Origin of the sequence: Actinacidiphila yanglinensis (assembly GCF_900107965.1) — a bacterium.
GTDB lineage: Bacteria > Actinomycetota > Actinomycetes > Streptomycetales > Streptomycetaceae > Actinacidiphila > Actinacidiphila yanglinensis.
This window is the reverse complement of record NZ_FNVU01000013.1, coordinates 169722-227392: the sequence shown is the minus strand read 5'-3', so window position 1 is coordinate 227392 and position 57671 is coordinate 169722. Positions and strand designations below refer to the sequence as shown.

At 70.3% G+C, this 57671-nt stretch carries 48 protein-coding genes and 1 pseudogene (1 of these 49 only partly in view); 27 read left to right on the top strand and 22 right to left on the bottom strand.

The genetic code is table 11. From position 1 onward, the window contains the following. Window positions 1-2220: the 5' portion of a PA14 domain-containing protein gene (locus tag C4U44_RS27335; protein ID WP_103888684.1), read on the bottom strand. 426 nt of this gene lie to the left of the window's left edge; 2220 of the gene's 2646 nt are visible here — the first part of the coding sequence; it begins with the start codon at window positions 2218-2220; its stop codon lies off the left edge, out of view. A gap of 642 nt (window positions 2221-2862) precedes the next feature. Between C4U44_RS27335 and C4U44_RS27330 the strand changes: the two genes are divergently transcribed. Next, window positions 2863-5127, top strand: a complete 2265-nt coding sequence (locus tag C4U44_RS27330) for an ATP-binding SpoIIE family protein phosphatase (protein ID WP_160145112.1) — start codon at window positions 2863-2865, stop codon at window positions 5125-5127. A 37-nt stretch (window positions 5128-5164) separates the two neighbouring features. Here the strand turns inward: C4U44_RS27330 and C4U44_RS27325 are convergent, their stop codons facing one another. Next, complete coding sequence (locus C4U44_RS27325) at window positions 5165-6226, bottom strand: saccharopine dehydrogenase family protein (RefSeq protein WP_200823422.1); 1062 nt, start codon at window positions 6224-6226, stop codon at window positions 5165-5167. A gap of 125 nt (window positions 6227-6351) precedes the next feature. On the opposite strand from C4U44_RS27325, the gene C4U44_RS27320 reads away from it, so the two are divergent. The 3 genes from C4U44_RS27320 (at window position 6352) to C4U44_RS27310 (ending at window position 10708) form a co-directional block, all read left to right on the top strand. Beyond that, window positions 6352-7287: a helix-turn-helix domain-containing protein gene (locus tag C4U44_RS27320; protein ID WP_103888682.1), complete on the top strand. Its 936-nt coding sequence runs from the start codon at window positions 6352-6354 to the stop codon at window positions 7285-7287. A 550-nt stretch (window positions 7288-7837) separates the two neighbouring features. Continuing rightward, a complete protein-coding gene (locus C4U44_RS27315; protein WP_235032378.1) occupies window positions 7838-9058 on the top strand; it encodes a threonine/serine exporter family protein in 1221 nt (406 codons plus the stop codon). A 504-nt stretch (window positions 9059-9562) separates the two neighbouring features. Beyond that, window positions 9563-10708, top strand: a complete 1146-nt coding sequence (locus C4U44_RS27310) for a PP2C family protein-serine/threonine phosphatase (RefSeq protein ID WP_103888680.1) — start codon at window positions 9563-9565, stop codon at window positions 10706-10708. Between the two features lie 89 nt (window positions 10709-10797). Here C4U44_RS27310 and C4U44_RS27305 read toward each other — a convergent pair. After that, a pseudogene (locus tag C4U44_RS27305) lies at window positions 10798-10970 on the bottom strand (IMP dehydrogenase); the annotation flags it as partial. 221 nt (window positions 10971-11191) lie between these two features. On the opposite strand from C4U44_RS27305, the gene C4U44_RS27300 reads away from it, so the two are divergent. The 4 genes from C4U44_RS27300 (at window position 11192) to C4U44_RS27285 (ending at window position 15897) form a co-directional block, all read left to right on the top strand. After that, window positions 11192-12064: a helix-turn-helix transcriptional regulator gene (locus tag C4U44_RS27300; RefSeq protein WP_103888679.1), complete on the top strand. Its 873-nt coding sequence runs from the start codon at window positions 11192-11194 to the stop codon at window positions 12062-12064. 24 nt (window positions 12065-12088) lie between these two features. Next, window positions 12089-13108 (top strand): aldo/keto reductase, encoded by a 1020-nt coding sequence (locus C4U44_RS27295; RefSeq protein ID WP_103888678.1) that lies wholly within the window; start codon window positions 12089-12091, stop codon window positions 13106-13108. Window positions 13109-13207: 99 nt separating this feature from the next. Then, on the top strand, window positions 13208-15163 hold the full coding sequence (locus C4U44_RS27290) for a bifunctional sugar phosphate isomerase/epimerase/4-hydroxyphenylpyruvate dioxygenase family protein (RefSeq protein ID WP_322973682.1): 1956 nt from the start codon (window positions 13208-13210) through the stop codon (window positions 15161-15163). 71 nt (window positions 15164-15234) lie between these two features. After that, window positions 15235-15897, top strand: a complete 663-nt coding sequence (locus C4U44_RS27285; RefSeq protein WP_103888677.1) for a TetR/AcrR family transcriptional regulator — start codon at window positions 15235-15237, stop codon at window positions 15895-15897. Window positions 15898-15957: 60 nt separating this feature from the next. On the opposite strand, the gene pqqE is transcribed toward C4U44_RS27285, so the two are convergent. The 6 genes from pqqE to C4U44_RS27255 are packed head-to-tail and all read right to left on the bottom strand — an operon-like array spanning window position 15958 to window position 21282. Next, window positions 15958-17079, bottom strand: a complete 1122-nt coding sequence (gene pqqE, locus C4U44_RS27280; protein WP_103888676.1) for a pyrroloquinoline quinone biosynthesis protein PqqE — start codon at window positions 17077-17079, stop codon at window positions 15958-15960. After that, window positions 17067-17327, bottom strand: a complete 261-nt coding sequence (gene pqqD / locus C4U44_RS27275) for a pyrroloquinoline quinone biosynthesis peptide chaperone PqqD (RefSeq protein ID WP_235032377.1) — start codon at window positions 17325-17327, stop codon at window positions 17067-17069. Before pqqD ends, pqqE begins: the two co-directional genes overlap by 13 nt. Continuing rightward, a complete protein-coding gene (pqqC, locus tag C4U44_RS27270; protein ID WP_407642898.1) occupies window positions 17321-18070 on the bottom strand; it encodes a pyrroloquinoline-quinone synthase PqqC in 750 nt (249 codons plus the stop codon). Before pqqC ends, pqqD begins: the two co-directional genes overlap by 7 nt. Continuing rightward, window positions 18070-18972, bottom strand: coding sequence for a pyrroloquinoline quinone biosynthesis protein PqqB (gene pqqB, locus C4U44_RS27265; protein ID WP_103888675.1), 903 nt, complete (start codon window positions 18970-18972; stop codon window positions 18070-18072). The genes pqqC and pqqB overlap by 1 nt, the downstream gene beginning before the upstream one ends. A gap of 11 nt (window positions 18973-18983) precedes the next feature. Then, window positions 18984-19100 carry a pyrroloquinoline quinone precursor peptide PqqA gene (gene pqqA, locus C4U44_RS27260; RefSeq protein WP_407642897.1) on the bottom strand — a complete coding sequence of 39 codons (117 nt, stop codon included), beginning with the start codon at window positions 19098-19100 and terminating at the stop codon, window positions 18984-18986. Between the two features lie 34 nt (window positions 19101-19134). Beyond that, the gene (locus tag C4U44_RS27255) at window positions 19135-21282 is read right to left on the bottom strand and encodes an outer membrane protein assembly factor BamB family protein (protein ID WP_160145111.1); all 2148 of its coding nucleotides are present in this window, start codon (window positions 21280-21282) and stop codon (window positions 19135-19137) included. Between the two features lie 233 nt (window positions 21283-21515). Between C4U44_RS27255 and C4U44_RS27250 the strand changes: the two genes are divergently transcribed. Next, window positions 21516-22517 (top strand): ThuA domain-containing protein, encoded by a 1002-nt coding sequence (locus C4U44_RS27250; RefSeq protein ID WP_200823421.1) that lies wholly within the window; start codon window positions 21516-21518, stop codon window positions 22515-22517. 89 nt (window positions 22518-22606) lie between these two features. Here C4U44_RS27250 and C4U44_RS27245 read toward each other — a convergent pair whose 3' ends face one another. The 4 genes from C4U44_RS27245 to C4U44_RS27230 form a co-directional block, all read right to left on the bottom strand. Next, on the bottom strand, window positions 22607-23476 hold the full coding sequence (locus C4U44_RS27245; protein WP_103888672.1) for a shikimate dehydrogenase: 870 nt from the start codon (window positions 23474-23476) through the stop codon (window positions 22607-22609). A gap of 123 nt (window positions 23477-23599) precedes the next feature. Next, complete coding sequence (locus C4U44_RS27240) at window positions 23600-24415, bottom strand: citryl-CoA lyase (RefSeq protein ID WP_103888671.1); 816 nt, start codon at window positions 24413-24415, stop codon at window positions 23600-23602. After that, window positions 24412-25587 carry a CaiB/BaiF CoA transferase family protein gene (locus tag C4U44_RS27235; RefSeq protein ID WP_103888670.1) on the bottom strand — a complete coding sequence of 392 codons (1176 nt, stop codon included), beginning with the start codon at window positions 25585-25587 and terminating at the stop codon, window positions 24412-24414. The genes C4U44_RS27240 and C4U44_RS27235 overlap by 4 nt, the downstream gene beginning before the upstream one ends. 16 nt (window positions 25588-25603) lie before the next feature. Further along, window positions 25604-26368, bottom strand: a complete 765-nt coding sequence (locus C4U44_RS27230; protein ID WP_265737343.1) for an IclR family transcriptional regulator — start codon at window positions 26366-26368, stop codon at window positions 25604-25606. On the opposite strand from C4U44_RS27230, the gene C4U44_RS27225 reads away from it, so the two are divergent. The 6 genes from C4U44_RS27225 (at window position 26313) to C4U44_RS27200 (ending at window position 34437) form a co-directional block, all read left to right on the top strand. Then, a complete protein-coding gene (locus C4U44_RS27225) occupies window positions 26313-27965 on the top strand; it encodes an aldehyde dehydrogenase family protein (protein ID WP_103888668.1) in 1653 nt (550 codons plus the stop codon). The genes C4U44_RS27230 and C4U44_RS27225 overlap by 56 nt on opposite strands. 3 nt (window positions 27966-27968) lie before the next feature. Next, a complete protein-coding gene (locus tag C4U44_RS27220) occupies window positions 27969-29729 on the top strand; it encodes a thiamine pyrophosphate-binding protein (protein WP_103888667.1) in 1761 nt (586 codons plus the stop codon). Between the two features lie 32 nt (window positions 29730-29761). Then, complete coding sequence (locus C4U44_RS27215) at window positions 29762-30925, top strand: ABC transporter substrate-binding protein (protein WP_103888666.1); 1164 nt, start codon at window positions 29762-29764, stop codon at window positions 30923-30925. Between the two features lie 64 nt (window positions 30926-30989). After that, complete coding sequence (locus tag C4U44_RS27210; RefSeq protein ID WP_103888665.1) at window positions 30990-31859, top strand: branched-chain amino acid ABC transporter permease; 870 nt, start codon at window positions 30990-30992, stop codon at window positions 31857-31859. Further along, the gene (locus tag C4U44_RS27205) at window positions 31856-33694 is read left to right on the top strand and encodes a branched-chain amino acid ABC transporter ATP-binding protein/permease (RefSeq protein ID WP_103888664.1); all 1839 of its coding nucleotides are present in this window, start codon (window positions 31856-31858) and stop codon (window positions 33692-33694) included. Before C4U44_RS27210 ends, C4U44_RS27205 begins: the two co-directional genes overlap by 4 nt. Further along, window positions 33691-34437: an ABC transporter ATP-binding protein gene (locus tag C4U44_RS27200; protein WP_103888663.1), complete on the top strand. Its 747-nt coding sequence runs from the start codon at window positions 33691-33693 to the stop codon at window positions 34435-34437. The genes C4U44_RS27205 and C4U44_RS27200 overlap by 4 nt, the downstream gene beginning before the upstream one ends. A 480-nt stretch (window positions 34438-34917) precedes the next feature. On the opposite strand, the gene C4U44_RS27195 is transcribed toward C4U44_RS27200, so the two are convergent. Continuing rightward, complete coding sequence (locus C4U44_RS27195; protein ID WP_103888662.1) at window positions 34918-35826, bottom strand: nitrilase family protein; 909 nt, start codon at window positions 35824-35826, stop codon at window positions 34918-34920. A 161-nt stretch (window positions 35827-35987) separates the two neighbouring features. Here C4U44_RS27195 and C4U44_RS27190 point away from each other — a divergent pair, with 161 nt between their 5' ends. After that, the gene (locus C4U44_RS27190) at window positions 35988-37055 is read left to right on the top strand and encodes a LacI family DNA-binding transcriptional regulator (RefSeq protein ID WP_235032375.1); all 1068 of its coding nucleotides are present in this window, start codon (window positions 35988-35990) and stop codon (window positions 37053-37055) included. A gap of 104 nt (window positions 37056-37159) precedes the next feature. On the opposite strand, the gene C4U44_RS27185 is transcribed toward C4U44_RS27190, so the two are convergent. The 3 genes from C4U44_RS27185 to C4U44_RS27175 all read right to left on the bottom strand — a co-directional run bounded on the left by C4U44_RS27185 (window position 37160) and on the right by C4U44_RS27175 (window position 39043). After that, window positions 37160-37912 (bottom strand): SDR family NAD(P)-dependent oxidoreductase, encoded by a 753-nt coding sequence (locus tag C4U44_RS27185; RefSeq protein ID WP_103888661.1) that lies wholly within the window; start codon window positions 37910-37912, stop codon window positions 37160-37162. Between the two features lie 78 nt (window positions 37913-37990). Then, window positions 37991-38422, bottom strand: coding sequence for an Rrf2 family transcriptional regulator (locus tag C4U44_RS27180; RefSeq protein WP_103888660.1), 432 nt, complete (start codon window positions 38420-38422; stop codon window positions 37991-37993). A gap of 144 nt (window positions 38423-38566) precedes the next feature. After that, window positions 38567-39043, bottom strand: a complete 477-nt coding sequence (locus C4U44_RS27175; RefSeq protein ID WP_103888659.1) for a VOC family protein — start codon at window positions 39041-39043, stop codon at window positions 38567-38569. An 87-nt stretch (window positions 39044-39130) separates the two neighbouring features. Here C4U44_RS27175 and C4U44_RS27170 point away from each other — a divergent pair, with 87 nt between their 5' ends. The 5 genes from C4U44_RS27170 (at window position 39131) to C4U44_RS27150 (ending at window position 43843) form a co-directional block, all read left to right on the top strand. Then, window positions 39131-39712, top strand: a complete 582-nt coding sequence (locus tag C4U44_RS27170; protein WP_103888658.1) for a TetR/AcrR family transcriptional regulator — start codon at window positions 39131-39133, stop codon at window positions 39710-39712. 70 nt (window positions 39713-39782) lie between these two features. Continuing rightward, window positions 39783-40469, top strand: coding sequence for an NADPH-dependent F420 reductase (locus tag C4U44_RS27165; RefSeq protein ID WP_103888657.1), 687 nt, complete (start codon window positions 39783-39785; stop codon window positions 40467-40469). A gap of 606 nt (window positions 40470-41075) precedes the next feature. After that, window positions 41076-41657: a TetR/AcrR family transcriptional regulator gene (locus C4U44_RS27160; RefSeq protein ID WP_103888656.1), complete on the top strand. Its 582-nt coding sequence runs from the start codon at window positions 41076-41078 to the stop codon at window positions 41655-41657. 91 nt (window positions 41658-41748) lie between these two features. Further along, on the top strand, window positions 41749-42885 hold the full coding sequence (locus C4U44_RS27155; protein WP_103888655.1) for a Gfo/Idh/MocA family protein: 1137 nt from the start codon (window positions 41749-41751) through the stop codon (window positions 42883-42885). Window position 42886: 1 nt separating this feature from the next. Next, on the top strand, window positions 42887-43843 hold the full coding sequence (locus C4U44_RS27150) for an NADP-dependent oxidoreductase (RefSeq protein WP_103888654.1): 957 nt from the start codon (window positions 42887-42889) through the stop codon (window positions 43841-43843). Here the strand turns inward: C4U44_RS27150 and C4U44_RS42710 are convergent. After that, the gene (locus C4U44_RS42710; RefSeq protein ID WP_235032374.1) at window positions 43815-44291 is read right to left on the bottom strand and encodes a hypothetical protein; all 477 of its coding nucleotides are present in this window, start codon (window positions 44289-44291) and stop codon (window positions 43815-43817) included. The two genes, C4U44_RS27150 and C4U44_RS42710, sit on opposite strands and share 29 nt — an antisense overlap. A gap of 195 nt (window positions 44292-44486) precedes the next feature. Between C4U44_RS42710 and C4U44_RS41645 the strand changes: the two genes are divergently transcribed. The 3 genes from C4U44_RS41645 (at window position 44487) to C4U44_RS27135 (ending at window position 46215) form a co-directional block, all read left to right on the top strand. Next, window positions 44487-44996, top strand: a complete 510-nt coding sequence (locus C4U44_RS41645; protein ID WP_160145109.1) for a hypothetical protein — start codon at window positions 44487-44489, stop codon at window positions 44994-44996. A 537-nt stretch (window positions 44997-45533) separates the two neighbouring features. Next, entirely contained in the window at window positions 45534-45704 is a 171-nt protein-coding gene (locus C4U44_RS27140; RefSeq protein ID WP_103888712.1) for a hydrophobic protein, read from the top strand. Between the two features lie 325 nt (window positions 45705-46029). Then, window positions 46030-46215: a CsbD family protein gene (locus C4U44_RS27135; RefSeq protein WP_103888653.1), complete on the top strand. Its 186-nt coding sequence runs from the start codon at window positions 46030-46032 to the stop codon at window positions 46213-46215. Window positions 46216-46512: 297 nt separating this feature from the next. Here the strand turns inward: C4U44_RS27135 and adh are convergent, their stop codons facing one another. Continuing rightward, on the bottom strand, window positions 46513-48030 hold the full coding sequence (gene adh, locus C4U44_RS27130; RefSeq protein ID WP_103888652.1) for an aldehyde dehydrogenase: 1518 nt from the start codon (window positions 48028-48030) through the stop codon (window positions 46513-46515). Between the two features lie 520 nt (window positions 48031-48550). Then, on the bottom strand, window positions 48551-49771 hold the full coding sequence (locus C4U44_RS27125; RefSeq protein ID WP_235032373.1) for a transcriptional regulator: 1221 nt from the start codon (window positions 49769-49771) through the stop codon (window positions 48551-48553). A gap of 290 nt (window positions 49772-50061) precedes the next feature. Here C4U44_RS27125 and C4U44_RS27120 point away from each other — a divergent pair, with 290 nt between their 5' ends. Next, window positions 50062-50496, top strand: a complete 435-nt coding sequence (locus C4U44_RS27120; RefSeq protein WP_160145108.1) for a universal stress protein — start codon at window positions 50062-50064, stop codon at window positions 50494-50496. Between the two features lie 163 nt (window positions 50497-50659). On the opposite strand, the gene C4U44_RS27115 is transcribed toward C4U44_RS27120, so the two are convergent. Both C4U44_RS27115 and C4U44_RS27110 read right to left on the bottom strand, forming a co-directional pair. Then, complete coding sequence (locus C4U44_RS27115; protein WP_235032383.1) at window positions 50660-51172, bottom strand: AAA family ATPase; 513 nt, start codon at window positions 51170-51172, stop codon at window positions 50660-50662. Between the two features lie 315 nt (window positions 51173-51487). Next, window positions 51488-52648, bottom strand: coding sequence for an ROK family transcriptional regulator (locus tag C4U44_RS27110; protein WP_103888648.1), 1161 nt, complete (start codon window positions 52646-52648; stop codon window positions 51488-51490). A gap of 461 nt (window positions 52649-53109) precedes the next feature. Between C4U44_RS27110 and C4U44_RS27105 the strand changes: the two genes are divergently transcribed. Continuing rightward, window positions 53110-55260 (top strand): fibronectin type III domain-containing protein, encoded by a 2151-nt coding sequence (locus C4U44_RS27105; protein ID WP_407642893.1) that lies wholly within the window; start codon window positions 53110-53112, stop codon window positions 55258-55260. A gap of 152 nt (window positions 55261-55412) precedes the next feature. Beyond that, the gene (locus tag C4U44_RS27100) at window positions 55413-57632 is read left to right on the top strand and encodes an alpha-galactosidase (RefSeq protein ID WP_103888646.1); all 2220 of its coding nucleotides are present in this window, start codon (window positions 55413-55415) and stop codon (window positions 57630-57632) included. Window positions 57633-57671 lie beyond the last annotated feature (39 nt).

Genomic DNA, 57671 nt, shown 5'->3' with positions numbered 1-57671 from the left:
CGCCGGGTCGACCAGCCGGCTCGGGTCCTGCTGCTTGATCGAGTCGGCCAGCGCGCCGGTGGCCTCCTTGGACTGCTCGCCCCAGCCCTCGTTGATCATGGTCCACACGATGACGGACGGGTCGTTGAGGTGCTGGTCCACGATCGTGTGGGCCTGGTCGTTGAACGCCTGGTCGCTGGCCTCGCTCGCGCCGGGCCCGACGTTGCGGCTCGGCATGTCCTGCCAGACCATCAGGCCGAGCTTGTCGGCCCAGTAGTACCAACGCGCGGGCTCGACCTTGATGTGCTTGCGCACCGTGTTGAAGCCGAGTTCCTTGTCGAGCTGCAGATCGGACTTGAGGGCCGCGTCGGTCGGCGCGGTGTAGATGCCGTCCGGCCAGAAACCCTGGTCCAGGTTGGCCAGCAGGTAGGTCGGCTTGCCGTTCAGCTCGACCTTGTTCACGCCGCCGACCTGGGCGACGGACACCGACCGCATGCCGAAGTACGAGCCCACCGCGTCGTCCGAAACGCCGTCGGTGAGGGAGACCTTGAGGTTGTACAGGTACGGGTGGTCGGGGCTCCACAGCTCCGGGTGCGGCACGTGCAGCGTCAGCTTCTTGCCCACGGTGCCGACGACCGTGCCCACCGGCTTCTTGCCCGCGTACGCGGTGGCCTTCACCAGGGACCAGGCCGGGGTGGAGGCGGACGGGCGCACGGTGACGGACAGCGTGTCGTCGGACAGGTTCGGCGTCATGGCCAGCGAGTCGATGCTCGCCTTGGCCACCGGCTCCATCCAGACGGTCTGCCAGATGCCCGAGGACGGGGTGTACCAGATGCCGCTGGGGTCGCTGGACTGCTTGCCGGTCGGCGTGTTGGGGTCGATGGTGTCCTTGACCTTCAACGTGAGGGTCTGCGGCCCGCGGCCGGCCAGCGCGTCGGTGACGTCGGCGGTGAACGCCTCGTAGCCGCCGACGTGGTGGGCGACCTGCTTGCCGTTGACGTAGACCCACGCCTCGTAGTCCACCGCGCCGAAGTTGAGGTTCAGCCGGTTGCCCGAACCGACCTTCCAGTTCTGCGGGACGGTGAACGTGCGCTGGTACAGCGACCAGTCGTGGTGCTCGGCGACGCCGGACAGCGGTGCCTCCATCGGGTACGGCACGAGGATCGACCCGCTCAGCTTGCCCGTCGGCAGCGCGCCGTCCTCGGTGGTGCCCTGGAACTGCCAGGTCCCGTTGAGGTTCTGCCACTTGTCACGGGTCATCTGCGGCCGGGGGTAGTCCGGCAGCGCGTTCGTCGGGCTGACGTCCTTGGCCCACTTGGTGGCGAAGTACCAGGTGGAGTTGTTGGTGGCCAGGCCGGAGAACAGCGGGACGGGGCCCGCGGCCGTGGTCAGGCCGCCCTGCCCGTCGTAGCTGATCCGCACCTTCGACTTCAGCGCGGCGGGGATGTCGGACTGCCCTGCGGTCAGCAGCAGTTGGGACGCGTCGTCCGGGTTGATCGCGATGTCGGGCGTCCACCGGCTGGTGCCGGCGATGACCGCCAGGTGCTTGCCGAGGTCGGACGGCAACGAGCTCACCGGGCCAGGCAGTTGCACGGTCGCGCTCTTGCCCGAGGAGGTGACCGCGGCGTCCACGGTGGGCGGGGTGAAGCCCTCCGGCAGGTGCAGCGCGGAGTCGGGGATGGCCTCCCGGCTGATCCCCGGGCCCGACCACTCGGTGGTGATGTACGCGCCGCCGTTGCCCTGGTTGTAGTCGAACGCCAGGGTGTGCGGGCCGGCGGTGAGCGTGATCGGCTCGGACTGCGTCTGGACGTCCCAGTCGGTCGTCCAGTGGTCGATCACGCTCGACCCGTCCAGCGACATGCGGAAGCCGTTGTCGCCCTTGATGTAGAACGTGTACGTGCCGCCGGCCGGGACGTCCAGCTGGCCGGTCCAGTGCGCGGCGACGTTCAGGGTGGAGCCCGCTTCGTCGCGCAGGGTGGGCAGCAGGTCGGGGACGTTGAGGGAGTTCTCGACGCCGGTGCTGCTGTACTGCGCGAAGTCCAGTGACGTGGCGTCGGAGCTGAGGTAGTAGTCCGCGCGCAGCCCCTGCGGGGTGTCGGCGGCGGGCGCGGCGGCCCCGGCGGCGGACGCCGGGGCGGCGGCGCCGGCGGTGGTCGGGACGAGCAGTGCCGCGCCCAGCAGCAGCGGCACCAGGGCGGCGAGTCGGCGTCGGTTCGGTGGGCGGAATCTGCCTGATCTCACTGCGGATACACCTCTCCGTGGGAGAACTCGGCGTCCAGGGAACGGCGGAGGAATAGGTGCCACCGCCATCTTTCCAACGTTGGAAAAGTGGACGGTAGGAATGAAAGCAGGGCGGTGGAGCGACGTCTACCCCCTGGGCAATGGCTTCGTAAAGTCGTTTTAGTGCCGTTTCGCTTGCATTGGTCTGCCGCTCGACGGAGCGGCGCCCGAAATCGAATTCGGCGTGGTTGTCGCCCTTGCCGAATGCGGCGGAGCTCTCTCCTTCGGTGCGCGGAAGATCGACGCGGGCGACCTTCCGCATGCGCGGTCCCCGCCCGTTGGCCGTGAAACCACCGAGCTACCGGCCGGGTCGGCCGCACCTGGAGCGCTCCCGACACGCGCCCCCTACTGAGCGGCTGTCCGGGCAGTCCGGCAGCGGAGATCGGTACCCCGCTCCGGCCGCGCCGGGTGCGGCGCGCTACCGGGCGGAGCGGAAAAATGCAGAGGTGCGGCGGGCGTCGGACAATGAGACGAAGTGCCGAAGGCGACGTCCATGACCGGGGTGGCGGGGATGGCGCATCCGATCCATGGAGCCACAGGCCCGGTCGTGCGGTGGTGGCGGTGCCTGCAGCGGACGCATTCCGCACACTGGGAGGTGCCGAGGTGGCCGAGAGCGGCTCGTTCAGCTTCGACCGGCGCGGCCGGATCACGAGCGTCGGTGGCGCCGCGGAACGCCTGATCGGCGACGCCGTCGGACAGCCGGCCGCGGACGCGATCAGGCTCCTGCTCGACGCGAGCGGGACCGATGGTGCGCCGATCGTCCAGTTCGACGCCTGGCGGAAGGGCGGGGAGACCGAGATCTCGGTGATCGGTACGGCGGCCACCGAGGGCGCCTCCCGGGCGCAAAGTGCTTACGTCGCCTCGACGTTCGACAGGGCCGTGGCAGGGATCGAGCTGTACGACCGCGAGTTGAGGGTGCTGCGCGCCAACCCGTCCGCACTCGCCATACGAGACGCCGGGCCCGCCGAGGTTCTCGACCACGCCGCGGACGCGCTCGATCGGACGCTCCCGCTGAGTTCGCTGCTCGGCGAGGTGATGGATCCCGACCGGGCCGGCGGGGCACACCCGGTCATCGAGCGGGACATCCGGAAGGGACCGCACGTCTACTCCGTCCTGGCGCTGCCGCTGCTGGACGGCGACAGGGTGATCGGGGCGGCGGCGATCATCCACGACGTCACCGAGAGCGAACGCGCCCGAAAGGCCGGGCAGTTGCTCGCGGCGACCCACGAGAGGGTGGGACGGACGCTCGGGGTCATGCGAACGGCCCAGGAACTGGCCGCGGTTGCCGTCGAGGACTTCGCCGACATCGCGACCGTGGATCTGGTGGACGCGGTCTTCCAGGGTGACGAGCCGCCGTTTCCCCCGGTACGCAACACAACGATGCTGCGCAGGGCCGCCGTTGAGGCGGTGACGGAGTTCAGCAGCCTCTACGAGGTGGGCGAGCCGAGCCATTTCGTGTTCCCCACTCCGTACACCCAGGCCCTCAGCGACCTGGAACCGCGCCTGGTCGACCCCCAGGCCGGCCCGACGGACTGGCACCTGCACGACTCCGCGCGGTCGGAGATCCTGCGCCGGGCCGGCGTGCACTCGATGATCCTGGCCCCGATCGTGGAGCACGGCCGGGCCCTGGGACTGCTCTGCCTCTACCGGAACCGGCGGAACACCACCCGGTTCGACCGGCGGGACCTGGCCCTTGCCGAACAGGTCGCCGCCCGCGGGGCCATCAACATCGAGAACGCGCGCAGGTACGTCCGCGAGCGCACCACGGCGACGACGCTGCAACGGCAGTTGCTGCCGCAGCGGATCCCCCAGGTGCCCGCGGTGCGCACCGCCCACTTCTGGAAGCCCGGCGGCAACAAGACCCACTGGTACGACGTGATCGCCCTGTCCGGTGCCCGGGTGGGCCTGGTCCTGGGGCGGATTCCGCAGCACGGGCTGCGCGCGTCGGCGGACATGGGCCGTTTCCGGACCGCTTTCACCACGCTCGCCAGGATGGACCTCCCGCCGGACGAGCTGCTGGCGCACCTCGACGACATCACGCAGGAGATGCAGCAGGACGACCCGCAGGCCGCCGCCGCGGACCCCGAGACGGACGGCACCCGCTGCCTCTACGCCATCTACGACTCCATCACCGGGCAGTGCGCGATCGCCTCCGCCGGCTGGCCCGCGCCTCTGGTGACCGCCCCCGACGGCGCCACCCACCCCCTGGACATGCCCGTGGGCCCCGCGCTCGGCCGGCACTCCAACTACGAGGCCGTGCGCACCACCCTGGAACCGCGGGCACTCCTGACCTGCTACTCCGGCTCCATGCTCCATGCCGCCCGCGGTGACGACGCCTTCGCCCAACTGCGCCGCGCCGCCGCCCAGTCGGCGGGGGACGCGCAAGCGGCCTGCGACAACATCGTCTACGCGCTGATGGGCGACCCCGCCCGCCGGCGCGGCGGCGGGGCCGTCCTGACCGCCGTCGTCAGCCGGCTGGGCGACGGCAGCCACGTGTCCTGGACCGCGCCTCGCGACCGGGCCGCGGTCGCCGACTGCCGGGCGCGGGCCCGCGCGCAGCTGGACGACTGGGGTCTGGACGACCTGGCGTTCGCCACGGAGGTCGTGGTCAGCGAACTGGTGACGAACGTGCTCACCCATGCCCGGGGCGACCCGCGGATCCGCATGATCCGGGACGACCGGCTCACCATCGAGGTCTCCGACAACTCCAGCACCTCACCCCACCTGCGGCACGCCCGTGCCCAGGACGAGAACGGCAGAGGACTGCTCATCGCCACCACCCTGGGCAGCCGTTGGGGCACCCGCTACGGCGAGGACGGCAAGACCATCTGGATCGAGCAGGACCTCACCCCGCCGGAGGCGCGCTGACCGGGGGCGCGCGGGACAAGGGGGGATACGGGTCGGGTCAGGCGTTCTCCCTCGGCGCGTGCGGGTCGCGCGCGAGGTGCGGGGTGAACGCGATGTGCGGGGCGAGCGCGTGCAGGAAGTCGGCGGCGTCGAACATCTCGCCGGCGGAGGCGACGCCGACGGTCCTGGTGCGGCCGGTCAGGACCCGCTCCAGGGCCTCGGCGACGAGGGGCGCGGTGACGGCGTAGATGTCCTGGCCGCCGGCCGAGGCGCGGCGCTCGGCTCCGCCGGAGCGGACGAGGACGTCGACGAGGAAGGTCTGGTGCGAACGCCCGCTCTCGTCGGCGGCGACCGGGGCGGGAGTGTCGGGAGCGGCGACATCCTGGGCCGCCTCGGCGGTCATGTAGGTGGTCACGTCCGGGATGGGCAGATGCCGGGAAACGGTGACGACGTCCGCCATCGTGAACTCCCCGATCACCGGCCGGGGCCCCAGCGGTTCCGGAAAGGTCCACTCCAGGGCGGGCGCGGCGTCCGTGCGGCGCTCCCACTTCCCGCCCTTGTAACGCAGGCGGTGGCCGCCGCGTCGCTCGCGGGAGACCGCGCCCGAGAGCCGGGTGCCGGCGGTGGGATGCCAGTTGCTGAGCGCGTAGGCGATGTGTGCCTCGTCGGCTGCGGTCCAGTCGTCCATCGCCGCGGTGGTCAGCAGGTCGCCGAGCCCGCCGAAGAAAGCCATGGCGGGGACGATCACCGCCCCCTCGTCCCGGGCCCGTTCGTGGTAGCGGGCGAAGGTGTCGAGGTTGGCCTCCAGTTCGGCGGCGACGTCCAGGTAGGGGATCCTCGCGCGGAGCGCGGCCTCGATCACGGGGCCGGTGGTCGACGCGAAGGGTCCGGCGCAGTTGACGACCGCCGCCGTTCCCGCCAGGGCGCGGTCCAGTGAGGCCGGGTCGTCGACCGACGCCACCCGCGCGGCCAAGTCGTGCTCCCGGGCCAGTTTCTCCAGGGCCCGCGCGTCGCGTCCGGACGGCACCGGGACGAACCCTCGTGCGGCCAGCTCCGCGACCACGAAGCGCCCGGTGTGACCGTAGGCACCGAACACCGCCACCAGATGATTCGATCCCATGACATCGATCCCTTGCACTCGGAGGTCCGCTGCGATGGCGATCCGCTGCGGTCGGCCCCCATCCTCTTGCGCCGGCACCTTCTCCGACGAGTGTCGGAAACGACAGGACGCGTACAGTTCCGGACATGCCCGCTGTCGCACTGGCCGTCACCGACGGCATGCTCCACTACGAACTGTCGGTGGCCGTCGAGGTCTTCGGCGCCGACCTGACCCACACCGTCGACCCCTGGTACGACTTCTCCTTCTGCGGGAGCGGTCCGGTGACCATCGGCAGCTTCCGCCTGGAACCCGACCACGGACTCGACCACCTCGCGCGCGCGGACACGGTGATCGTCCCCGGCTGGGCCGACACCGACCGCGACCCGCCCGGCGAACTGGTCGATGCGGTGCGTGCGGCGCACGCGGCCGGCGCCCGCGTGGCCTCGCTGTGCACGGGCGCCTTCGTCCTGGGCGCGGCAGGACTCCTCGACGGCAGGCGCGCCACCACGCACTGGGCCCACACCCGGGAACTGGCGCGGCGCCACCCGGCGGCCGCCGTCGACCCGGACGTCCTCTACGTCGACAACGGCGACGTCCTCACCTCCGCGGGCAAGGCCGCCGCGATGGACCTGTGCCTGCACCTGGTCCGTCTCGACCACGGCGCGGCGATCGCGAACAAGGTCGCCCGACGCCTGGTCGTCCCGCCCCACCGCGAGGGCGGCCAGGCCCAGTTCATCGCCACTCCCGTCCCCGCCCCGGGCAACCACCCGCTCGGCGCGCTCTTCCCCTGGGTGCTGGAGCGGCTGGACCAGCCGCTCACCGTGGAGGACCTGGCCCGCCACGCCCGCATGAGCTCACGCCACCTCGGCCGCCACTTCAGGCACCTCACCGGCACCACACCACTGCGGTGGCTGCACACCCAGCGCATCCGCCGCGCCCAGGAGTTGCTGGAGACCACCGACGCGACCGTGGACACCATCGCGGCTGCCACCGGCATGGGCACCGCCACCACCCTGCGCCGCCACTTCCACCGCACCGTGGGCGTTCCCCCCGACACCTACCGCCGCACATTCCGCTCCTGAATCCGACAGAGGGGGTGGAGATGAGGACCGCTCCCGGAGGCCATCCGGAGTTTCCGCGGGAGATCGTGGAGTTGCCGGGTGAGGGGATTTCCGTGCGGTGGGCCCGCACCGATGGAATTGAGGGTCCGGTGCTACGGCATTCCGATTCCGCGGTGGCCCGATCCCGCAGGAATCGAAGCGGCGACCCACGGTCCGACCAGCGCCGATGGTGGCGAGAAACGCTGTCGGAAAGCCGGTACGCTCCCGATTTCCGGCCCACCCCTTTGTACGATGTCACGGGTGCAGACGCCTTCGGACGACGACATCCGCGTTCTTCTCACCGCCCGTTCCCGGATCTCACCGGATATCCCACCGGAGGTCGAGGCATCCGACACGCGGCAGGCCCTGACGGCTCATCCGGAGCAGACGCACTCGCGGAACGTCCGGATCACCGTCGCGCCGGAGCCGAGCGGGGATCGGCTTCCCCCGCGCAACCTGGGTTTCGCCCGCCCGCGACGCTGAGACGCGGGAGGCTGCGATGCGAGGCTCACCCGAGCCACAACGGGATGCCGTGGCACACGGACAGATCACCGGAGCCCTCGTCCTGCTCACCGGACTCCTCCTGCGCAACAGCGGGGAGGGCGCCGAGGAGGTCGAGCAGAGCGCCAAGGCCGCAGCGAGGGGCCTCGGCGCGCAGGCCGAACTGGTCGTGGTGCCCGACGGCGCCACCGTCACGGTGGCCTCGCACGGTCGAGTGACCACCCGCGCGGTACGGGAGTTCCCCGAGGTCTTCCGGATGGACCAGGTGGTCGCCCTCAAGCCACTGCTGGCCGCGATCACGGCCGGCCACCTCGATGCGCTCGAAGCCGACCGGAAGCTGGCCGCGATCGAAGCGTCCCGGCCGCCGTACCCCTGGTGGCTGAAGCTGATCGGGGTGGTGCTGTTCGCGGTGGGGTTCGCGCCGCTGATGCAGCCGACCTGGTACGAGGTGTGGACCACCGCCGTTCTCGGCACCGTCACCGCGGCCCTGGCGGTCGGGGTGGAGCGGGTGCCCCGGCTGACCGCCGTACTGCCGCTGGTCGCCGCGACCACCGTCTCGCTGGTCACCCTCGAGGCGTTCGCCCGGACCCCCGCCCACGGCGGTCCGGTCCTGCTGATGCTCCCCGCGCTGTTCTACTTCGTTCCCGGCGACTACCTCAGCGCCGCCACCGCCGAACTGGCGGCCGGCTTCATCACCACCGGCGCGATCCGCCTGGTCTACGCCGTCTTCCTGCTCGTCCAGCTCTACTTCGGCGTGCTCCTCGGCCTGGTGATCACCGGGCGCGACCGGCACGCGCTGTTCGACGTCGCCGCCCGGAGCGACCTGCCTCGCTGGGCCCTGTTCCTCGCCTGGATCGTCTTCACCGCCGGCACCGTCCTCGCTTTCGCGATCCCCGCCCGCCTGACCGTTCCCCTGCTCCTGCTCGTCTACTTCACGGTCGGCGTTCAGTCCGGCTTCACGGAACTCGTGGGCGAGGTCGGCGGCACGTTCGCCGCCGCCACGGCGCTCGGTGCGCTCGCCACCCGGCTTGCGGCCCGCCCGGGCGGGCCACCACGGATCGTGCTGCTGCTGCCGGGCTTCTTCACCCTCACCGTCGGTTCCCTCGGCATGCGCGGCCTGACCGACCTGGCCGGCGGCCACCCCGTCCAGGGCTTCCACGACCTGACCAAGATGATCACCATCGTCACAGCCATCGCCGTCGGTCTCGTGCTGGGCGAAGTCGTCGCCGCGCCGCGCCGCCGCGGGCCGTGAGCGCCCGGACCGATCCGAAGACGCCAAGGGACCTGCCAGGACGAGGACATCCGGTTCTCCATCGCCGCATCGCCAACGACGCCGAGCCGCTCGACTGGTGGGTGAGCGGACCGCTGCGGCCCTGATGCCGGACCGATGCCCGGCCGGCTGCTTTCGGTCTTGGTGCACGACCCGACCGCGATACGCACCGAGGGCATCGCCGGGCAGTTCCGGCTTCACCCGATTGTGCCCGCCCGGAAGGCCGCCACCTGATCAACCGCCGCCCGACGCACCAGGGTTGACCGTCCCGCCCCGGCATGCGCTTCCTGGCCGACGTACCGCGTGCCTGCTCGATGTGTCGCCACCAGGCGCCTCTTCGGCGCCACTCGTACGGGCGCACTTCCATTCGACCGCGGCCAGCCTCCCGCCAGGCCCGGAGCAGCGTGTGGATGATCGAGGCGGCCTGTCCGCTGCCGCGCGCGGCGCTCGCCGCCGCACCGACAACTGCTCCTGGAGGACGCTCGCATGTCCCGCCTGCTGCGAGCAACGCAGTCCCCGGCAGGAGAACCGACGGACGGCGACGGCAACACCGGCATCGGCGCACCGCGTACCCGAAGTGTCGTACTGGCGACGGTCGCGTCGACGGTCGTGGCGCTCGCGCTGGTCCTGCTGACCAACACAGCGGTACTCCTTCTCGGCCTGCTGGTGTTCCTGCCGGCCTTCGCCGCTGCGCTGTGCACTCCGCGCCAGACCGCCCTGATCTCCGCCTGGGTCTGCGCCATCGTCATCGTTCCCGTGGCCCTGCAGTCCGGGCAGCGAATCCTCGACCGGGTGGTCCTTTCGCTGTTCGCCGTCGCTTTCGGCGCGTTGGCCGTCTATGCCGCCCGGGCGCGGATCAGGCGCGAAGGGGAGTTGGTACGGCTGCGGTCGACCGCGGCAGCGATGCAGCGGCAGATCCTGCGGCCGCTGCCGATACTCACCGACGAGGTCCTCGTGGACGGCGTCTACGAACCACTGCAGGAGGACAAACTCGTCGGCGGCGACATCTACGACGTGGCGGCCACCCCTTGGGGCACCCGGGTACTGATCGGCGACGTGCAGGGGAAGGGGCTGCCCGCCATCGGCATGGCCATCGACGTGGTGGGCGCGTTCCGCGAAGCCGCCCACCGCGAGCCGACGGTGACCGCGCTCGTCGACGCCCTCGAGGCGGCAGTCGTCCGCCACAACGAGGACGCCGGCGAGAGCGGGGAGCCGGAGCGTTTCGTCACCGCGCTCGTCCTCGGCGTGAGCACGGCCGTCGAGATCCAGGTCGTCTCGTGCGGCCACATCCCGCCCTATCTGCTGCACGCCGGTACCGTCATCCCGGTCGGCGCGGGGGAGGAGCAAGTACCCCTCGGCCTGGCAAAGCTCATCGACGAGCCGCGCACGGTGTCCGGGGTCACCTTCCCCGCCGGGGCGACGCTGCTGCTGTGCACGGACGGTCTGACCGAGGCCCGTTCGCCCGAGGGTGCCTTCTACCCGCTGGAAGCGCGCCTCACCGGTCGCCGCGACATCGCCGCCGACCGGCTCACCCGTTCACTCGTCGACGAGGTGCGTGTCTTCACCGCCGGGGCACAGCAGGACGACCTGGCGGTCCTCGCCGTCCGCCGCTCCGCGGACCAGGCGCCGTAGCGGGACCACCAGTTGCCGGGCCACGGATGGAGAGGGCCCCTCAAAACGCCGGCTCGTAGGCGGGCACCGGGCCGACCGCCTCCAGCAATCCCTGTGTGGCGGGGGTCGTCCGTGGCGGCCGGCGACTCGTACGGCCACAGGTCGCTGCCGCAATGCAGGACAGCACGATCCTCACGACCGCGTTCGTGGGCCGGTGGATCCTCGGGTCGATGACGTCCTCGACGCGCACGTCGTCGGCCGCGTACATCAGGGTGGCGCGCATGCTCAAAGCTCCTCAGCGGGGTTCGTGGTCCACGGTCGCTCCGCAATTCCCACGTTGCGCCCCGTCGTTTTCCAAGGGAACACGCGGAGATTCGCAGCCGGGAGTGACGCCACTGCCAGGTAATGGCAGTACCTCCCACAGAAGGCGCCGGCCGATTTACCGTGGAATGGTCGTAGGGTGGGACGGAGACGGAGGATCGCGTGGAAACCGCCAGGGAGAGCATGGCTGCGGCCGTCCGTGAATTCCTGAGGTCACGCCGGGCGCGGATCACTCCCGAGCAGGCCGGACTACCCGTGTACGGCGGCAATCGCCGCGTCCCGGGACTTCGACGTGAGGAAGTCGCTCTGCTCGCCGGAATGAGCATCGATTACTACGTGCGCCTCGAACGGGGAAACCTCAGTGGGGTCTCGGACTCGGTGCTCGAATCCCTCGCTCGCGCGTTGCAGCTCAACGAGGCCGAGCGCACCCACCTCTACGACCTGGCCCGCGCCGCCACCCCGTCGGGCCGGCGCCCCTCGGTCACGGCCTCGCGGGTGCGGCCCACGATCCTGCGGATGCTGGACTCCATGACCGGCGTCCCCGCGTACGTGCGCAACGGGCGGTTCGACATCCTGGCGGCCAACGCGCTGGGGCGGGCCCTGTACGCGCCGGTCTTCGACTCTCCGCTGTTCGCCCAACGCGGGCCCGTCAACACGGCGCGGTTCCTGTTCCTGGACCCGGCCGGCCACGACCTGTGGGCCGACTGGGACAACGCCGCGGACGACTTGGTCGCCTTCCTGCGCTCCGAGACGGGCCGATCACCCCAGGACAAGGCACTGACCGACATGATCGGCGAACTCACCACCAGGAGCGACGTGTTCGCCCGCCGCTGGGCACGCCACGACGTGAAGTTCCACCGCTCGGGCGTGAAACACCTCCGGCACCCGCTGGTGGGCGAGCTCGCGCTGCCCTACGAGGCCATGGAACTCCCGGCCGACCCGGGCCTGCGCATCAACGTCTACACGCCCGAACCGGACTCCCCCGAGCAGGAAGCCCTCGGCATCCTCGCCAGCTGGGCAGGCACCGGCACCGTCGTCCCCTCGACGAACGACTGACCCCCGACGAAGGAGTACCGCTTCATGCACTACCGACCGCTCGGCCGCACCGGCGTCCAGGTCAGCCCGCTCTGCCTGGGCGCGATGATGTTCGGCCCCTGGGGCAACGAGGACGAGGCCGACTCCGTACGCATCATCCACCGGGCCCTGGACGCGGGCATCAACTTCGTGGACACCGCGGACGTGTACTCCGGCGGCGTCTCGGAGGAGATCGTCGGCAAGGCGCTGAAGGGGCGCCGCGACGATGTGTTCCTGGCGACCAAGTTCTTCATGCCGATGCACCAGGACGACCCCAACCAGCGCGGCGGCTCACGGCGCTGGATCATCCGCGAGGTCGAGAACTCCCTGCGGCGGCTCGGCACCGACCACATCGACCTCTACCAGGTGCACCGCCCCAGCCCGGACACCGACGTGTCGGAGACCCTCGGCGCGCTGTCCGACCTCGTGCACCAGGGCAAGGTGCGCTACCTCGGCTCCTCGTCGTATTCCGGCTCCCAGATCGTCGAGGCCCAGTGGACCGCGCGGGAACGCCACCTGGAGCGGTTCGTGACCGAGCAGCCGCCCTACTCGATGCTCGTCCGCGGGATCGAGGAGGATGTCCTGCCCACCGCGCGCCGCCACGGCATGGGCACGCTGACGTACAGCCCTCTCGCGGGCGGCTGGCTCTCGGGCCGCTACCGGAAGAACTCCTCCACGGGCCCGGCGTCGGCCGCACGTCCGCAAGCCCGCTTCGACATGACCTCCCCGGCCAACCAGCGCAAGCTCGACGCCGCCGAGCAACTCGCCGTCCTGGCCGAGAAGAGCGGCCTGAGCCTGATCGAGCTGGCCGTCGCCTTCGTGATCAACCATCCCGGCGTCACCTCCGCCATCATCGGGCCGCGCACCATGGAACAGCTCGACGCGTTCCTTCCCGCCGCCGACGTCACGCTGCCCGCGGAAGTCCTCGACAGCGTCGACGCGATCGTGGCCCCGGGCGTGACCGTCAACCCCGCCGACAACAGCTACGGCGACCACGAGTTGCGAGCCGACCAGCGCCGCCGCTGACGGGTACCTTCGCTGGGCCCTTCCGGTTCCGGACCGGCAGGGCGCCCAATTTCTTGATCAGCGCGCGCACCGAGCCCTGCCTCCCGCTGACCAAACTGGATGGCCGCCGTACCCGTCCTGGCTCCGATCGCCGAGCTGCAGCTGACGATTCGCGTCGCCATGGTTGTCCGGAGGGGCATCTGGAGCGTATGTATTAACCGGATAGTTCATTCCGGTGACCGAGGTGAGACGATGCGCCGAGCCATTGCGACAGTGTGCCTGGGTGGAACGCTCCCGGCGAAGCTGGCGGCCGCTGCTGCAGCCGGCTTCGACGCGGTGGAGATTTTCGAACCGGACCTTCTCTCCACACCGCTCCGTCCGGCGCAGGTGCGCGAGCGCTGCGCCGACCTCGGCCTGGGGATCGACCTGTACCAGCCGTTCCGTGATGCCGAAGGCCTCACACCGCCCGAGTTCGCGCGCGTCATGCACCGTTTGGACGCCAAGCTGGAGACCATGCACCAACTGGGCACGGATCTTCTGCTGGTGTGCTCGAACGTTGCCCGGGACACCATCGCCGACGATTCCCTGACAGCCGAACAACTGGTTCTCATGGCCGACCGCGCGCAGCAGGCAGGCGTACGCCTGGCGTATGAGGCCCTCGCGTGGGGACGCCATGTGAACACGGTCGACCACGCCTGGAAAATCGTCGAAAGCTGTGACCATCCCGCCCTCGGCCTGTGCCTGGACAGCTTCCACATTCTTGCTCGCGGCACCGACCCGGCACTGCTGGCGTCGGTGCCGGGGGAGAAGATGTTCTTCCTGCAGCTCGCTGACGCGCCCCGTATCGGTGTGGACATGCTGCAGTGGAGCCGGCACTGGCGGTCCTTTCCCGGACAGGGCGACTTCGACCTGGCCGGATTCATGGAATCCGTCCTTCAGGCCGGTTATACGGGCCCGTGGTCCCTGGAGGTCTTCAACGACGTCTTCCGGCAGGCCGACACCGCCAGCACTGCCATCGACGCCATGCGCTCCCTCCTGATCCTGGAGGAACAGGTTCATCCGGGTGCTCTACCTGCGGCCCCTGCGCCGCAGGAGGTCTGCTTCGCCGAGCTCGCGGCGGCCGATCCCGAGCCGCTGGTCGGTTTGCTGAGCGGGCTCGGGTTCACCCGTACCGGTCGGCACCTGAACAAGCCCGTCGACCTGTGGGAGCAGGGGCGGGCACGGATTCTGCTGAACACGGCCGGTTATCGGGACCGCGATGGTGCCGCCGTAGCCGCGATCGGTCTGGAGACGCGGGAGCCTGAATCCCTTGCCGCCCGCGCCGAGGCGCTCAAGGTGCCTGCTGCGCTGCGCCGGCACTCACCCGGGGAGAGCCGAGTCCCGTGCGTGGAGGCACCCGACGGAACCCAGATGTTCCTGTGCACCACCGACGTCTCCCGCCGCGGAGGTTGGATCGCGGACTTTCCTACCTTGCACCAGGGCAATACGGGCACCGGCACCGCCGTGCAGGCGATCGGATCGGAGGAGCAGGTCATCGGTATCGACCATCTGGCGCTGACCCAACCGTGGCACCGCTTCGACGAAGCCGTGCTGTTCCACCGCGCCGTGCTGGGATTGGCCGTGCACCCGACACTCGATCTGGCCGACCCGTACGGGCTCTTCCGGAGTCGCGCCATGACGAGTGCCGGTTCCCGCGAGCAGCCGGGTGTCCGGATCGCGCTCAACGTCGCCCCTGCCCCGGACCCGCACATCTCCGCGGGGCAGCACATTGCCCTGGCGTGCCGGGATGTACGGGCCGCGGTCCGTGACGCCAGGGCCCGCGGTGTCTCGTTCCTGCCGATTCCCGGCAACTACTACTCCGATCTTGCCGCACGGTTTGCCCTGGACGAGGAGTTCCTGAGCGAGCTGCGCGAGCTGCAGTTGATGTACGACCGTGACGACGCAGGGGAGCTGCTGCACTGCTACACGCTGTCGGTCGGCCCGCTCTGCGTCGAGTTGCTGCAGCGGGTAGGCGGATACGAGGGCTTCGGTGCTGCCAACGCCCCGGTGCGGCTGGCGGTCCAGCACGCTGCCTGAACACTTGCCTTCCCGCCCACTAAACTGACCGCATTTTTCACGGGTCTTCCCCGACCGAGTTTTGGAGAGGCATGTCTGCCGTTGACGCTGATGGTCCCCGGCCGCCGCGAACCCGCGACCCGGAAGGCACGAAGGCGGAGATCCTTCGAGTGGCACGCGAGGAGTTCGCGCGACTCGGTTTCCACGGGGCCCGGGTGGACGAGATCGCCGCGCGGACCCGCACGGCCAAGCGGATGATCTACTACTACTTCGGCAGCAAGGAAGAACTGTTCGTGCGGGTCCTGGAGACCGCGTACGAGCAGATTCGGATGGCCGAGAGCAACCTCGACATCGAGCACCTCGAGCCCGAAGCCGCGATACGCCGACTGGCCGCGCTCACGTTGCAGCACCACGAGGACAACGAGGACTTCATCCGCCTGGTGGCGCTGGAGAACATCTATGAGGCGGCCCATATGAGGGCCTCCCCGGAGTTCGCCGCGTCCAACTCGCCAGCCCTGACGGTGGTGGAGCGGATTCTTGAGGCCGGGTGTGCGTCCGGCGTGTTCCGCAAGGACGCGGACGCGGTGGACGTGCATGCGATGATCAGCAGCTTCTGCTTCTTCCGTGTCTCCAACCGGCATACTTTCGCGGCCCTGTTCGGACGTGACCTGGCCGCGCCGGAGCTGCGGGAGCACCACAGCGCTCTGCTCGGGGACATGGTCGTGGCCTATCTGAAGTCCGCCGCCCCCAGCTGAGCGAGCGGCACGGTGGCGAATCCTGGACCGTGCGGATCCGTCGCCGTCACCGCGGAGCCGTCAACTGGTTGGTGCTCGCTCAGTGGTGGGCCTTGGGCCGGGCGCGTTCCGATAGGACCGGGCCACCGGAGCCTCATCGCCGGTGTCGCCCAGGACCCTTCGGAGAAGGCCGTGGTCGGGGGAGAGGGAGCAGGCGGGATCGGTCCGTGCCGCATCTCCGGTCAAGGCGAATGCCTGGCAGCGGCAGCCCCCGAAGTCCTCCTCCTTACGGGAACAGTCCCGACAGGGCGAAGGAAGCCAGTCCGTGCCGCGGTAGGCGGCGAACGCGGACGAGTGGCTCCAGATGTCCTTCAACGCCAGGTTGCGGATGTTCTCGAACTTCAGCGTGGAGATGGACGCCGCCGCGGGACAAGGGAGGACGGTTCCGTCCGGCGCCACCGTCATCGAGACCGCGCCCCAGCCACCCATGCAGGGTTTGGGTGTGCCGTCGAGGTGGTCCGGCACCACCCACACCAGCTCGAGTCGTGATCCGAGCCTGTCTCGCCAGGCGTGGACCTGGGCGGCTGCTCGGCGCAACTGTGCTGTGGTGGGCAGCAGCGCCCGGCGGTTGAGCTGAGCCCAGCCGTAGAACTGGGCGTTGGCCAGCTCGACGCGGTCGGCGCCCCAGTCCAGGGCGAGTTCGACGATGCGGTCGAGAGTGTCGATGTTGCCTCGGTGCAGGACGACGTTGAGCCCGAAGGGGAGAGCGGCCGCGCGGATGACCGCGGCCGCGGCCTGTTTGTCCGCGAAGCTGCGGCGCCCCGCGATGGCGTCGTTGGCGTTCGCGTCAGGATGTTGCACCGAGAGCTGTACGCAGCCAAGACCGGCGGCGACAAGGTCGGCCAGCCGCTGCTCGGTCAGGCCGATTCCGCTGGTGACCAGTTGGGTGTAGATGCCGGCCTCCCACGCGGCCTGGGCTATCGGCACCAGGTCGGGGCGCAGCAGCGGCTCACCACCGGACAGGTGGGCCTGCACGACCCCCATGGCCCCCGCCTGGCTCATCACCTCACACCATTGATCAGTGGTCAGCTCGGCATTGGGACGGACGAGTTGGAGCGGATTGGAGCAGTACCCGCATTGCAGCGGGCAGGCGTGGGTCAGTTCGGCCAGCAGCGCCCAGGGCGGTGGGATCATGTCAGCCATCCTTGGATGTGGACCCGCTCCAGGAAGGCGGGCACCTCATGGTCGACAGGCGCGTTCGGATGCCCGTGCGCGAGTTCGGCGACGATCGCCTCGATGGTGTGCTTGCCGTCGCACAGGCGCAGGATCTCCGCGGCGCTGCCGCGCAGCACCACGACCCGCTCGGGCAGGAGCAGCAGGTCGGCGTCGCGTACGGGGTCGTGCCGCAGACGGACGTGGCGGGCAAGGGAGGGTTGCCACGTGCTCAGCACGGGGAGCCCCCCGGGCCGAGGGCGATGGCGTCGAGCAGGCTCCACAGGACCTCGCACTTGTACGCAAGGGCGCCGAGGGCGGCCTCCTGCTGGTCGCGGGTGCGGGCCCAGGACAGCACGAGGGACAGGGCCTCGCGGCCGTCACGGGTGCCTTGGTCCACGCGGCGCTCGAAGTAGGCGAGGCCGTCGGATTCGATCCAGGGGTAGTGGTCCTGGAAGGCGCCGATGCGGGTGACCATGATGGTGGGGGCGACCAGCTCGGTCAGGGAGGCGGCTACGGCCTCCAGGACGGGCCGGGTGCCGCACAGGTTGACGTAGCCCTCGACGGCGAAGCGCACGCCGGGGAGGACATGCCTGCCGGACCACAGGTCGGCGCGGGCCAGGCCCGCGGCCTCTCCGAGGCGGAGCCAGCGTTCGATGCCGCCGTCGTCGCCCTCGCGTCCGTCGTGGTCCTGGATCCGGCGCAGCCAGGAACGACGGAGGTCGGGCCGTTCGAGCTTGGCCAGGATGAGGGCGTCCTTGATGGGGATGTGACGCTGGTAGTGGAAGCGGTTGACGATCCAGCGACGCAGTTCCTCGGGGCTGAGCCGGCCCGCGTGCATGCGCTGGTTGAAGGGATGGCGGTCGTGATAGCGGCGGGTTGCCAGCTCGCGCAGCCGGCGCTCGAACTCTTCCGCCGGCCAGGGGGATCCGTCGCCGTCGGTGTGGGCGGCACAGGCCGGAGCAGGCAGGACAGGTGTGATCACAGCTCGATCTCCATTCCCTCCAGGGCCACGTGGAGTCCGGCCTGTGCGAGCACGCGGTTTTCCTCGGAGGCAGGGTCGTTGAGGGGGTTCGTGTTGTTGAGGTGGGTGTAGTAGCAGCGGCCCGGTGCGTCGGTCAGGCGATCGGCGGTTCCCTCGGGGCCGGTGATCGGCAGGTGCCCCATGGCGGTCGAGGAGGTCGGGGTCAGGCCGTTGCGGGCGGGTTCGTCGTCGTCCCAGAACGTCCCGTCCACGATGACGCAGTCCGCCTCGGCGATGGCCTTGTCCAGTTCCGGGGTCCACTCCGCCACGGCGGGCGCGTACACCAAGGATCCGCCGGTGGCGCGGTCGTGCAGGCACAGTGCGGTCACCCAGCCCCGCTCCGGAAGATCCAGGGTGCGGGCGTATCGGGGTCGCTTGCCGCTGACGGCCACGGCGCTGATCTCGACCGAGCCGGATTCTGCGCGGTCCATGGGTACCGGCTGCGAGCCGATCGGCAGGTGGCGCAGCTCGGTGTAGGGGCTGAGGACACGATCCAGACCCAGGCCATCGGTCAGGGCGCGGCGGACCGTGGGGGTCGCCCAGATCTCGGTGGCCCGGCCCTCGCGCAGGCGGGGGATGCCGAGGGTGTGGTCGAGTTCGGCGTCGGTCAGTACGACGCCGCGGACGGGAGTGTGGCGCCGGGCCGGCCCGGGATGGAGCTCCGGATGAGCCTCGATCTGTTCGCCGAGGTCGGGGGTGGCGTTGACGAGGTACCAGCGGCCGGGCGAGGACTCGAAGGCGAGAGAGGCGTGGCGTCGGCGGCGCTCGGGGTGGGCGCGTGCCCCGGCGCAGCCGGGGCACGCGCAGTTCCACTGGGGCAGACCGCCGCCGGCCGCGGTCCCCAGGACACGCAGTCGCACGGCGCCGCCTCTCAGCGGGTGCTGAGCGAGTAGGCGGTGACCTCCAACGCGGTGTCGATGATCTCGAAGTCCGGGGTCTGCCAGGTGGCGGTGGTGGTGTCGGTCATGACGGTTCCTTTCCAGCGGATTGCCTGCGGGGAGGGATGGGGCACTCGCCGGGTGTCAGCCGACGACGATCTTTCCAGTGGCCTGCGGGTACTCCGGGTCGTTGAAGAAGTACTCGCCGGCCTTGGCGAAGGTGTGGGTGAAGGACTCGCCCGGCATGAGCTGTCCACTGTCGAACTCGTTCTCGAAGAACGACACCGCGCCGTGCGCCTGGGCATTGGCCGAGGGGTTGAGGAAGGTCACGGTGGTACCGATCGGCACCGTCAGGGACTGCGGGGCCACGGCGCCGGTGGAGACCAGGTTCTCCGTGGTGCTCGGCGCCTTCGTCGTGGAGGACCAGGTGCGTCCCAGCGTGATCGTGTTGCTGACGGAAGCGCCGGCGACGGGCGTGGTGGTGATGTCGTTGCGGGGGTTCGGCGGCTTGGGGGTGGGCGCCGGAGCGACCTTTCCGCCTCGCTTGAACGCCCACAGATGGTCGCCCTTGGGGATGTCGGGGTAGGGAAGGCCGTTACCGCCGGCCAGGATCGCGATGTACTGCTCGCCGTCGATCTCGTAGCTGACGGGGCAGGTGTTGGCGCCGGCACCGCACTGGAAGGTCCACAGCTCCTCGCCGGTGGCGTCGTCCAGGGCGCTGAGGACTCCGTCGAGGCTGCCGCGGAACAGGAGCCGGCCGGCGGTGCTGAGGAATCCGGTGCCGTGGGAGAGGGCCGTGGGGTGGTCGCGCCGCCAGACCACCGTGTTGGTGCGCGGGTCGATCGCGGCGAATCCGCCGCTGTTGTACTGGCCGAGGGGGCGTGCGGTGTTGACGCGCCCGCCGTGGGTGTTGGAGTAGGAGGAGTTGATCAGGCCGTAGCCGGCGTAGATGTAGCCCGTGGACTCGCTGAAGGAGTAGGCGCCCCAGTCGGCGCCGCCGCCCGCGCCCGGATAGACGATGGTGGCCCGGTCCCAGAACGGAGTGAAGCGGCCGCCGTTGGGATAGAACGGCACCGGCCTGGTGGTGTTCTCCGGGGTCGGGAACGAAGCCGGGACGAACGGCTCGCCGCCCGGATAGGGCTGGGTGGGCCAGGTCAGCTGCTCGGCCTGCTGCGGGACCGGTCGCTCCTCGATGCCGTGGATGCCCTCGCCGGTGTGGCGGTCCAGGATGTAGAACATCCCGACCTTGCTGCCGTAGACCACGGTCTTGCGGGTCTTGTTCTTGATCCGCAGGTCCAGAAGCAGTGGGGACATGACGTTGTCGTAGTCCCAGATGTCGTGGTGCACCGACTGGAAGTGCCACTTGCGCTTGCCGGTCTTGGCGTCCAGAGCCAGGAGGCAGTTGGCGAACAGGTTGGTGCCCTCGCGGCTGGAGCCGTCGGTCCTCGGGTAGGGGTTGCCGAAGGCCCAATACACCGTCGAGGTGTCGGGATCGACGGCCGGATGCAGCCAGCACACCGCGCCGCCGGTCTGCCAGCTGTCCCCGGCCCAGGTGTCGTTGCCGTACTCGCCGGTGCCGGGACAGCTCCAGAACGTCCAGACGACCTTGCCCGTCTTGGCGTCCAGGGCGTAGGAACGCCCTCGCGCGCCGGCGGTGCTGCCCTGCATGCCGACGTAGATCAGGCCGTCCCAGTAGACGACGGCGCCGGCCAGCGTGCCGACCGTGCCGCCGCACTCGCCGTCCGGACCGCAACCGCCGGTGTCGCCACCGCCGGTGCCCTCGTTCATCAGTTGCGTCTGCCACGCCACCTTGCCGGTCGCCTGGTCGAGGGCGTAGAGGATGTTGGCTCCTGACGCCGAGAAGACCAGGCCGCCGCCCACGGCGACACCGCGCATGTTGGTCCTGGACGTGCCCACGCCGGTCTTCCACAGCACGCTTCCGGTGCGGCCGTTGACGGCGAAGACGTTCTGCTGGGTGGTCTGGACGTACAGGACGCCGTTCTGGGCCACCACCGTTGACTGCTGGCCCTGGGAGGTGTCCCCGCCTTCCAGGTTCGTGTGCCAGGCGCCGCCGAGCTCGGTGATGTTGCGGCGGTCGATGCCTGTGAGGGTCGAGTAGTTCTTGTTTCCCAGATCACCGCCGACCTTGGGCCAGTTCTGCCGCGGGGCCGCAAGGCTGACGGGCTGCTGCGGGACGGGCAGCGCCAGGCCGTCGGCGGATGCGGCTCGTGCGTCAGTCGCCAGGGCCACGCTCGTGGTGGCGACCGCGGCCGTGGCCGCTGCTCCTGTCAAGAACCTGCGTCTCTCCATCGGTGCCGTGCCCTTCTGGATGGGGTGCGCGATCGATGGTCTGTCAGGTGGACCGATCGATCCGTTAGATGGATGGAAGCTAGTCCTCCTTTCCCTGAACAACAAGACTTCCGCACCTGGTTGATGTTCGGTTAGCGTTGCCGCCAGATTTCGCCCGCGAAAACGGGCTCACTGGTCCGCTCTACGGACCTCACTCATGGGAGGGCTGTACAAGGGTGTCCACATCACTCAGCAAGATCCGGGACCGCCTGCGCTCCAGACGGCTCACCGCCCTGGTGGCCGCGGTGCTCGCGTCCCTGGCGGTCTTCACGGTCATGACCGCCGGCGGCGCCAACGCCAACCAGGGCAAGGGCCTGCCCTACTACGCCAACGGCGTCGACCCGCAGTTCGGGGTCTGCCGGGGCATCGACGCGTCCTGCAACCACAAGTGGGTCAACTTCGACCCGGCCAAGAACGGTTACCACGTCCTGGTCTTCACCAAGACCGCCGGGCCGCGTCACGCCGATCTCGGCCCCGCGCTCGGCCCCGGGCTGGACCCGCCCCTGACCTCCGCGAACGCCGTGCAGAATGGGATGGTCGCGCTCGGCAAGGCCAACGGATTCTCGGTGGACTGGACCGAGGACACGAGTGTGTTCGCCAACCCCGCGACACTGGAGAAGTACAACGCGATCCTGTTCTTCACCTCGCGTACCGCGCTCGATGACGCCGCCCAGACTTCGCTGCGCATCTACATGGAAGGCGGTGGCGCGTTCATCGGTGTCCACAACGCCTTCGGCACCGAGTACAACTGGAACTGGTACCTGGGCCTGCTCGGCAACGCCCAGTTGTTCGACCACGGGCCGCTGCAGACCGGCACGGTCAGCGTGACGGCCAAGGACCCGTCGACCAAGGGTCTGCCGCACTCCTGGACCGGTGAGGACGAGTGGTACAACCTCACCACGGACCCGACCGGAGTGAAGGTGCTGGCGACCGTCAGCGAGAAGTCGATGCCGACGAACCCCCCGGTCGGCTACAACGGCAGTCCCGGCATGGGAAGCTTCCACCCGGTGGCCTGGTGCCAGTACTACGACGGCGGCCGCGCGTTCCTGACCACCCTCGGCCACGACGCGCAGGACTGGACGATCGGCTCCAGCTACCCCGGTGCCGGCGAGTTCCAGAGCCTGCTGGTCAACGGCATCAAGTCCGCGATGGGCGAGACGTCGTTCTGCACCGCCTGACCTCCCTGCGGCAGCAGTCCCACCAGTGGCGTTCCCTCCCGGCCCGGGAGGGAACGCCATGCGCCTGCGTGCGGCCGGCAGCGTCCGTGTCATCTCCCGGCCGACGTCAGCAAGGCGACGTCGTCCAGCATGAGTTCGCGGTGCGGTTCCAGGCCGGTGAACAGCGCGAACGCGTCCGCCGCCTGCAAGGCCACCATCCCGCCGCCCCCCACCGTCCGGGCGCCGGCCGCGCGTGCGGCCCTCAACAGTTCCGTTTCCATGGGCCGGTAGACGATGTCGGCCACCCACAACTCCTCCCGCAGCAGGGTCGCGGGCACCGGCATGCCGGGATGGCCGACCATTCCGGTGGGAGTGGCATGGACCAGCCCGTCGGCGCCGGCCATCAGGCGAGGCAGCTCCGCGGCGTCCGCGCTTGTCACTCGGGAGGTTCCGGTGTGGGCGGAGAGGGACTTCGCCAGGTCCGCGGCGCGCCGGGCGTCGGTGTCGACGATGCACAAGTGCCGGGTGCCCATGCGCAGCATGGCGTGGGCGACGGCTGCGCCCGCGCCTCCGGCACCCAACTGGACCACGTGGCCGAGCGGAGCGTCCGGCAGCGCACGGACGAAGGACGAGCCGAATCCGGTGACGTCGGTGTTGTGACCGAAGGTGCGCCCGTCGGCGAAGACGACGGTGTTGACCGCTCCCAGGGCCGCGGCATCGTTCGAGAGCTCGTCAAGGTGAGGAATGACCAGTTGCTTGCACGGATGGGTGATGTTCAGGCCGTCGAAGCCACTGTCGCGTGCGGCGTGCAGGAGGTCGGCCAACGCGTCGGCCGGGGCGCCGTGCCCGTCGATGTCGAGGATCCGGTAGACCAGCCGTATGTGGTGGCGGTCGGCCTCCCGGTGATGGAGTTCCGGGCTCAACGACGTGCCGATGCCGGAACCGATCAGGCCGATGAGATAGGTGGAGCGGTCTGCCATGGGTGATGCCTCCTCAAGGTGGGGAGAAGGTCGCGGGCCGTGCACCCGGACGTGGGCAGCCCGGAATCCGGCCGGGCGCTCGGGAGGCGCGCCCGGTCGGCGTCCATGCAGGGAACGAACCGGTCAGTGGTCCTGGCCGAGGTAGGTGGGCAGTACGTCGCGGGGAATGGGCCCCTTGTTGCGGAGCCCGGACTGGCTCTCCTCCCAGGCGTGGGCGAGGATGCCCACGCTGCGACTGAGAACGAACAGGCCGCGGGCCAGTGGCGCCGGGAATCCGAGCTCGGCGTAGATGACTGCCGTGGCGCCGTCGATGTTCATGGGGATCGGACGGGACCGGCCCCGGTTGATCTCCTTCTCCACGGCCCGGGCCGCCGTCGCGTGCAGCCCTCTCACTTCGCTCGCCGCCACGGCCGCGTCGACCAGCGCGAGCAGCGGTTCGCGGCGGGGATCGACAGGGTGGAAGCGGTGGCCGAACCCCGGCAGGTACCGGTTGCGTTGGCGCCACTCCGACACGACCGTCGCCGCTGCCGTCTCCACGGTCTCGCCCTCCGCTGTGAGGGTGACGACATCGTCCAGGAGTTCCACGCACTGCTGGCCGGCGCCGCCATGGGCGTCGCCGAGAACGTTGATCCCACTGGCCATGGCGCTGTTGAGGCCGACGCCGCACGTGGCCGCCATCCGAGCGATGGCCACCGAGGGCGCCTGCGGGCCATGGTCCACCCCGGCGACCAACGCCGCCTCCAGCAGCCGTGCCTGACCCGCGGTGGGCTCGCTGCCCAGCAGCATCATCCAGATCAGCGCGGGGAAGGAGGACGAGCCGATGAGATCCTGCACGGGGCGGCCGCGCAGCTCGACCACCCCCGGCGCCATCCGGATCACCGACGTCGCCCACCAGTCGGCCGCCTTTCGGTCTCCTTCCTCCGCTGTCGTCGTCCTCATGAGTGCGTCCACCTCTCCGTGAGCTCCGCCAACTGGTGGTTGTGCTCGCCCAGCAGCGGCGCCGGGCCCAGCGGACGCAGTGGTTCGCCGTCGAACTGGACGCCAGTGCCGCACACCCGGACCGACCGCCGCGACCCGTCGGGGAAGGGAACCTCCGAGACGAACCCGCGGTCGGCCAACTGCTCCAGGGCCATCGTCTGGGCAACGGTGGTGATGCGAGCGGCGGGGACACCCGCGGCGCTCAGTTCTCGTTCCCAGTAGAGGCAGTCCTTGCGTGCCAGGGCGAGGTTGATCTCGGCGTTCAACTCCTCGCGGTGGCCCTTGCGTGACTCCCGGTCGGCGAAGCGGAAGTCGGTGATCAGGTCGACCCGGTCGATCACACGGCACAGGCTCTCGTACTGCCGCTGTTGGTTGGCGGCGATGTTCAACGGGCCGTCCGCGGCGGTGAAGGTCCCCGACGGGGCGGCCGTGGCGTTCTGGTCGCCCATCGGCTCCGGCTCGACCTCGCACACGAGGTAGTTGGAGACCGGCCATCCCATCGCGGACACGGAGGCCTCGAGCATCGAGACATCGATGAACCGGCCCGGGCCGCCGCCGGCCCGGGAGGCCAGGGCCGCGCAGATCGACATGGCTCCCATCAGGCCGCCGAGGGTGTCGGCGACGGGAAAGCCGACGCGCAAGGGCGCCGTGTCCGCGGTGCCCGTGATGCTCATCATCCCCGACAGCCCCTGGATGATCTGGTCGTAGGCGGGACCGTCGCTCATGGGCCCGGTCTGCCCGAAACCCGAGATCGCGCAGTAGACCAGTCCGGGATTGATCGCTCGCAGGCTCTCCCATCCGTACCCCAGACGCTGCATCACACCGGCGCGGAAGTTCTCCACCAGCACGTCCGCACCGCGGACCAGGTCCTCGAACCGCGCACGGTCCCCGGGATCCTTCAGATCCAGTTCCACGGACTTCTTGCCCGAGTTCTGCGCCAGGAACGACGCGCCGATCCCCTGCCGGTTCAAGGCGGGGTCCGCGCCCAGTTTCCTGGCCAGGTCACCCTGCCCCGGATTCTCGATCTTGAGCACTTCCGCACCCAACAGTGCCAGTTGGTAGCTACAGTACGGACCGGATAGTACATTCGTCAGGTCGAGGACGCAGATGCCACTCAACGGTCGGGGCTGCACTTGGCGTGCTCCTTCCTTACATCGCTGCCGCGTAGGGGTGGTCGAACCCGCGCTCTGAGACGTGCTGGGCGGCCCGGGTGAGTTCGCCGGCGAAGCGCGTCACCGCTTCGTCGGTGAACCTCACCGACGGGCCGCTCAGCGACAGAGCGGCGACCACCGAACCCGACCTGCCGCGGATGGGAACCGCCACCGCGGACAGTCCCTGGTCACGCTCGCCGTGGCTGACGGCCCACCCGTTGTGCGAGGCCTCGTCGATCCACTCCTGCAGCCGCCGGACATGGCTGGGCCCGTAGGGAGACGTGGCGGCGACCCGGGCCAACTGATCCTCGGAGGCGCTTTGCAGCAAGATCTTCGACGCCGCGCCCATCCACAACGGCAACTCGTCGCCGACGTGCACGACGTGCCGCAACGGCTGAGGGCTCTCCTGCTGGGCGACCACCACGCGGTGGACGCCGCGAACCATGTACAGGTTCACGGTCTCGCGCAGCTCGGCCGCCAGGTCCCTGATGACCTTGCGTGTCTCCGGGGGCAACTCCCAGCTGAAGCGGGCCAGATGCGCCCACCGCCAGAGTCCCGGGCCCGCCATGTACCCGCCGTCGGTCGCCCAGAGCATGCCGTTCTGCTCCAGGGTCTGCACGATCCGCAGCACGGTGGTTTTGGCCAGCCCCGTCGCCTCGGTGATCTCTCGCAGAGTGACCGATGGTCGTTCCTCCGTCAAGAGTCCCATGATGTCGAGCGCTCTCTGGACACTCCGAACGCCCTGTGCCTCATCCGTACTCAAACTTCCGTCACCGCCCTCAACTTCTTACCTCTGCTGGCTTGTCGGCCGTCTTGTCGATCAGTACCGTACTCGGAGTCTGCACAGCGGTCCACTTGTTCCGTCTAGCGGTTCCAACGGAGGACGCATGATTCATCCGAACGACAGCGAAGTTCCCCCTCCCATCGATGCACCGGCGCTGATAGCTGGCGAGTGGAGGGAGAAGGGCGACTGGTTCGAGCGAACCGGCCCCTACGTCCGATGGACCGTCAGCCGGGCTCGTTCGACCACTTTGGAAGAGGTTGACGAGGCCCTTGAGTACGCCCGCGCGGCGCGCGTCAGGATTGCCTCCCTCGCACCCGCCACCCGGGCCGCCGTTCTGGAGCGCGCCGCGGCCCTCGCCCTCGAGCGCCGCCCGGAACTGGCACGGCTGCTCGCCCTGGAACTCGGCAAGCCCGTCAAGGACGGTTCCGGCGAGATCCTCCGCGTCGCCGACACCTTCAGCGTCTGCGCGGCCGAGGCCCGCCGACTGTCCGGTGAGGTCCTGCCGGTGGCCGGTTGGGAGCGGGGCATCGGCAACACATCCCTGACGTACCGGGCCCCCGTAGGCGTGGTGCTGGCCATCACCCCCTTCAACGCCCCCGCCAACCTACTCGCCCACAAGCTCGGTGCGGCCTTCGCCGCGGGGAACACCACCGTGGTCAAGCCGCCGCCCCAGGCCCCGGCCGCGTCCGCGGCGGTGGTCCGCCTCCTGCTGGACGCCGGGATGCCCCTGGAAGCCGTGCAACTCCTGCACGGGGGAGCGGACATCGGGGCCGCGCTCGCCTCGGACCCGCGGATCGACGCCATCAGTTTCACCGGATCCTCCGCCGCCGGAGCTGCGGTCGCCCGAGCCGCAGGACCACGCCGCACCGTCCTGGAACTGGGTGGCAACGCCGCCACCATCGTCTGCGACGACGCCGACATCCCGTCCGCCGCAGCCGTGTGCGCTCGCACCGGGTACAGCAACTCCGGACAGAGCTGCATATCCGTGCAGCGCGTCTACGTGCACTCCTCTCGCTACGACGAGTTCCTCGACGCTTTCACCGCCCAGGTCAGCGCGCTCAAGGTCGGTGACCCCCTCGACGAGACCACCGATGTCGGCGCCATGGTGGCCGATGCCGCCGCCGAACGCGTGGTCACCTGGGCCGAAGAGGCACGCGCCGCCGGCGCACGGATCCTCCTCGGCGGTACCCGCGACGGCGCCACGGCCGCGCCCACCATCGTCGCCGCACCGCCCGCGGACGCCCGCGTGATCACGGAGGAAGTCTTCGGAGCGCTGGTCGCCGTCACGTCCTACGAGGACTTCTCGGACGTGCTGGCCCAGTGCAACACCAGCCGCTTCGGACTGCAGGCCGGCCTGTTCACGCACGACCTGACCAAGGTCTTCACCGCGTGGCGGGAACTGGAGGTCGGCGGCCTCATCGTCAACGGATCCTCCAACTTCCGCCTCGATCACATCCCCTTCGGCGGCGTGAAGGACTCCGGGATCGGCCGCGAGTCCCCGCGATGGATGCTCGACGACTTCACCGTGACCAAGACTCTGACGCTTCGCCAGCTCTCCATCTGGGGTGAGGACTAGCCCATGACCGACACCAACGCCCCGGCCCTGATCAGCGCCGCCGACGCCCTGACCCGCCAACTGGAGTCCTTCGGCGTCGACACCGTCTTCGGCACATGCGGGCACACCAACATCGCCCTGCTGGATGCCTTGTCCCGCTCGACCATCAAGTTCGTCATCGCGCGACACGAGCAGGCCGCCGCCCACGCGGCCGACGGATACGCGCGTGCGTCCGGCAAGCCCGGTGTCGTCCTGGTCCACGTCGGCCCCGGCATGATGAACGCGGTCACCGGCGTCGCCTCCGCGGGCTTCGACTCCGTCCCGCTCATCGCCATCAGCGGAGACATCCCTACCTACTACCACGGCCGCCACCCGCACCAGGAGGTCAACCTCCACCAGGACGCCGACCAGGGCTCCATCTACCGGCCCTTCGTCAAGCGCGTCTGGAACGCCTACCGGGCCGAGGACCTGCCGCGGTTCCTCGAGCGCGCCTTCTGGACCGCCACCAGCGGTCGCCCCGGCGCGGTGCTGCTGAACATCCCCATGGACCTGTTCAACCGCGACATCCCGGCGCGACTCGCGGACGCCCACCCCCAGGTGGGCGAGAGCGCCATCCCCGACCTGCCGACCGGTACGGCGCACCGCATCGCCCAGTTGATGGTCGAGGCCCGGCATCCACTGGTGTATGTGGGCGGCGGCCTGCGCGGCGCGGCCGGCCGCGCCGCGATGATCTCGTTGGCCGAGCATCTGGACCTGCCGATCGCCCACTCGCTGATGGGGAAGGGCACGCTGCCCGACCAGCACCCCCTGCTGATGGGCATCACCGGCTTCTGGGGAAGCGAGCTGGCCAATCGCAGCACCCGCGAGGCCGACGTGGTCCTCGCGCTGGGCACCCGCTTCGCCGAGACGGACTCCAGCTCCTGGGAACCCGAGTACACCTGGGCCTTCCCCCCGGCCAAGCTCATCCAGATCGACATCGACACCGACGAGATCGGCCGCAACTACCCCGTCGAGATCGGAGCCGTTGCCGACGCCGCCTCCGCGGTCGCCGCCATCGACCGGGCCGTGCGCGAGATCCAGCCCGATCCCGTACGCCGCGAAGGGCTGCGCGAGCAGATCGCGGTCTCCCGGCGCGAGGTGTTCGACGGCGCCCGGGAACGCGGCCGCAGCGATGCCTACCCCCTCGCCCCCGAGCGGATCCTGGCCGACCTGCGCGCCACACTGCCCGCCGACGCGATCCTCGTGACCGACGTCGGCTGGAACAAGAACGGCGTCGCGCAGTGCTACGACCTCCCCGAGGAAGGCCGCTTCATCACTCCCGGCGGCTCCTCCACCATGGGATTCGGCCCGGCCGCCGCAGTCGGCGTCCAACTCGCCCAGCCTGACCGGGTGGTGGTGGCGCTCATCGGGGACGGCGGCATGAGCGCCCAGTTGCCGGCCCTTCCCATGGCCGTCGAGCAGGGTGCGCCCGTGCTGTTCGTGGTCATGAACAACAGCGCGCACGGCACCATCGCCGACCTGCAGGCGGCCAATTTCTCCACCGGCTTCGGGTGCGAGTTCCTCGACGCCGACGGCAACCCGTACAGCCCCGACTTCGCCGGCCTCGGTGAGGCCTGCGGCATGGACGGCTACCGCATCGCCTCGGCCGACGACCTCGCCAAGGCGCTCAACACCGCGATCGAGCGCCGTCGCCCCGCGGTCCTGGACGTGCCCATGGTCAACACCCCGGTCCCCACCCCGGGTCACTGGAACATCAAGGACATCTACCACGGCAGATTCGCGTGACCCCGCTTCCCGTCTCACAACGAGGTGAACCGATGCACACCACCCGCAGCAGCCGCACCACCCTCGCCGTCAGTTCGGTCGTGCTGTGCCTGGCAGCCGCCGCAGCCTGCTCGGCCCCGTCCGACAAGAGCAACTCGTCCTCCGGCGGCGACTCCTCCGCGCCCATCAAGATCGCGGTCGTGGACGCGCAGAGCGGCGAGAACAGCGCGCTGGGCGCCTGGGAGTACAAGGGCGCCAAGCTCGCCGTGGACCAGTGGAACGCCAAGGGCGGCATCGACGGCCGCAAGATCCAGCTGCACCTGTTCGACGACAAGGGCGACCCGACCACCGGCACCAACATCGCCAGCAAGCTCGCCAGCCAGGGGTACGCAGCCATGATCGGCACCGCCGAGAGCGGTGTGACGGTGGCGATGGAGCCAACCCTGCAGTCGGCGCAGATACCCAACATCACCTCCGGTCAGTCGCCGCAGATCATCGCCTCCAAAGACCCCTTCGTGTTCCTCAACGGGCCGACCAGTACCACCTACGACGCCACGCTGGCCAAGTACGTGATCGACACCAAGGGCCTGAAGAAGGTCGCGATGATCACCAACAACGGCTCCTACGGCAAGGGGGAACACGACGCCTTCCTCGCCGAGCTGAAGAAGCGCGGCCTGTCCCCGACCACCGACCAGGTCGTCACCACCAACCAGATCGACTTCTCCGCCGCCCTGACCACCATCAAGAAGACCAACCCCCAGGTCGTCTTCATCGGATCCGAGGAAGTCGAGGCCGGGCTGATCGTCAAGCAGGCGCGCTCCCTGGGGATCACCGCCCCCTTCGCCGGCGCTGCCCCCCAGGGCACCCCGGTCTACATCAGCACCGCGGGCGCCGCCCACGCCGAAGGCACCATCGTCTCCTCGCCGTACCTCAACAACGAGGCCACCGCGCAGAGCAAGTCCTTCGCCGCCGCCTATCAGGCCGCCTACAAGCAGACGGCCGAGCTGCACGGCGCGAAGGCCTACGACGGCACCTCGATCGTGCTGACCGCACTGAAGAACAGCCACGTCGCCACCGGCAAGAAGCTCGCCGACGCCATCCGGGCCACCAACTACCAGGGACTGCTGGGGAACTTCTCCTTCGACGCCACCGGCGTCGGAATCTTCGCCACCAAGATCGGCATCGTCAAGAGCGGCCAGCTCGCCGCCGCCAGCTGACCTCCGCCACCGCCCCGCGCCGACCTGGCCCGCAAGGGCCGGGCGGTCCACCGAAAGGGAAGTCATGCAAGTCTTCCTGCAGACGCTGGTGGGCGGCCTGAGCCTGGGAGCCGTCTACGCGCTCGTCGCACTCGGCTTCGCGCTCGTCTACCGCACCATGGGCCTGGTCAACTTCGCCCACGCCGACGTCCTGATGATCGGCGCATACGTCGCGTCCACCTTCACCATGTCCGAGCACCTGCCCTTTGCCGTCGCCGTCGTCGCCGCCATGGTGATCACCGGGCTGATCGGCCTGGTGATCGAGCGCATGCTCCGCCCCCTGGAGGGCAAGGACTTCGACCTGATGCTCATCGGGACCATCGGCTTCGGCATCGTCCTCGAAGCCCTGGCCACCCTCATCTGGGGAGCCACCGGGCGGGCCGTCCCCTCGCCGGTCGACACCCCACCGCTCCACCTGCTCGGCGCGTCCATCCCCACCTACGACCTCGTCGTCGTGGGCGTCGCCATCGTCGCCATGATCGCGCTTACCCTGTTCCTCGAACGCACCCGCCGCGGCATCGCCATGCAGGCCGTCGCCATGGACTACGACGCCGCCTCGGCAGCCGGCATCAACGTCGGCCGGAGCAACGCCATCGCCTTCTCGATCGGCGCCGGCCTCGCCGCCCTCGCCGGCGCGCTGGTCGGCCCCCTGCTCTACGTGAGCCCCTCCATGGGCGGGTCGATCGGCATCGACGGTTTCGCCGCCGCGATCCTCGGAGGCTTCGGCTCCATTCCCGGTGCCGTGATCGGCGGAGTCGTCATCGGTCTGCTCAGCTCCTTCTCCGCGGGCCACTTCCACGGCTACTCCGATCTGGTCACCTTCCTCGTCTTCGCCGTCCTGGTCATGATCCGGCCCACCGGCCTGTTCGGAGAAAGGACGGTCAGCCGCGCATGAGCCTCCTCAATCACCGCCTCGCCCGTCCCGGTGCCTACACCGTCCTGCTGGTGATCGCCTGGTTCGTCCCGTACAGCGTCGGCAGCTACGAGATGCACATCCTGGACACCGCGCTCGTCTACGCCGTCCTCGCCGTGGGCCAGGGACTGGTCATGGGCATCGCGGGTCAGATCAATCTCGCCCAGGTCGCCTTCCTCGGCGTCGGCGCCTACACCACGGCGATCCTCACCACCCACAACCACCTGGGCTTCTGGGCGGCTGCCGTTCTTGCCGTCCTCGCCTCCGCCCTGATCGGGCTGATCGTCGGGCTGCCGGCCCTGCGGGTCCAGTCCCACTACCTCGGCATCGTCACCCTGGGCCTGTCCCTGGCCTTCCTGAACTGGGTCACCAACGCCTCCATCGCCGGCAGCGGCTCCGGCATCCCCGGCATCCCGGTCCCCCCGCTCGGTAGCGTCGACCTGTCCAGCGACTACCTCTACTACTACCTGGAACTGGTCGTCTTCACCCTGGGCCTGGCCTTCGGACTGTTCGTCGTCCGCACCCGACTCGGCCGACGCCTGCGTGCCATGCGTGACGACTCCCTCGCAGCAGGCTCGCTGGGCGCCTCCATTCCCGTCCTGCGTATGACCTCCTTCCTCCTGGCGGGCGTCTACGGAGGTGTCGCCGGCGTCCTCTACGCGGGACTCATCCGCTTCGTCGCTCCGGAGACGTTCAGCACGAGCAACATGTTCCTGTTGCTGGCGATGGTCGTCATCGGCGGCCGCCAGAGCCTGTGGGGATGCGTCGTCGGCGCTCTGGTGCTGTCCATCGTCCAGAACGAGCTCACCGACCTGTCCACGTACTCCCAGCTCGGCTACGGAAGCGTCGTCGTCCTCATGGTCGTCTTCCTCCCCACCGGACTGGCCGGCGTTCCCTCCCAACTGCTCCGCCTGCGCCGCCACAGCACCGGGGGAACCTCCCTGACGCTAGGTCAGTTCCAGCCGTACGATGCGGCCGCCACCACCTCGGCGGGAGAAGGCGTACTGCTGGACCTGGACGGGGTCACCATGCGTTTCAAGGGCCTGACCGCGTTGGACCAGGTCTCGCTGACCGTCCACGAAGGCGAGATCCGAGGCATCGTCGGGCCCAACGGATCGGGCAAGACCACCCTGTTCAACGTCATCAGCGGTCTGTACCACGCCTCCGGGGGGACCGTGCGGTTCGGCGGCACCCGGATCGTGGGCATGAGGCCCAACCGGCTCGCCCACCTCGGCATGGCGCGGACCTTCCAGAACCTGCGCCTCTTCCGTAACCTCACGGTCCGCGAACACCTCCTGACCGCCCTCGACCGCACACCCACGCGCTGGGCCTGGCGCTACGTGCTGTGGCCTTTCGGAGTCCAGCACGGCGAGAAATTCCTGCGCGCGGAGGCCGAACAACTCCTCGACCGGTTCGGCCTGGCGCCCTTCGCCGATGCCATCCCCTACTCCCTGCCCTACGGCATCCAGCGCAGGGTCGAACTCGCCCGGGCCATGTCGGCCCACCCCCGACTGCTCCTCCTGGACGAGCCCGCGGCCGGCCTCAACGGCGCCGAGAAGGCCCAGCTCGCCGAGATTGTCGGCTCCATCCGGGACAGCGGAACCACCGTCGTGATCATCGAACACGACATGAGCCTGGTCATGTCCCTGTGCGGACGGGTCACCGTGCTGGCAGCGGGGCAGGTCATCGCCGACGGCCTGCCCACCGAGGTGGCCGCCAACCCCCAGGTCATCGAGGCCTATCTCGGGCGGGCAGCCCAAAACACCCCCACCGTCGAAGACGAGCCCGCCGCGCTCGGATCGGAGGAACACGCGTGAGCACCACCCTTTCGCAGCCCTCCTCCAGGGTCTCTGCCGCCCTCCAGGTGGAGGACCTGTGCGTCCGCTACGGCGGTGTCCAAGCCGTCCGCTCGGTCAGTTTCACCGTCGAACCCGGCGAAGCCGTCGGCATCATCGGGGCCAACGGAGCCGGCAAGACCTCCACGCTGCGGGCCCTCATGGGACTTGTCCCGCGAACCGCCTCCACTCTGAGCTTCGGCGAATCCGACCTGCGACGCACCCCTGCCCGCAACATGGTCCGCCACGGCATCGGCTACGTTCCCGAAGGACGCCACGTCTTCTCGGGTCTGTCGGTGGAGAAGAACCTCATGCTCGGCGCCTACAGCAAAGGATGGGGCCGCAGCCAGAAACTCGAACTGGACGGCATTTACGAGCAGTTCCCCGTCCTCGGCGAGATGCGCCAGCGACCCGCCGGCGCACTCTCCGGAGGCCAGCAGCAGATGCTCGCCATCGGCAGGGCCCTGATGTCCAAGCCCGACCTCATTCTCCTCGACGAACCTTCCATGGGACTGTCGCCCAAGCTCGTCGACGACACCCTCGCCATCCTGCTGAACCTGTGCGGGGCCGGTCTGAGCCTGCTCCTCGTCGAGCAGAACGCCGAACTCGCCTTCGGAGCGACCAGCCGCTGCCTGGTCGTCGAGAGCGGGGAGGTCGTCACCGAGGGGAGCACGAAGGAGTTGCGAGCCGACCCCCAGGTGCGACGCAGCTACCTCGGTATCTGACCTCCCGCTGCCGCGCCGCGCCATGCCTCCCGGTTACCGGAGATCGGGTGGGGCCTGCTCAGCGTCAGGGGCGCAGTGGTGCCGCCGTGGAAGGAGCGGAGCGACGACGGGAGCGTCCACGAGATCCGTTCACTGAAGCGCCAAGCAGCCGACCTGGCGTCGGGCCAGGTCGGGCGCGACGGGAGCTTTGGAAGAAGCTGAGCTTCTTCGGGGAGGACGAGGCGAGGAGTTCTTCTTCTGCTGGTGGCGCGGCGCGTGTTCCCGGCTTGACCAGCAGAGACAATGGTTCGGAGGCGTGCGGAGAGCCGCCGGTCCGTGGGCGGCCCGGATCTTGGGTCGGTGCCTGGTGCATGCCAGGGCGGGTTGCTCCTCGGCGAGTTGATCATGTGACGGCTGGATCTGGTACGACGGTGCCGGCTATGAAGCTACTGCTGGCGCTGATCAAGACCCGCGCGGACACCGATCCGCTGCCCTGCCGGTTCAACGGACCTTGGGCCTGCCGCCGGTGTAGCCCAGCAGCGGGTCGTACAGGTCGACGCGGCGGTCGCGGGGCAGGTCGTTGAGCTCGCTCCAGACGACCGCTGAGCGGGAGGCGACGACGTCCACGTCGGCGTAGAGGATCTCCTCCTTCTCCGCGTCGGCGACGCCGGCGCTCGGCCAGCCGTTCACGCCGGTGATCACCGAGCAGCCGAGGAACGTGCCGCCTCGTTCCTCACCGACGCGGTTCGCGGCGATGATCGGGACGCTGTTGACGTGAGAGGCCCCCATCGTGAGGTAGCCGGCCATGCAGTTGCCGGCGTGGTCGAACAGCGGAGGAGGCGTCCACACCCAGTTGTTCACCGAGCAGATGAGGTCGGCGCCCTGGGCGGTGAGGATGCGGGGCACCTCCGGGAACCAGATGTCCCAGCAGATGAGGAGGCCGATCCGGCCGATCCTGGTCTCGAAGACGGGGTAGGCCGATCCGGGGGTGAAGAGGAGCTTCTCCCGGTTCCACAGATGAGTCTTGCGGTAGGCGCCTATGAAGCCGTCGGGTCCGATCAGGACGGCCGAGTCGTACAGGTGGACGCCGTCGATCTCCGCGATGCCGGCCACGATGTAGACGTCGAGGCGACCGGCGAGCTCGATCCACTGCGTGCAGGTGGGACCGGCCGGGACGGGTTCGGCATGCGCGTAGGCCTCTTCCCTGGTGTCGAAGGAGTAGCCGGTGCCGGCCAGTTCGGGCAGCACGATCAGCCGTGCACCCTCGCTCGCGCACTTGTTGATCTGATCGAGGGTCGCCGCGACATTGGCCTCCTTGTTCACCAGCCCTACCTGCGGGTTGGACTGCACGGCGGCGACGCGGAGCGGGCTCGCGGCCGGGTGGGTGGCCGAGCGGGCGGTTTCGGTCATGGCGGGGCTCCTTGCGGTTCGGGCAGTGCTTCTGCTCGCATCTGCCCAATCGTTTGCGCCAATCGATTGTGCTAATGTAATCGGGGTCACGTCAGGTGACAAGGGGTCACTTGCGGGGCGCGCCAACGGAGTTGGTCGGGAGAGCGCGAGGGGAGCGGGGCGTGTCCGGAGCGGTCAGGGACGATCTTCCTCATCTGGACAAGGCCGGTCGGCCGACACTGGCGACCGTCGCCACCCTTGCGGGTGTGCACCCCTCGACGGCCTCTCGGGCGCTGTCGAGTTCCCTGAAGGGCGGCGTGCGCGTCGGATCAGCAGACACGGTCGGACGGATCCGCAGGATTGCCGAGGAGGTCGGGTTCTCCCGCAACCTCCATGCGGCCGGGCTGCGGACGCAGCGCACCTCACTTGCCGGTGTCCTCGTCCCGCGCCTCACCGATCTCGTGCTGGCGACGATCTACGAAGGCATCGACGAAGAGGCGCGCCACCGCGGCTACCAGACGTTCGTCGCCAACACCAACGACGACGAGGCCGAGCGCGCCTCCAAGCTCGCCATGCTGCTGGCCCGCCAGGTCGACGGGATCGTGCTCGGCGACGCGCGCATCGACGACGACGAGATCATCGAACAACTCCAGGCGCGCCACGTGCCGTTCGTCCTGGTCAGCAGGCGGTCCCAGCGCCATCCGAGCGTGACCTGCGACGACTACGCGGGGGGCCGACTCGCTGCCCAGCACCTCCTCGAACTGGGACACCGCAGGGTCGCGGTCATCGCCGGTGAGGAGTACGCCAGTACCGGCCTCGACCGCACGCGGGGGTTCGCCGATGCCTGTCGCGAAGCCGGTCATCCCCTGGCTCCCGAACTCGTCGTCCCGTCCCCGTTCGACGTCGCCGGCGGACGCCACGCGTGTCAGCAGATCCTGAACACGCCCGGCCCTCCGCCGACAGGCATCTTTGCCGTCAACGACTTCGCTGCCATCGGCGCGCTGGGGACGCTCCGGTCGACGGGCGCGACGGCGGGGAGGGACATCGCCGTGATCGGGTACAACGACATCTCGCTGGCCAGTGAACTGCCCCTGCCGCTGAGTTCGGTCAGATCGCCGCTCCACGAAATGGGAGCCGAAGCCATGAGGCTCCTGCTCGCCGGAATGGACGGGGAGGAGATGACTTCCAGGACGCTCCGACCCAGCCTGGCAGCCCGTGAGAGCACCTTGGGAGTGAGTACTCCGGTCTAGTGCCGTGGCCGGGCGCCGCGAAACGGTGAACCCTTCCGGCCACGGCACTGGCCGTGCGGTGGGAGTCCGTCCACGTCGGTGCGGGCGGACGTGCTCCACGTGCTTCAGAGCTGAGTGACGCCACCGTCGACGAGCAGTTCCGCGCCGGTGGTGAAGGAAGCCTGGTCTCCGGCCAGATAGAGGGCGGTGGCGGCGACCTCGTCAGGACGGCCGGCGCGGCCGAGGGGTGTCGGCGCGTCGGCCTCGGCGGCCGCGGGCCGGTCGCCCCGCGGGAACGCAGCGCGCAGCTCGTCACCGCCGGGGGTCTCGACCGGTCCGGGAGTGAGGGTGTTGACCCGGATCCCGCGGCCCGCCAGTTCGGCGGCCCACGTACGGGCGAGGCTGCGGATCGCGGCCTTGGTGGCGGCGTAGACACCAAGGCCCGGGGCGCCGCGCAGGGCCGCGCTGGAGGAGAGCAGGGTCACCGAGGCGCCGGCCGACAGCAGGGGCAGCGCTTTCTGGACGGTAAAGATCGTGCCCTTGAGATTGATGGAAGTGGTGCGTTCGTATTCCTCCTCGGTGATCTCGCCGAGCGGGCCGTAGTCTCCGACGCCGGCGTTGGCGACGACGATGTCAAGGCGGCCGCTGCGGTCGGTGATCTCGGTGAAGAGCCGGTCGAGGTCGTCGAGTTGCGACACGTCGCTCCGGACGCCGATCGCGCGGCCGCCGACGTGCGCGACGGCAGCGTCGAGTTCGGCCTTGCGGCGGCCGGTCAGGTAGACCGTCGCTCCCTCTTCGGCGAACCGGCGTGCGATGGCCAGGCCGATACCGGTAGAGGCACCGGTCACCAGGGCGGTCTTGTTGTCGAGCTGTCCCATGGGGCTCTCCGAATCCTTGAGGTAACAAGTTTGGTTACATTGGGGAGCGAAAAAAGCGCGTTCCGACCGGAAGCGTGCTCAGGTCGCCTTCAGCACGTCCCGCAGGATGTCTTCCAGCGTGGTCCTCGCCAGTTCCCCGCGCAGAGTGCTCTCGATCTGGTCGTAGACGGCCGCCATGGCCGGCCCTATGCCGTGCCCCACGACGCACTCGGGGTCGGGTGTCGAGCGGTGCAGGGCGAAGATCGGCCCCGCGGCGATCGCGTCATGGACGTCGAGCAGGGTGATCGCCGCGAGGTCCCGGGAGAGCATCCAGCCCGCTCCCGCACCTCGCCGCGAATCGGCGAGGCCGGCCTTGCGCAGGTCGGCCAGCAGGCGGCGGATGACCACAGGGTTGGTGTTGACGCTCGTCGCGATCTGCTCGGAGGTGGCGACCTCGTGACCGCGGCGCTGATACAGCCCTATCCACGTCAGAGCATGTGCGGCGACGGTCAGCCTGCTGTTGGCGCTCACCTCGGGCCTCGCTTCCATGGCTCCCCGGCTCCCGGGCTTGTCGTAACCGTAAACGTTACGACACCGTCCTGCAAGTCCCGCCGGGGCGACGGGGACGGGAAAGCGTGCCTGGGATGCGGGTGCGCCGGGGGCGCGCGAGTCGGTTCACAGGTCGGAGTCGAGCACGGGTGGCCCGGCGTACGGCGAGCCGGCCGGGAACAGGTCGCGCAGCTGGGGGCGGTCGCTGTGCAGGTCGCAGAGTTCCACGACCGTTCCTGACGGCCCGGTGTTGAGCAGCGGTCGCGGGCCGACGGTCGCATGAGGGCCGAATCCCAATGCCGACAGTCGCTCGTTCTCCTGGGCGATGTCGTCGACCCAGTAGCCGATGTGGTGCACGCCTCCGCCCGGTGCGGCCGCCAGCGGCGTGCCGGGGATCGACTCCCACAACTCGACGGCGAACGGGCCGCCCTCGGAGAAGGTGACGTGGCATTCGACCTCGTGGTCGGCGCCCTGTGCGTCGGTCAGCGTCAGGGCGCGGACCCGGGTGGGGCGCCAGGACACCCCGAACACCTCGGCGAACTCCTTCTTCCCCTTCTCCAGGTCGTCGACGGCCACCCCGATGTGCCAGATCCTCTGGTCCATTTCCTGCTCCCGTTCCTCGGTGGACAGTGCCCCTCAACGCTACGTCATAAGTGGGCACTGTGTCCGCTTAGCTGTTACGGTCGCATCATGACAGCTTCCAGCCGGGCGATCCGCGCCGACGCGGCGCGCAATCTCAGCGCCCTCCTTGCCGCCGCGACCGAGGTCTTCGAGGAACTGGGAGCAGACGCCCCCCTTGACGAGATTCCCCGGCGCGCGGGGGTGGGCCGGGCGACGATGTACCGCCGCTTCCCCACGCGTGAGCACCTGTTCGTGGCCGTCCTCCGCTCGCAGGTGGACACCCTGGTCGAGGCCGCCGGCACCCGGATGACCGCCCCGGATCCTTGGCAGGCGCTGCTGGAGTGGCTCCGCGCGTACGAGGAGATCGGCGCCGAGTACCGCGGGATGAACGCCCGCATCAGTACGGCGGTACTGGAGGACGGTTCGCCCATCGGAGAGCTCTGCACGCCGATGAAGGCCGCGTTCGACGTGCTGTTCCGGCGAGCCCAGGGGCTCGCGGGAGTGCGCTGCGACATCTCCTCCGCCGACGTGCTCGCGATCGTCTCCGCGTTGCCGCGCGACCCGGCCACAGGCCGGGCGAGGACCGCCCATCTCACCGTGGTGCTGGACGGCCTCCGGGCAAACGCGAAGACGGCCGCATCGACCGTATGACAGGACCGCACCCGCCTCCGGGGCGATCCACGGACCCCGGAGCGACCAGGAAGGCGCTGGAAAGAGAGCCATGGACATCTCCATCATCGGAAGTGGCAGCATCGGTGGCACGCTGGCGGAGCAACTGGCCAGACGCGGCCACACGGTGACCCTCGCCAACTCCCGGGGACCCGCGTCCCTCGCGCAGCTCGCGGACCGCACCGGCGCAACCGCGGCCGAGACGGCCGAGGCCGTCAGCCGCGCCCAGATACTGATCGTCAGCGTGCCGGCGGGCGCGCTGCCGGGACTCGCCCGCACCATCGAGAAGCACCTGCCGGCCGGCGCGGTCGTCATCGACACCAGCAACTACGTGCCCGAACTCCGGGACCGGCCCATCGCCGCGATCGACGACGGGCTCCCGGAGGGACGGTGGGTCGCGCAGCAGCTCAACCGGCCGATCATCAAGGCCCTGAACACCGTAGGCGCCGCCAGCCTCGCCTCCGGGGGCCGACCGCACGGGGATTCCCAGCGGATCGCCGCTCCGGTGTCCGGCGCGGACGCGGCCGCCAAGCGGACCGTCATCGCGCTGCTCGACGAGATCGGTTTCGACGGTTTCGACGCGGGCGATCTCGACGGCTCCTGGCGACAGGAGCCCGGAACCCCGGTCTACACGACGGATCTCCCGCTGGATCAGGCGCGCAAGGCGATCGACGAGGCCGCCCGCGCCGACACGGCAGCCTGGCGGGAGCAGATGCGCCGCACCGCAGAGCGGCGGTAGCAGTCACGCCCCGAGCCGATGCCTCCGAACTGCCACGCCGGATGAGGCGGAGCGGCCGACGTCGGCCCGAGCCGATGGTCAATGGTCGGCTTCAGCGCCTGGCTGCAACAGGGCATCCGGGTGCCCTTCGCTGATTCCACCCACTTCCTTTTCCTTCGACCCCAAGGGCGCCCGACCGGCAACATGCCCGTTCAGGCGCCCTGTTCGGGTGTCGGGAAGAAGCCGGGCTTCTTGGGGGAGCACGAGACGAGGAGGTTCTTCGTCCGCTGGTGGTACAGCGTCAGCAACCTGCTGACCTGCGCATATGGAAGATCCGGAGATGCTTGCCGAGCCGCCGGCCCGGGCATGGCCCGGATCTTGACTGATGCAGAGCGTGGAGGGGCGACTCCGTTCGACCGGTCAGCCACGCGCCCCGGCCTGACGCTCCACCTGGCGCGGGGAAGCCCGGGCCCTTCCCAGCTCGGCGAAGGCCGGCGGTGGCGGGACGCCATCCTGGCTGGAGCGCGGGGGAGGTACGGGCTGTACCGGTGCGCGCTTCACCAGTTCTCCGGCGAGCCCGCCGGCAATATTTTGACCGCTCGTTCCACATAGGTTACGGTGGAGGGCATGGCACGGACCAGGGAATTCGACACGGACGCCGCGGTGGAGGCTGCGATGGCCGTGTTCCGGCTGAAGGGCTTCGAGGGAGCCTCGATCCAGGACCTCGTCGATGCGACGGAGGTCGGGCGCGGTTCCCTGTACGGGGCTTTCGGGAGCAAGGAGGGGCTCTACCTCGCGGCGCTGGACCGGTACCGCGAGCGGTACGCCACCCCCTTGTCCGAGATGCTCACCGCGGACATGCCCGCCCGCCGGCTGGTCCGAGAGGTCCTCACCGGCGTGGTCGACGAGATCGTGCGGGACGGAAGCCGGCAGGCCTGCCTGATCGTGGCCGGTTCCATGGAACGGGCCCACCGCGAGGACGAGGTCAGGGACCGGCTCCGAGGGACGATCGAGTCGCTGGAGGAGTCGTTCACGCAGCTCGTGGCGCGCGCCCAGGCCGCCGGTGAGCTGGCCGACGACCGGAGCGCCGTCGACACCGCGCGATTCCTGGTGATGTGCCTGCAGGGGCTGCGGGTGATCGGCGCGGTCCGTCCCGACCGGGCCTTGTTGATGGCGACAGTGGATACCGCTCTGCGCTGCCTGAACTGAGGCGGCACTTCGCGGCATGCCTTGCCTTCTTCGCCGGTTTCACCTGGGCCGTTTCTTTAATGATCGTTCAGTATTTAAATTGGAGGTTCTCATGAGCACACATCTCCCCACCGCGATCGGCGTGGGCATCGTCGGAGGAAGCATCGGCGGATGGGCCGCGCTCGGCCACGCTCCCGCGTTGCGTGCGCTCCCCGGCTACGAACTGCGAGCGGTCAGCACCTCGCGCAAGGAATCCGCCGAGGCCGCAGCCAAGAAGTTCGGCGCTGCCGCCGCGTACGGCAACCACATGGATCTGATCGCCGACCCCGGCGTCGACCTGGTCGTCGTCGCGGTGCGGCTGGCGCACCACAAGGAGATCATCTCCGCGGCGCTGGCGGCCGGAAAGATGGTCTTCAGCGAGTGGCCTCTGGGCGTGGGGCTGGCGGAGGCGGAGGATCTGGTCGCGCAGGCGGAGCGGGCCGGAGTGCGCACGGTGGTGGGACTGCAGGCGCCCTTCGCGCCGCAGGTGCGTTACGCCCGCGACCTGGTGGCGCAGGGGTACGTGGGCAGGGTGCTCGGCACCACGCTGGTCGGCTCGGGCATCGCCTGGGGTCCGACGACGGACCGCGGCCACGCGTACTGGTACGACGCCGCCAACGGCGCCACCACTTTGACCGTGCCCACCCTGCACGCCCTGGAGGCCGTGCACCATGTGCTGGGAGAGTTCGCCGACCTGCAGGCGAACCTGGTCCGCGGACGTACCGAGGTCACCTTGGCCGAGGACGGCAGCACCCTCCCGGTCACTGCCGCGGACCAGGTGCTGATCGCGGGCACGCTGGACTCCGGTGCCGCGGCCTCGGTTCTCTACCGCGGCGGGGTGTCCCGCGGGGACAACCTGCGCTGGGAGATCAACGGGACGGAAGGCGACCTCGTCCTCACGTCGGACGTCGGCAACCTGCAGGTCGCACCCCTCACGCTGGAGGGCGGCCGAGGGGACGACGCGAAGGTGACCGAACTGGCCGTGCCCGGGGGATACCTCGACGGTGAGGCGGCAGCCGTGACCGGTCCGGCACGCAACGTCGCCGAGCTCTACCTGCAGTTCGCACGCGACCTGGCCGAGGGCACGCACGAGGCGCCCGACTTCGCGCATGCGCTCACCCGCCACCGCATCATCGCCGCCGTCGAGAGCGCATCCGCGACGGGCGTGCGCCAGTACCTTCCCAGCACCACGACCAACGAGGAGAACTGACGTGAAGGCCGTGGCGTTCCAGCGCTACGGGGGGCCTGACGTATTGCGGGTGCACGAACTGCCCGACCGCCACGCCGACCCGGGAGAGGTCCGCATCAGGGTGCGCGCCGCGGCGGTCTCACCCGCCGACAGCCTGATCCGGACCGGCGCCGCGGTCGCACTACTGCAGGGCCCGCCGCCCCACATTCCCGGGCTGGACGCGGCCGGCGTCGTCGACGAGATGGGTCCGGGGACCCGTACCCGTCTCGCTGTCGGCGATCACGTGATCGCGCTGGTCAACCCGACCCGGCCGGCGGGCGGCGCGTACGCGGAGCACGTGGTCCTCCCCGCCGCGTTCGTGGTGAAGGCGCCGCGCGGCACCGACCACGCCCATGCCTCGACACTGCCCCTGAACGGGCTCACCGCCCGCAGGGCGCTGGACCTCCTGGACCTCGCCCCTGGCCAGGTCCTGGCCGTCACCGGGGCGGCCGGCGGCGTAGGCGGATTCGCGGTCCAGCTGGCCAAGGCGCAGGGGCTGACGGTCGTGGCCGACGCGTCCGCCGCCGACGAACCGCTGGTGTCCGCGCTGGGCGCGGACGCCGTGGTCCGGCGGGGCCGGGAAGTGGCGGAGCGCATCCGTGAGGTGGTCCCCGGCGGGGCCGACGGCCTCCTGGACGCCGCCGCCATCGGTGGCGCACTGCCGGGCGCGCTGCGCGACGGCGGCGCCATGGCTGTCGTACGCGGGCCGGCCGAGCCCGAGGCGGGTGCTGCCCGTGACGGACGCGGCATCACCTTTCACTCGGTGTACGTCCACACCTACGACGGACGCCACGACATCCTGGACCGGCTGGCACGCCAGGCCGAAGAAGGCACCCTTACCTTGAGGGTGGCCCGCACCTACCCCATGGAACAGGCCGATCAGGCCCACCGCGCCCTCGAGGGAGGCGGGATCAGGGGCCGCCTCGTCCTGGACTTCTGACAAGGCCGTCGAGAAGGGCCTTCCATTCCGGGATCGGTGATCGAATGCGGCCCTTGCCGTTATCGGGCTGACCGGACTCATCGACGCCCCGCTGTGGCGTGCCGCCGTGTCGGCCTATCCGGAGATCGAGAGGCGCTTCCTGGGCCAGGTGCCGACCGGACGAGTGGGTTCCGAGGAGGACGTCGCACCATTCACCGTTTTTCTCCTCAGCGACGAAGGCACCTTCATCAACGGCGCGGCCATCGCTGATCATCGGTGTGTGAAGACAAACGATCACGCGGTGGCCGCAGGTCACACAGACGGAACGCCCCATACTGCCCGAGCCATCCTGACCGAAGACGCGGCAGCTGGCGCCGTCCAGTTCGCTGTTTCCCGTCCATGCCCGGAACCAGTCGGTGGTCTCCTCGGCGAGCGGGAACGCCCCAAAAGGCTCGAAGAGGGCGGGCAAGCGCAATACGTGCAGCGACCGATGCCGGACCCGAGAATCTCCTCAACCGGCAAGGCACGCCGATGGGCACCGGAGAATCGCTTGGCTGTGCGGCCCAAACATGCAGGGACGGGTGGCCCCTCTGGTCGGATGAAGCAGACACGGAGCCGGAGACGTGAACGTTCGGTGATGCGAACAGCCGTGGCAGCAGCGGTCATGGTGATGAGCCTGGTCACCGCCTGCACCGGACATAGGGATGACCCGGACGCCCCGGGGCGCGTGGGAAACCACTACACCGTACTGCAGCGGTCCGTCGCCAATGGTGTCCACTGGCAATTGGACGCCTACGTCGATGTCGACGGTGATGGCAGCTTCTGCATGGGGCTCGACGGTCCCAAGGGGCCGGATCACTCGGCGACGCTGCCGTGGGCGAACGCCGCGTGCGGCTTCGACAATTCGGACTCCGGCGGGTACTACGGGGGTGGTATGGCGCCGGGACGCAACGCATCCATTTCCTACGGACCCGTTCCCGACGCTGCCGCGGCGGTGCGGGTATCCACCAAGGAAGTAGTTCCCACCCACCCGTTCCCGAAGGGACACGGCCTGCCCGACGGCCGGTACTGGGTCATCTACGAGCCGGCATCGTGGCCCGGAAAGGGCGACAAATCCGTGGATCCCCAGCCTCTGGACGCCTCGGGCAACAAGGTTGCGTTCAAGAATTTCTGACCAGCGCTGAGTTTCCTGTCCAGGTCGGCACGTTTCGAGGCCGTGGCGTGGTGACGGGAACCTGACGGCACGGCGCCCGGCGAAAGTTGCTGGCCGTGGGGCGGTAGACCGGCACCGTTGGTCATGGTGCCGGTCTCCGCACGCGCGGACTGCCGCTCGGTAGCCGTACCCGCCCCGCAGCCGGGAGCACCCGCCGCCCGGTGCGACGAGGGGCGAGCTGATCCTGAACGCGATCGAGTAGCCCGAGACAACCTGGGCACGAGAGCGCTCCGTCCCAGCGTTCGAGCGGCCGGGAAGGAGCGCGTGGCGACTGCCAAGCCGCGCCGGAGGAACTGGTCGCCAGGGCGAAAGGCCGCGGGTTCGAGGTTTGGGCAGGGGCCCGTAGCCGATCGCTCGGGTGTCCGGTCCGCAACGGCGCCGGGACGGGCTCGGGTTCGTCCGGGTCGGTCGAGCCGGGGGGTTGCCCCGCCCCGCCACCAAGTTTTTCGGCATGACCGGGTCAGGGGCGGGAAAGCGGCGGATTGGAGGTTGATAATCATGGGACCGTTGCTTCTTGTTCTTCTCCTGGCGCTGATTCTGTTCGGTGCGGGTTTCGCGGTGCAGATTCTGTGGTGGGTCGCCGTGGTGGTATTGGTGGTGTGGTTGCTGGGCTTTGTCGTCCGGTCCACCAACTCCGGCGGCGGGCGGGGCCGCTGGTATCGCTGGTAACGCCGTCGATTTCTCCTGTGGTCGGTTGCCCCTGGGGGCAACCGACCACAGGCAGGTCAGGGTGCTGTCGTGCGGTCGTTCGATGGCGGCGTCCATCTCTTGTGACGGGTCGTTTCATTTTGAGGAGAGGCGGCCATAGGGGCGGAGCGGTAAGTGATTTCGGGGTGGGAGGGATAGTCCCCGCTCTTTGGGACAGGCGCCGTGGTGCCGGGGTGTTCTCCGCGTTTGAGGGTCAGCCTCCTGCGGAGGGTGTGCCCCGGTGCCCCACGGGCCGCTGCGGTGCCTGCGGGCAGCTACATCCGCTACCGGAGATCAGGAGTCGATGATGAGTGCGGACGACAAGACTCAGGCCAAGGTCGAGCAGGTCAAGGGCAAGGTCAAGGAGACCGCCGGCCACGCGGTCGGCAACGAGCGTCTGGAGACCGAGGGGCGCGCGGAGCAGGCCAAGGGCGATGCCAGGGAGGCGGGCGAGAAGGTCAAGGACGCGGCCAAGGATGTCCTGGGGGACTGACCGGGCGTCAGCCCCGCGGGGGCATGCCGCGGCCCGCCACGCTGAGCGTGGCGGGCCGCTCGGGTGCGACGCCCTCACGGCACGGTGTCGGTCCGGAGACGAGGCCCTCACGCCGGAATCTCCTTCTGGCCGGCCTCCGACGACCGCTCCCACGCGATCCGGCCCGGAATACCCCGGAACGGCTGGTCAGAGGTGAGATGCCAGTGGGTTTTCGGGCGGCGCGCCTCGTCGGCGGTGAGCAGCCCGAGTGGCGCCCGACTTGGCGAACTACCAGGCCAGGCGCCACTTTCCGTGGTTCTAGAAGAAGCCGAGCTTCTTGGGGGAGTACGAGACGAGGAGGTTCTTCGTCTGCTGGTAGTGGTCCAGCATCATCTTGTGGTTCTCGCGGCCGATGCCGGAGTTCTTGTAGCCGCCGAACGCCGCGTGCGCGGGGTAGGCGTGGTAGCAGTTGGTCCATACCCGGCCGGCCTTGATCTCCCGGCCCATCCGGTACGCGGTGTTGCCGTCGCGGGTCCACACTCCGGCGCCGAGGCCGTAGAGGGTGTCGTTGGCGAGTTTCAGCGCCTCGTCGACGGAGTCGAAGGTCGTCACCGACACCACCGGGCCGAAGATCTCCTCCTGGAAGATCCGCATGTCGTTGGTGCCGCGGAAGATGGTCGGCTCGATGTAGTAGCCGTCCTCCAGGCCCTGGACCGTGCGCTTGACTCCGCCGGTGAGGACCTCCGCGCCCTCCTGCCGGCCGATGTCGATGTACGAAAGGATCTTCTCGTACTGGTCGTTGCTCGCCTGCGCGCCGAGCATCGTGGCCGGGTCGAGCGGATCGCCGCCCTTGATCGCCCGGGTGCGCTCCAGGCAGCGGGCCATGAACTCGTCGTAGATGCCGGAGTGGATCAGCGCGCGCGACGGGCAGGTGCACACCTCGCCCTGGTTCAGCGCGAACATCACGAAGCCTTCGACCGCCTTGTCCAGGAAGTCGTCGTCGGCCGCCGTCACGTCCGGCAGGAAGATGTTGGGGCTCTTGCCGCCGAGTTCGAGCGTCACCGGGATGATGTTCTCGCTGGCGTACTGCATGATCAGGCGCCCCGTGGTGGTCTCGCCGGTGAACGCCACCTTCGCCACCCGCGGGCTGGACGCCAGCGGCTTGCCCGCCTCCACGCCGAAGCCGTTCACCACGTTGACCACGCCGGGCGGCAGCAGGTCCGCGATCAGCTCCATCACCAGCAGCAGGCTCGCCGGGGTCTGCTCGGCCGGCTTGATCACCACGCAGTTGCCCGCGGCCAGCGCGGGTGCCAGCTTCCATGTCGCCATCAGGATCGGGAAGTTCCACGGGATGATCTGCCCGACCACGCCCAACGGCTCGTGGTAGTGGTACGCCACCGTGTCCGCGTCGATCTCCGCGATCGATCCCTCCTGCGCCCGGATCGCCCCGGCGAAGTAGCGGAAGTGGTCCACCACCAGCGGAAGGTCGGCTGCCAGCGTCTCCCGGACCGGCTTGCCGTTCTCCCACGTCTCGGCGACCGCCAGCTTCTCCAGGTTCTCCTCGATCCGGTCGGCGATCCTGTTGAGGATCACCGCGCGCTCGGTCGTGGACGTACGGCCCCACGCGCCCGCCGCGGCGTGCGCGGCGTCCAGCGCGGCCTCGATGTCCGGGGCGGTCGAACGGGCTACCTGGCAGAAGGTCTTGCCCGTCACCGGGGACGGGTTGTCGAAGTACTGGCCCTCCGCGGGCGCGACCCACTCGCCCCCGATGAAGTTGTCGTAGCGAGCGGCGTAGTTGACGATGCTGCCTTCGGTGCCGGGTTGCGCGTAGACCATGGTCCGCTCCTGAGAGTACGCGGGGGTGCGACAACACCACTGTGGGCGCAGGAGGTTGGCGAAAGGTTGGGGGCCGCTGGGCGCGGTGCCGTACGGGCGGTGCGGCGCGGTGTGGTGCCGCGGAAGATGGTCGGCCGGGGCGGTTCCGGGTGGGCCGGGTGCGGTGCCGTGATGTTCGGGCGGGCCGTGCCGGGTGGGCCGGGTGCGGTGGGTGCGGTGGGGGCGCGGGGGCTGCGGCGCCGGGGTTCGAGATTGCATATTTACGGCGCGTGCCGGTACCTACGTGGGGTTGCCGTGCGTTCCGCGCCACAAATATACGAACCATCTCGAACCCCGTCCCCTCCGCCCCCGCTCACGCGGTCGTGGGTGGCGTCTCCGCTCACGCGGTCGGTGGGTGGCGTCTCCGCTTACGCGGTCGGTGGGTGGTGTCTCCGCTCATGGGGTCGGCGCTTGCTGCACCCGCTCGCCGTGGCGGTGGGTGCCGCTTCCGTTGACGTGGGGGGTGCTGATGTCGGTGGTGCTAGCGGTCGGCCGACGCCAGTCTGCTGACCGCGATGCCGCGGCGGACGTCCCCGGGGCCGAGCAGTCCGAGCGCGTGGGTGTGGACCTGGGTGTCGTACGGGGCGTGCTCGCCGTAGCGCAGGGCGTGTTCCGGGTGGGTCGAGGCCAGGACCGCCTCCCGCACCACCACCTCCAGGTGCTCGCGCCAGGCGACCACGCCCGGCGCCTCGGACAGGGGGAGGAGGGGGCCGCGGTAGCGGTCGACCGCCGTCTCCGTGTCGCCGCGGCCCAGCGCCGCCAGCACCTCGACCGCGTCGCACACCACGGGGGTGGTGAGGGCGTAGGTACGGGTGCTGACCGCGCCGTCGAGCGCGTGCCGCAGGTGGGACACCTCCGCCTTGAACGTCGAGGCGGTCACCGGCCGGTCGCCGTACAGCGACGCCCGCAGCCGCTCCGGGGCGAAGCCGCCCGGCTCCAGCGCCAGCAGCGTGAGGATCTCCAGCTGGCGCGGGGGGAGACGGAGCGAGGAGCCCGCGCGGGTCACGCGGGCCGGGCCCAGGCAGCGCAGCTCCACGCCCGGCGTCGGCAGGGCGTCCTGCGCCGCGTCGTCCCGCAGCCGCGCCTCGATCGCCGAGGCCAGGGTGCGTACGGTCGGCAGCGCGAGCGGGTGTGAACGGTCCCAGGTGGTGGACAGGTCGAGCACGCCCAGCACGCGGCCGTCCGGGCCGTGGATCGGTGCGCAGTAGCAGACCCAGCCGTGCAGGGCCGCGACCAGGTGCTCCGCGGAGAAGACGGTGCTGGGGTGGCCGTTGCGCAGCGCCAGCGACAGCGCGTTGGTGCCCATCGCGCCCTCGTCCCAGCGCCCGCCCGGGGCGAAGTTGACCCGCTCGGCCCGGCGCCGCATCACGCGGCCGCCGCAGGTCCACAGGATGGTGCCTGCCTCGTCGGTGACCGCCGCGACGAAACCGGCGTCCTCGGCGATGCTCAGCAGCTCGCCGGCCAGGTCCGTCACCGGCCGGTACAGCGGGGAGCGCCGCCACCCCGCGCTGCCACCGCCCGCCGCCGGCGGCGCGCTCTCCCGCCCCGGGTCCACCGTCGGCAGCGAACGGGCCCACGACTCCGTGACCTCGGCCCGTACCGGTGGACCGCCCGGCGTCCCCCGCCCGGCCGACCGCAACTGCGGCACCACCCGGGCCCATTCGTGCTCCAGCAGGGTCCGGCGCCGTTTGAGCGCACCCATCTCCGCCATCGTCTTCCCGACTTCGTCGTCGTTCGACCGTTGCCCCTACCGCCCCTGCACCGGGCAGTGCCCGCCTCTCATTGAAGGGGCGCGCCGCCCCTCCGTCGACCCCGTGGACGAAAACGGGCCGCTCGGGGCCGCGGTGCCGCCCGGCGTGGTCGAGCGCGCAGGGGGCGCGCGAAGTGGCCAACGCCACTTCGCGGACGGGAATGGATCACCGTCCCGGGCCGCTCAACACAGCGGAGGGCCGCCGAAGCGCGAGGCCCCCTACGGACAAGGAAGTTGGACTCATGTACAAGAACATCCTCGCCGCTGTCGACGGTTCGTCCCACGGTGACGCCGTGGTCGAGGCCGTGGCCTCCCTCGCCAAGCTCACCGGTGCCACCGTCCAGGTGATACACGTGCGTCCCTCCCAGGTCATCGGCGGCGCGATCGCCAGCACCGTGGTGCCGGTCGAGGAGCGCGAGGAGAGCCAGCGGGTCGTGGACGCGGCCGTGGCCCGGCTGCGCGGCGACGGCGTCACCGCCGACGGCGAGGTCGACGAGGGCCTGCGCGAGGAGCTCGCCGCCATCCTCATCGAGCGGTCCGAGGCGCTCGGCTCCGACCTGATCGCGGTCGGCCCCGGCCACTACAGCGGTATCTCCGGTCTCCTCCACCCGAGCGTGAGCCGCGGCGTCGCGAAGATCTCGCACGTGTCCGTCCTGCTCGTCCGCAGCGAGTCCTGACCCGTACGGTCTGACCTGCTCCGCACCGCCCGACGGCCGGCGGCCCTCCTCATGGGGGGCCGCCGGCCGTTCGCGTGGGTCCCCGCGTTTCCGTCGCCCGTCGTCCGGTCGCGCCTGGGGTGCCGTCAGGTCCGGCGGCTGACCGATCGGCGGGCCGGCCAGGTCAGCTGTCGGTGCAGGAGGGCCAGGTGTCCACCGCCCACTCCGGCCAGCTCGACCAGCCCGCGGGCGGCGCGGGAATCTCGCCGCCTTCGAGTTCGGCGGCGTCCGGTGCCTGGAACTGCTCCCGCCAGGCATCCAGGTCGGCCTCGTTCATGGGGAACGTCTGATGCGGTGTCGTTGCCTGGCGGTGCGCGACGCGGGCGAGCTGGACGTCCTTGTCCACGGGCAGGTAGACCACCTGGCACGACGCCCTCACCGACCGGGCCAGCCAGCGCAGCGCCGACCGTTCGTCGCGGCTCCAGAGCCCGAAGTCGAGCACGACGCTGGTCCCCAGCCTCAACGCCTGCAGGGCGACCGAGATGAGCCGCCCTTCCAGCACCCAGCGCTTGCCGCCGGCCGACGACTCGCCGAACAGCGGGTTCATCCAGTGGTCCGGGGTCAGCCGCAGCGCCCGGTGGGTTGCGGCGAGCTCTCTTGCGCGGGTGGTCTTCCCGGCCCCGGGGAGTCCGACCATCAGGAACAGGTGGGCGGGGCGTGGATGCTGCACGGCGCCGGGGCCGGCTGCATGCGGAGGCTGTGCGTCGAAACGGTGCGACGGAGACATGACTTCCCTGATCAGGCGGGACGACCCGGCATCACAGGTGTATGAGTGACTGCCGGCAGGACACTGATCCGGCGGTACGCCCCCGCACTGCCCCCATGAGGGGGCAGGCAATGGCCGCGGTTCGGGAACCGCGGTACCGCCGCTAAGCGGCGGTCGTCGTCATGGGAGCACAGCAGCACATGCCGTGATCGTAGCGGACCGGCAGGGGCCCCTCCGGTGCGACCGTCACTTCGGTGGGGCGAAGAGCCGCTGCGCCGCCACCGCCGCGCCGCCCCGCGCCCACTCCTCGAAGGGCAGCGGGCGGACCAGCAGGTCGCAGTCGGCCGCCGCACCGAACGCCCGGGTGGCGAAGGTCGAGCGGATCTGGTCCTCGTAGAGGTCGTAGGAGGAGACGCCCTCGCCCGAGATGATGATCCGCTCGGGGCCGATGAGGTTGGCGACCGTGGCCAGGGCGAGGCCCATCGCGTGGCCGGCCCGGGTGAAGACGGCGCGCACCTCGCGGTGGCCGCCGTGAGCGAGGCGGGCCGCGCCGGCCATGGTGAGAGCGGGGTCGCCGGCCGCCTCCCGGGCCTGCTCGGTGATCGCGTGGCTGGAGGCGAGCGCCTCCACGCAGCCGGTGTTGCCGCAGGTGCACACCCGGTCGGTGCCGCCGACCGGGAGGTGCCCGACCTCACCTGACACCCCGTGCGCGCCGGACACCACGCGCCCGCCGATCGAGATGCCGCAGCCGATCCCGGCGCCGACGGTGACCAGCGCGAAGGAGGACAGCCCGACCCCCGCGCCGAACCACTGCTCGGCGACGGTGAGGGCGCGGACGTCGTTCTCGATCACCGTCGGGGTGCCCGTGGCGTCCTCCACCAGCCGGGCGAGGGGGACCCGGCGCCAGTCGAGGAAGGGGGAGTACTGCACGATGCCGGTCTGCCCGTCGACGTCCCCCGAGATGGTGACGCCGATGCTGTGCACGTCGCCGTCGCGCTCCGCGCCCGCGTCGGCGCGCAGCCCGGCGACGAGCCGGGCGATGGCCAGGACCACGGTGCCCACGTCGCGGGAGCGCAGCGCGGCCCGGCCGGTGACGAGCGGGCGCGCGGTCAGGTCGGCGAGCACGCCGATCAGCTCGTCCCCGGTGACCTTCACCCCGACGAAGCGGGCCCGCTCGGCGCGGACCGCGATCGGTACGGCCGGGCGGCCGGAGGCCCGTTCGGCGGCCTCGGCGGGCCGGCCGAGTTCGGCGATCCAGCCGTCCGCCAGCAGCGGGTTGGCCACCTTGGTGACCGCGCCCGGCGACAGGCCGGTCCTGCGGCCGACCTCGGCGCGGGTCAACGGGCCCTGGACCAGGAGGGTCTGGAAGACCAGGGCCGCCGCGGGCGGTTGATCGGCGAGCGTCATACCGAAACGATACATTTCCATGGGAAACGAAGAAAGCTTCCGGGCGGATCCCGCCGTGGCTGTGAAGCGGGCGGGCCGGGGGGCGAGCAGGGGCGCGGGCGGCGGGCGCGTGGCCGGTTCCGTGACGGGCGTCCGGCGGTCGGACGGCGGTCAGATGGCGCGCACGCAGCGGTCGGACAGCGGTCGGACAGCCGGAGGAGCGCTCGGAACCACCGGGAACCGCAGGCGGCGGCCCGCCGAACGCCTCCGTGCGTCCGCCGCCGCTTCCCTCGTCGAATATGTTGACGGTGGAAGGAAACCCTGACTAGATTCGGCGCATCCCGCGGTCGGGGCGGCTGGGACCTGCCCCTTCCGCGGTGCACACCCCTCCGATTCCAGGCGGCCGACCTGCGCCGACTCGGCGTGGTCCGACCGGGCCCGCCGTACCCCGCGCGCCGCGAAGCCGGGATGGAGTACAACCCATGGCCCGTCCGGCAGGACTCCTACGACACCCGCGTTCCGGGCGGCAGCGCCGTACCGGCATGCTCGCCCTTCTTGCCGCCACTGCCGCCGGCGCGGTCACCGCCGCGCTCGCCGTGCCCGCGGCGGCCTCGGCCGCACCGGCGGCCGCGCACAGCGCCACCGCCTCCGCCTCGACTTCCGTGCAGGCATCCGCCACCAGCAAGCCGGCGACCGTACTCGCCGACAAGCCGTACATGGGCTGGAGCAGTTGGAGCCTGGAGTCCACCAACGCCCCCGGCTACGGCGGCGAAGCGTGGCTGACCGAGGGCCACGTCCTCCAGCAGGCCGACGTGGTGGCCTCGAAGCTCAAGTCGCACGGCTACGACTACGTCAACGTCGACGCGGGCTGGAATGTCGACGCCGACGGCCACAACACCTCCGACAGCTTCGGGCGCCCGATCCCCGACGCGACGAAGTTCCCGCACGGCATGAAGTACGTGGGCGACCAACTGCACAAGAAGGGGCTGAAGTTCGGCCTCTACCTGGCGGTCGGCCTCTACATCGACGCCTACAACGACGGGAAGACACCGGTCTACGGGGCCCCGGGCTGCACCACCAAGGACCTGGTCTACCCCGACCTGCGCAAGACCAGCGGCTGGGACAACGTGTCCTACCAGATGGACTTCTCCACCCCCTGCGCGCAGCAGTACATCAACTCCGTCGCCTCGGAACTCGCCTCGTGGGGCGTGGACTTCCTCAAGATCGACGGTGTCGGGCCGGGCTCGGGCCAGGGCGACGCCGCCCACGACAACATCCCCGACGTCCAGGCCTGGCACGCCGCGCTGCAGCGCACCGGCCGCCCGATCCAGCTCACCCTGTCGTGGTCGCTGAGCCACACCCAGGCGGCCACCTGGAAGGCGAACGCCAACGGCTGGCGGGTCGACACCGACGTCGAGTGCTACTGCGACACCCTCGCCACCTGGAACAACTCGGTCAAGCAGCGGTGGAACGACGTCGTCCAGTGGATCCCCGACGCCGGTCCCGGCCACTGGAACAACCTCGACTCCCTCGACGTCGGTGACGGCGCGCTGGACGGCCTGACCGACACCGAGCGGCAGAGCTACGAGACCCTGTGGGCGATCGAGTCCGCGCCGCTCTACACCGGCGACGACCTCACCAAGCTCGACTCGTACGGCCTGTCGCTGCTGACCAACGACGAGGTCATCGCGGTCGACCAGGCCGGCCACCCGGCCAAGCCGGTCAGCCAGTCCACCGACCAGCAGACCTGGTACGCCCGCAACGCCGACGGCAGTTACACCGTGGCGCTGTTCAACCTCGGTTCGGACGCGGCGAACGTCACCGCCGACTTCTCCGACCTGGGCATCACCGGCAAGGCGTCGGTGCGCGACCTGTGGAGCCACAAGAACCTCGGCTCCGCCGGCGGCAAGATCACCGAAAACCTGCCCTCGCACGGCTCCCGGCTGTTCACCATCACCCCGGCGGGCACCGCCGCCGCCCCGGGCACCCCGCTGGCCGTGCACGGCACCGCCTCCACCGCGTCCAGCGTCTCGCTGGCCTGGGACGCGGTGAACACCGGCAAGGTCACCGCGACCGGCTACACCGTCTACGCCGACGGCCGCAAGGCCGTCGCGACCAGCGGCACCACCGCCACCGTCACCGGCCTGACCGCCGGCGCCGGGCACTCCTTCACCGTCGTCGCCCACGACGCGCACGGCCGGACCTCCGCGCCCAGCAAGGCGGTCGCGGTCACCACACCGGCCGCGACGGGACCGGTCGCGTACGAGGCCGAGGCGCCGGGCAACACCCTCTCGGGCGGCGCGAGCATCGCGGACTGCGCGGGCTGCTCCGGCGGCAAGAAGGTCGGCAACCTCGGCGGCACCGGCAACACGCTGACCGTCAACGGCGTCACCGCGCCCGCCGACGGCACCTACCTGATGCGGCTCGACTACGCGGACGGCTCCTCCGGCCGCACCATCGTGATCACCGTGGACGGCACGTCCTTCCAGCTGCCGCTGGCCGGGAGCAACGACAACAACTGGGGCGCCGCCCAGTCGGTGACCGTCCCGGTCCACCTCAAGGCGGGGGCCAACACCATCGGCTTCGGCAACCCCACCGACTACGCCTCCGACATCGACAGGATCACCGTCTGAGCCGTGACCGGCCATGACGGCCGCCGGCTGATCGCCCACCGGGCTCAGCCGGCTCCCAGCGGCATCTGATACGAACAGGCGATGGCCCGGCCACCCGGCCGGGCCATCGCGCCGGTTCGGCCTCCGAACCCGTTTCCCGGAAGGACCCCCGCATGTCCAGCTCCCCGGTCTCGACCGTCGCCCTGCGCGCGGCCGGCACCAGCTTCGTCGTGGAACTCACCGAGCCGGTGCCCCGAGTCCTGCACTGGGGGGCCGACCTCGGCGACCTCACCGCCGCGGACCAGGCCGCGCTGAGCCTGACCGCGGAGCCCGCGGTGCTCAACAACGCACTGGAGCTCCAGCGCCGCTTCACGGTGTGGCCCACCGAGGCCGACGGCTGGTCCGGCACCCCCGCGCACCACGGCCACCTCGGCGGCGGCAGCGGCGCCCCCCGGCTGTCCACCGCGTCGGTCGCGCACCGCCAGGACCCCGGCGGAGGCGGCGAGCTGACCCTGGAGATGACCGATGCCGGGGCCGGCCTCGACGTCACCGTCACCTACCGGCTGGACCCCTCCGGCGTGCTCGGCGTCCACGCCGACCTCGCCCGCCGCGCCGCCGACGCGACCGGCACCGCGGCCGACCCGGCGCCGTACGACCTCGCGCAGGCCCTCACCCTGCTGCCGCTGCCGCGCCGGGCCACCGAGATCCTCGACTTCACCGGCAAGTGGAGCCGCGAACGCACCCCGCAGCGCCGCCCGCTGGGCCACGGCACGCACTCCCGCGAGGTCAGGCGCGGCAAGCCCGGCGTCGACTCGCCGTACCTGCTGACCGTCGGCACCCCCGGCTTCGGGTTCCGCTCGGGCGAGGTGTGGGGCGTGCACGTCGGGTGGAGCGGCGACCAGCGCTACCTCGCCGAGCAGCTGCCGGAGGGCGCGGGCGTGCACGCCGCGGTCCTCGGCGGCGGCGAGCTGCTGCGCGCCGGCGAGATCCGGCTCGCACCCGGCGAGTCCTACCGCACCCCGGTGAGCTGGTTCGCCTGGTCCGCCGAGGGCCTCGACGGTCTCGCCGACCGCTTCCACACCCTGCTGCGGGCCCGCCCGCAGCATCCGGCCACCCCGCGCCCGCTGCTGCTCAACAGCTGGGAGGCGGTGTACTTCGACCACGACCTGGACCGGCTGCTGCGGCTGGCCGACAAGGCCGCCGAGGTCGGCGTCGAGCGGTTCGTGCTGGACGACGGCTGGTTCGCCGGACGCCGCGCCGACAACGCCGGCCTGGGCGACTGGAGCGTGGACCCGGTGGTGTGGCCGCAGGGGCTGACCCCGCTCGCCGAGCATGTGCGGGCGCTCGGCATGGAGTTCGGGCTGTGGGTCGAGCCGGAGATGGTCAACCTCGACTCCGACCTGGCCCGCGCGCACCCCGACTGGGTGCTCGGCCCGGCGTCCGGCCTCGGCCCGACCGCGCGCAACCAGTACGCGCTGGACCTCACCCACCCCGACGCGTGGGCGTACCTGCTGCGGAGTCTGGACGCGCTGGTGACGGACTACCCCATCGCGTACCTGAAGTGGGACCACAACCGGGAGCTGCACGAGGCGGTGCACGGCAGCGCGGACCGCCCGGTCTCGCACGGCCAGGTGGAGGCGCTGTACCGGCTGCTGGACACGCTCAAGGAGCGCCACCCCGGGCTGGAGATCGAGAGCTGCGCCAGCGGCGGCGGCCGGGTCGACCTCGGCATCCTCGCCCGTACCGACCGGGTGTGGGCGTCGGACTGCAACGACCCGGTGGAGCGGCAGGCGATCCAGCGCTGGACCGGGCAGCTGCTGCCGCCCGAACTGGTCGGCGCGCACTTCGGGCCGTCGCCCGCCCACACCACGGGCCGGCTCACCGCGGACACCTTCCGGCTGGCCACCGCGCTGTTCGGGCACGCGGGCATCGAGCAGGACCTCACCGCCTGCAGCCCGGAGGAACTGGCCACGATCACCGCGTGGACCGCGATGTACCGCGAGCTGCGGCCGCTGCTGCACGGCGGCCGCACGGTCCGCGCCGACCTGGCCGCCCCCGGTGACCCGGACGCGGACGCGCGGCTGCTGCACGGCGTGGTCGCCCGCGACGGCTCCCAGGCGCTGTACTGCTGGGCGCGCACGGAGACCTCCGCGGAGGGGCAGTACGGCCGGGTGCCGCTGCCGGGCCTGGCCGCCGACAGCCGCTACGAGGTGCGGGTGCGCACCGACCTCGGCCTGCCGTCGCTGCACCAGAGCTCCGGGCCGGCCTGGCTGACCGGGGCGCTCGCGGGCTGGGTCGCCCTGCCGGGCGCGGTGCTGGCGACGGCCGGGCTGCCGATGCCGACGCTCAACCCCGGCCAGGCACTGCTGATCGAGGTACGCCGGGCGGACTGAGGAACGCGGCGCGGCCGGCACCCGTCGCGCGCGGCAGTT

Bases quoted from the DNA above. Each gene is read 5' to 3' on its own strand.
- C4U44_RS27325 (WP_200823422.1), bottom strand. From the start codon at position 6,226: ATGGGATCGAATCATCTGGTGGCGGTGTTCGGTGCCTACGGTCACACC.
- C4U44_RS27320 (WP_103888682.1), top strand. From the start codon at position 6,352: ATGCCCGCTGTCGCACTGGCCGTCACCGACGGCATGCTCCACTACGAA.
- C4U44_RS27310 (WP_103888680.1), top strand. From the start codon at position 9,563: ATGTCCCGCCTGCTGCGAGCAACGCAGTCCCCGGCAGGAGAACCGACG.
- C4U44_RS27300 (WP_103888679.1), top strand. From the start codon at position 11,192: ATGGCTGCGGCCGTCCGTGAATTCCTGAGGTCACGCCGGGCGCGGATC.
- C4U44_RS27295 (WP_103888678.1), top strand. From the start codon at position 12,089: ATGCACTACCGACCGCTCGGCCGCACCGGCGTCCAGGTCAGCCCGCTC.
- C4U44_RS27290 (WP_322973682.1), top strand. From the start codon at position 13,208: ATGGCCGCCGTACCCGTCCTGGCTCCGATCGCCGAGCTGCAGCTGACG.
- C4U44_RS27285 (WP_103888677.1), top strand. From the start codon at position 15,235: ATGTCTGCCGTTGACGCTGATGGTCCCCGGCCGCCGCGAACCCGCGAC.
- pqqE (WP_103888676.1), bottom strand. From the start codon at position 17,079: ATGGCTGACATGATCCCACCGCCCTGGGCGCTGCTGGCCGAACTGACC.
- C4U44_RS27245 (WP_103888672.1), bottom strand. From the start codon at position 23,476: ATGGCAGACCGCTCCACCTATCTCATCGGCCTGATCGGTTCCGGCATC.
- C4U44_RS27240 (WP_103888671.1), bottom strand. From the start codon at position 24,415: ATGAGGACGACGACAGCGGAGGAAGGAGACCGAAAGGCGGCCGACTGG.
- C4U44_RS27225 (WP_103888668.1), top strand. From the start codon at position 26,313: ATGATGTCGAGCGCTCTCTGGACACTCCGAACGCCCTGTGCCTCATCC.
- C4U44_RS27220 (WP_103888667.1), top strand. From the start codon at position 27,969: ATGACCGACACCAACGCCCCGGCCCTGATCAGCGCCGCCGACGCCCTG.
- C4U44_RS27215 (WP_103888666.1), top strand. From the start codon at position 29,762: ATGCACACCACCCGCAGCAGCCGCACCACCCTCGCCGTCAGTTCGGTC.
- C4U44_RS27210 (WP_103888665.1), top strand. From the start codon at position 30,990: ATGCAAGTCTTCCTGCAGACGCTGGTGGGCGGCCTGAGCCTGGGAGCC.
- C4U44_RS27205 (WP_103888664.1), top strand. From the start codon at position 31,856: ATGAGCCTCCTCAATCACCGCCTCGCCCGTCCCGGTGCCTACACCGTC.
- C4U44_RS27195 (WP_103888662.1), bottom strand. From the start codon at position 35,826: ATGACCGAAACCGCCCGCTCGGCCACCCACCCGGCCGCGAGCCCGCTC.
- C4U44_RS27185 (WP_103888661.1), bottom strand. From the start codon at position 37,912: ATGGGACAGCTCGACAACAAGACCGCCCTGGTGACCGGTGCCTCTACC.
- C4U44_RS27175 (WP_103888659.1), bottom strand. From the start codon at position 39,043: ATGGACCAGAGGATCTGGCACATCGGGGTGGCCGTCGACGACCTGGAG.
- C4U44_RS27170 (WP_103888658.1), top strand. From the start codon at position 39,131: ATGACAGCTTCCAGCCGGGCGATCCGCGCCGACGCGGCGCGCAATCTC.
- C4U44_RS27165 (WP_103888657.1), top strand. From the start codon at position 39,783: ATGGACATCTCCATCATCGGAAGTGGCAGCATCGGTGGCACGCTGGCG.
- C4U44_RS27160 (WP_103888656.1), top strand. From the start codon at position 41,076: ATGGCACGGACCAGGGAATTCGACACGGACGCCGCGGTGGAGGCTGCG.
- C4U44_RS27155 (WP_103888655.1), top strand. From the start codon at position 41,749: ATGAGCACACATCTCCCCACCGCGATCGGCGTGGGCATCGTCGGAGGA.
- C4U44_RS41645 (WP_160145109.1), top strand. From the start codon at position 44,487: ATGGTGATGAGCCTGGTCACCGCCTGCACCGGACATAGGGATGACCCG.
- C4U44_RS27140 (WP_103888712.1), top strand. From the start codon at position 45,534: ATGGGACCGTTGCTTCTTGTTCTTCTCCTGGCGCTGATTCTGTTCGGT.
- C4U44_RS27135 (WP_103888653.1), top strand. From the start codon at position 46,030: ATGAGTGCGGACGACAAGACTCAGGCCAAGGTCGAGCAGGTCAAGGGC.
- adh (WP_103888652.1), bottom strand. From the start codon at position 48,030: ATGGTCTACGCGCAACCCGGCACCGAAGGCAGCATCGTCAACTACGCC.
- C4U44_RS27125 (WP_235032373.1), bottom strand. From the start codon at position 49,771: ATGGGTGCGCTCAAACGGCGCCGGACCCTGCTGGAGCACGAATGGGCC.
- C4U44_RS27120 (WP_160145108.1), top strand. From the start codon at position 50,062: ATGTACAAGAACATCCTCGCCGCTGTCGACGGTTCGTCCCACGGTGAC.
- C4U44_RS27115 (WP_235032383.1), bottom strand. From the start codon at position 51,172: ATGGTCGGACTCCCCGGGGCCGGGAAGACCACCCGCGCAAGAGAGCTC.
- C4U44_RS27110 (WP_103888648.1), bottom strand. From the start codon at position 52,648: ATGACGCTCGCCGATCAACCGCCCGCGGCGGCCCTGGTCTTCCAGACC.
- C4U44_RS27105 (WP_407642893.1), top strand. From the start codon at position 53,110: ATGGCCCGTCCGGCAGGACTCCTACGACACCCGCGTTCCGGGCGGCAG.
- C4U44_RS27100 (WP_103888646.1), top strand. From the start codon at position 55,413: ATGTCCAGCTCCCCGGTCTCGACCGTCGCCCTGCGCGCGGCCGGCACC.